We start from the raw sequence: 53569 nt of genomic DNA, 5'->3' as shown, positions 1-53569 counted from the left end.
CTCGAGACGCCAGCTGCGATCGCTGGGCCGCACCACCGCAAAGCCCCAGAAGCGGATCTCGCCAAATTCGCGGCCCAGCGCGGCACGCAGGCGGGTCAGCAGGTCATCGGCAGGAAGATCGGTCATGCAGGCAAGAGCAGGTCGGCAGAGGGTGTCCTGCGCGACCTCGTCCGATCGCGCATTTCTTTACGACCATTTTCATTTCAGACGCGTCATTCACGACCAACCGAAACGAAACAGCTTGCAAAAGCAGCTGCGCATGGCTGACCCCAGATTCAGCCGTTGACCGTGGTGCGCAGGAAATCGATGCCGCGCCGCAGCCAGGTCGAGCCGCGCCCCGAGTAGCCCTTGACCACCGCATGGCCGACGGTGAACTCGCGGTCGAGCAGCGGCGTGCGTCCGTCCAGGCGCAGCGCCAGCCCGCCAAAGAAGAACCGCTCCGGCAGCTCGGGACTCATCGAAGGTCGATGGCGCAGCAGCATCGCCGCCTCGCAGGCGGCCAGATCGTCCTCGGCGACCGGGCTGTAGCTGAAGGACAGCGACTCGCCCGGCCCGAGACGGCTGCGCCAGCGCGCCAGGTCGCGCGAGCCGGTCACGCACTGGTTGACATTGCTCGACGCGCCCACATGCAGCAGCTCCAGCATGGTCGTCGACTTGTCGAGGTCATCGAAGCGGGCGCGGTAGACGCAGAACAGACCCGGACGGCGCGGCATCAGGCCGCTGTTGAACTCGCTCCAGTAGCCGGAGAAGCGCAGGATCACTTGCGGAACAGCCATCGATCAGCCTCCCCCACGAGGCAGGTTTTCTCTTGTTGGATGATTGTCATTTCAGGGCGACCACTGCATTCTGGAAGTGATACCCGCCAGTCCGGATCTGATCCGGCCTTCGCCCCCTCAGGCACGGGATGGCCGGAAATCTGTGCCTGTTGCGGCGCAGCATCCTTTTCCCCCCGGCGTCGGGCGGCTTGGCACAATCGGGGCCGTCCAGCTCGGGAGCCCAGCCTCATGCGTCGTGTCGTGTTCAATCAGAAGGGTGGCGTCGGCAAGTCGACGATCGCCTGCAACCTGGCCGCGATCAGCGCCAGCCGCGGACTGCGCACGCTGCTGCTCGATCTCGACGCCCAGGGCAACAGCACCCGCTACCTGCTCGGCGCCGGAGCGGATGCACCGGCGCCTGACCTGGCAGCCTTCTTCGAGCAGACGCTGCGCTTCACGATGGATCCGAAGGGCGCCGCCGGCTTCGTCGTGCCCACGCCCTTCGAGCACCTGCACCTGATGCCCTCCAGCCCGGCGCTGGAGGAGCTGCAGGGCAAGCTGGAATCGCGCTACAAGATCTACAAGCTGCGCGACGCGCTCGACGAGCTGGCCGGGCAGTACGACCGCATCTACATCGACACGCCGCCGGCGCTGAACTTCTACACCCGCTCGGCGCTGATCGCGTCGGAGCGCTGCCTGATCCCGTTCGACTGCGACGACTTCTCGCGTCGCGCGCTCTACGCGCTGCTGGAGAACGTGCGCGAGCTGCAGGCCGACCACAACCGTGGCCTGGCGGTCGAGGGCATCATCGTCAACCAGTTCCAGCCGCGCGCGACGCTGCCGCGCAAGATCGTCGGCGAGCTGGTGGCCGAGGGCCTGCCGGTGCTCGAGCCCTATCTGTCATCGACGGTGCGGGTGAAGGAATCGCACGAGCAGTCGCTGCCGATGATCCACCTCGACCCGAAGCACCGGCTGACGCAGGAGTTCGTCGCGCTGCACGCGCGGCTGGAGCCGGGCGTGTGAGATGCCGCGGCGCAAGACGCCCCCGCGTCAGCCCGCGCCGCTGTCGGTCGAGATCGCGTTCAGAGCATGGGCTGGGTGCATCCGTGTGCCGACATGGCCGGAGATCAGATGCACGCCGATGACCGGCGGGTGGCAGGTCACCGCGCCGAAGAGGGTCGCGAAGGCGGCATCGGCCGCATCGCGCCCGCACGCCAGCCGCAGCAGCCCCATCGGGATCGCCGTGCCGGACGGGTCGAACAGATACCAGCGCCCGGAGAGGTAGACCTCCACATAGGCGTGGAAATCAGGGGGACCCAGCGCAGGATCGGCGCCGAAGTCGAAGCCGGTGATGAAACGCGCGGGCAGATTCAGAGCCCGGCACAGCGCGATCATCACATGCGCGAAGTCGCGGCAGACCCCGGCGCCATTGGTCAGCGTCGCCAGAGCCGAGGTGCTGCTGTCGGAGGCGCCGCTGCGGAACGCGATGCGCTGGCGCACCCAGTCCCGGATCGCCATCACGCGCAGGCAGCCCCGAGGCAGGGCACCGAATTCGGCATTGGCCAAGGCCTGGAGCTGATCCGACTCGCAGTAGCGGCTCGGGTACAGGAACGGCAGGACATGGGCCGGCAGCCGGGCGACCGGCATCTCGGTCAGCGCCTGCGGCGCCTCGACGTGATGCGCCACCTCGACGATCGCGTCCGAGTGCAGCATCAGCACACCCGGGTGCGCGGTGAGCCGGACATGTCGCGTGCGGCTGATCTCGTCGGTATGCAGATGCAGCCCGACGCGCTGGCTGATGGCCAGTCGCTCCTCGATCACCCGCTGCTGGTGCGTGCGAGCGGCCTGGACGTTGAAGATGAAATCCGCACCTGGCGCGGCCACCTCGTAGCTCAGGTCGATCGAGAATCCGAGTCGGATCACGTCCGGCTGCTGTAGCCGCCGAAGCTGCGCCCACCCCCAAAACCGGACGGACGCTCTTCGCGGGGACGCGCCACGTTGACGGTGAGCGCGCGACCGTCGACCGACTTGCCGTTCAGCGCGCTGATGGCCGCCTGCGCAGCCGATTCGGAATCCATCTCGACAAAGCCGAAGCCCTTCGAGCGACCGCTGTCGCGGTCGGTCATGACGGTGGCGGTGCGCACATCGCCGTGACGGGAGAACTGTTCATGCAGGTCGGCGTCGCTGGTGGAGTAGGACAGATTGCCGACGTAGAGCTTGCTGGTCATGGTGTTACCTGATTCGGGAAGAAGAGGAAGCGCAAGAAAGTGCGCTGGAAGCGGCGAGCGGGGCAAGGCCCCAGCTCGTGCCGGTACGGGAAAGGATGCGCTGCAGGGCATGGCGCATGGGCGGGACGGCGCGGGCGTCGTGCAGGCGACTGGACAGAAGCGGGCTGGCAGGTGCGGTGCACGCTGCCGATCGGAACGAGACGGGGATACGAAGCTTTCACGAGCCGCTGCGGCAGGTCTGGGGCAGCGGCGATCAGAAGGTCGAAGGCAGGAGATGCACTTCGTGCGGACGTTGAACTCGCTGTCCGGCGGCTGGGGCACAGGGTTGCTGGCTGTGCGGCCCAGAGGCGGCCAGAACATGGAGATCACCGCGGCGATCAGCTTTCTGGCGGAAGGAGAGATCAACCGAGATCTCTGAGCGATCAGGAGCTTGTCCTGATCGTCGATTTTTCATCGTAGCACGCTTCTTGCAAAGCCATCGGGGTTTCTCGCCAGCATTTGCAATGCGGCCCCACGCCCGGCTCAGTGCGCCTCGTCCCAGTTGCGCCCGACGCCCACCTCGGCCAGCAGCGGCACCTTCAGCGCGGCCACGCCGGCCATGCGCGCGGGCACCTCGGCGCGCACCCAGTCCAGCTCGGCCTCGGGCACCTCCAGCACCAGCTCGTCGTGCACCTGCATGACGATGCGGGTGGCGCGGCCCTGGGTGTCGATCGCGTCCTGCACCGCCAGCATCGCGCGCTTGATCAGGTCGGAGGCGGTGCCCTGCATCGGCGCATTGATCGCCTGGCGCTCGGCGGCTGCCCGGCGCGGGCCGCTGCCGCCGCGGATGTCGACCAGGTGGATGCGCCGGCCGAACAGCGTCTCGACGTAGCCGCGCTCGGCGGCCTGCGCGCGCGTCTCGTCCATGAAGCGGCGCACGCCGGGATAGCGGGCGAAGTAGCGCTCGATGTAGTCGCGCGCGGCCTTCGGCTCGATCCCCAGGCTCTGCGCCAGGCCGAAGGCGCCCATGCCGTAGATCAGGCCGAAGTTGATGGTCTTGGCGTAGCGGCGCTGCTCGGGCGTGACCTCGGCCAGCGGCACGCCGAAGACCTCGGCGGCGGTGGCGCGGTGCACGTCCAGGCCCTCGGCGAAGGCCTGCAGCAGCGCCGGGTCGTCCGACAGGTGCGCCATGATGCGCAGCTCGATCTGCGAGTAGTCGGCGCTGACCAGCACATGGCCCGGCGACGCCACGAAGGCCTCGCGCACCCGCCGGCCCTCGGGCGTGCGCACCGGGATGTTCTGCAGGTTGGGCTCGCTGCTGGCCAGCCGGCCGGTCACCGCCACCGCCTGCGCGTAGTTGGTGTGCACCCGGCCGGTGGCAGGGTTGACCATCTGCGGCAGCTTGTCGGTGTAGGTGCTGCGCAGCTTGGCCAGGCTGCGGTGCTCCAGCAGCACCGCCGGCAGCGGATAGTCGGCGGCCAGCTCCTGCAGCACCTCCTCGTCGGTGCTGGGCGCGCCGCTGGCGGTCTTCTTCTTCACCGGCAGGCCGAGCTTGCCGAACAGGATCTCGCCGAGCTGCTTGGGACTGCCGAGGTTGAAGGGCTGGCCGGCGATCTCGTGCGCCTTGGCCTCCAGCGCGACCAGCCGCGCGGCCAGCTCGCAGCTCTGCGCCTGCAGCGCCGCGGTGTCGATGCACACGCCGTGGCGCTCGATGCGCGCCAGCAGCGCCGACACCGGCATCTCCAGCGTCTCGTAGATCGCGCGCAGACCCTCGGCGCCGGGCTCGACCAGCTGCGGCCACAGCGTGCGGTGCACCTCCAGCGTCATCTCGCTGTCCTCGCCCGAATAGCGCGTGGCCAGATCGACCGCCACCTGCGAGAACGGGATCTGCTTGACGCCCTTGCCGCACAGGTCCTCGTAGCTCAGGCCGCTGCGGCCGAGGTGGCGCTGCGCCAGGCTCTCGAGCGAATGCGGCCGGTGCGCCTCCAGCACATAGCTCTGCAGCAGGGTGTCGTGCTGCCAGCCACGCACCGCGATGCCGTGGTTGGCGAAGACATGGGTGTCGTACTTGACGTTCTGGCCGACCTTGGCCGCGCCGGCATCCTCCAGCCACGGCCGCAGCAGGGCCAGCACCTCGTCGAGCGGCAGCTGCGCGGGCGCGTCCGGGCCGTCATGCGCCAGCGGGATGTAGGCCGCCTCGCGCGGCTGCACCGACAGGCTGATGCCCACCACGCGCGCGCGCATCGGGTCGAGCGAATCGGTCTCGGTGTCGAGCGCGACCAGCTCGGCCGCGCGCACCTTGTCCAGCCAGACGGCCAGCACCTCCCGGCTCAGCACCGTCTCGTAGGGGGATGCGGCGTCGGTGGCCGCCTCGGCAGCGGGGGTATCGGCGGGCGCCTCGTCGAAGGCGAACAGGTCGCCGGTCTCGCCCGCGCGCGGACCGGCCGGGGCGGCAGCGGCCGCCTGCGCCGCGACCTGCGCCGCGGCTTCGGCGGCGATCTCGCGCTCGACCTCGGTGCGCCAGGTGCGAAAGCCGTGGCGCACCAGGAAGTCCAGCAGGCCGGCGCGGTCCACCGGCCGCAGCGCCAGCGCGTCAAGCTGCGGCCAGCCCGCCACCTGCGCCGACAGGTCGCAGTCGGTGCGCACGGTGATCAGCTCGCGCCCGGTGGGTAGCCAGCCCAGCGCCTGGCGCAGGTTCTCGCCGGTCACGCCCTTGATCGTGGCCGCCGCGGCCATCACGCCCTCGAGCGAGCCGTGCTCCTGCAGCCACTTCACGGCCGTCTTCGGTCCGACCTTGGCCACGCCGGGCACGTTGTCCACCGCGTCGCCGATCAGGGTCAGGTAGTCGATGATGCGCGTCGGCGGCACGCCGAACTTGGCCAGCACGCCGGCCTCGTCGAGCGTCTCGTTCGTCATGGTGTTGACCAGCGTGATCTCCGGCGTGACCAGCTGCGCCAGGTCCTTGTCGCCGGTGGAGACGACCACCCGGTGGCCGCGGGCCGCCGCCACCCGCGCCAGCGTGCCGATGGCGTCGTCGGCCTCGATGCCGGGCACCTCCAGCACCGGCCAGCCCAGCAGCCGCACCACCTCGTGGATCGGCGCGACCTGCGCGCGCAGGTCGTCGGGCATCGGCGCGCGGTGCGCCTTGTACTCGGGGTAGATCGCGTCGCGGAAGGTCGGGCCCTTGGCGTCGAAGACGCAGACCGCGTGCTCGCTCGGAATGTCCTTGGCGATGCGGCGCAGCATCGCCACGAAGCCGTGGATGGCGCCGGTGGGCTCGCCATCGGGGCCGCGCAGGTCGGCCATCGCGTGATAGGCGCGGTAGAGATAGCTCGAACCGTCGATCAGCAGCATCGTCGGGCGGTCGGCGCAGGCGTGGGCATCGTTCATGGCGGAATTGTCGGTGATCGCCCGGCGTGACGCGGGTCACGGACGCCGCAGCCTACAATCCGCGTTTCGCCCGCTCCTCCGCTGCTCGCTGCACTGTTCTCCGATGGCCGTCTTCACCGAAGTCTCCCTCGCCGACGCCCAGGCGCTCGTCGACCGCCTGGGCCTGGGGCCCGTCACCGCGCTGCGCGGCATCGCCTCGGGCATCGAGAACACCAACTACTTCGTGACGACCGAGCGCGGCGAGTGGGTGCTGACGCTGTTCGAGCGCCTGACGCACGCGCAGCTGCCCTTCTACCTGCACCTGATGAAGCACCTGGCCGGGCGTGGCATCCCGGTGCCCGACCCGCAGGCCGATGCCACAGGCGAGATCCTGCACACCGTCTGCGGCAAGCCCGCGGCGCTGGTGGACCGGCTCTCGGGCGGCCACCAGCTCGCGCCCTCGGTCTGGCACTGCCGCCAGGTCGGGCAGATGCTGGCGCGCATGCACCTGGCCGGGCGCGACTACCCGCGCCACCAGCCCAATCTGCGGGGCCTGGACTGGTGGATCGAGACGGTGCCGGTGGTGGTGCCGCACATGGACGAGAGCGCCCGCCAGCTCATCGAGGACGAGCTGGCCTTCCAGCGCCACCTGGCCGACACCGCCGGCTACCAGGCGCTGCCGCGCGGCCCGGTGCACGCCGATCTGTTCCGCGACAACGTGATGTTCGACGGCCTGCCCGGCCACGAGAAGCTCACCGGCTTCTTCGACTTCTACTTCGCCGGCGTCGACACCTGGCTGTTCGATCTGGCGGTGTGCCTGAACGACTGGTGCATCGACCTGCCCACCGGCCGCCTCGACGAGGACCGCGCCAGCGCCATGGTCGCCGCCTACGACGCCGAATGCCCCCTGAGCGCCGACGAGCTGCGCCTGCTGCCGGCGATGATGCGCGCCGGCGCCCTGCGCTTCTGGACCTCGCGGCTGTGGGACTTCCACCTGCCGCGCGAGGCCTCGATGCTCAAGCCGCACGACCCGACCCACTTCGAGCGGGTGCTGCGCGAACGCGTGGCCAACCCGTGGCACTGGATGCGCGGCTGAGCCGACGGACCTGCGACGCACGACGGAGCCCCGAACCCCATGAAGCTGCGCCAGACCTCCCCGCGCGACGGCCTGCGCTGGATGATGACCGGCCTGACCCGGCTGCGTGCCGCGCCGATGGCGCTGGCCGGCCTGTTCGCGATGGTGATGCTGCTGCTGTCGCTGCTGCTGGGCCTGCCCTGGGTCGGTCCGCTGCTGGTGGCACTGCTGCTGCCGGCGCTCGGCGCCGGCTGGTACCAGGTCGGCCGACTGATGCAGGACGGCGGCACGCCCGCCCCGGCGGCCCTGCTCGCCCCGCTGCGCAGCCCGGCGCGCAAGGTGCTGCTGCAGCTCGGCGCGGCCAAGGCGATCGGAGCCTGGCTGCTGCTGGAGATCGGCGACCTGATCGATCCGGACATGGCCGCCGCCTGGGAGGCCTTCCGCTCCGGCCAGGGCGGCGACGGCACGATGTTCGAGGCGGTCGCCACGCTGCAGCAGGGCATGATGCTGCGCGCCGCCCTGCTGCTGCCGCTGCTGCTGGCCTTCTGGCATGCGCCGGCGGTGACCCTGCGCACCGGCGCGGGTGCGGCCAAGGCGCTGTTCGTCAGCATCACCGCCTCGACGCGCAACATCGGCGCCTTCGTGGTCTACGGCCTGGCCTGGCTGGGTGCCGACCTGATGATGTCGGCGCTGCTGGGGGCACTGGTGGGCCTGCTCGGCCTGGGCGCGATCGGCATGGTGCTGGTGCTGCCGGCGGTGCTGCTGTTCTCCGCCGGCTTCCATGTGTCGATGCAGGCCAGCGTGGACGGGTGCATCGCGTTCGAGGATTGATTCGAGGCCGGATCGGGCCTCACCCCTCGCGCACGTCCGCCACCGGCTGCGCGCCGAAGTCCGGCCGCTCCAGCCAGGCCAGCACCTTGGCGGCGGCCGTGTCGGCGCTGTCAAGCAGACCGGCCGACTGCAGGTGCACGAAGCGACCGTGGTCGGGAAATCCGGCCGGGTCGGCGCCGCGAAGCTGCACCTGCATGTCGGTGTCGATCACGCCCGGCGCCAGCGAGACGATGCGCGCCGGATGCGGCCCGGCCGCCTCCTCCAGCGCGACCGCGCGGCTGAAGTGGTCCATGCCGGCCTTGGCCGCGCAGTAGGCGGCACTGCCGGCCATCGCGCGCCGGCCCAGACCGGACGAGATGTTGAGCACTCGCACCTCGCCGGCGGCACGCGCCGTCCAGCCGGCGGTCGCGCCCAGCAGCGCGGCCGTCAGCAGCATCGGTGTCTCCAGGCCGACGCGCAGCGCGGCCGACAGCGCGCCGGGTGCATCCTCGCCCAGCGGGCCGATGCGCGGGATCACGCCGGCGTTGTTGATCAGCGTGACACGACGCCAGCGCGCCGGCGGCTGCGTGGCCAGCCAGGCCGACAGCCGCTCGGCCGCGGCCGGCGCGTCGCTCAGGTCCAGCGGCCAGGCCAGGTGCTGGCTGCCGTGGGTGGCGGCCAGCGCGTCCAGCCCCGCGTCGGGCTGGCGCGCGATGCCCAGCAGCAGCAGGCCGGGGCCGGCCAGCAGGCGGCGCGCCATCGCCAGCCCCAGGCCGCGCGAGGCGCCGGTCAGGATGACAAGGTGATCGAGGTGATCGAGGTGATCCGGGGTGGCGAAGGACGACGCCAGGAGCGATGCGGGCATGTTCATGCGCAAGATTGTCCGCCCGGGCCTGCCTAGAATCACCGCCATGACGAGCCCTGCCGATTTCCCCCACCCTGCCCCACCGCCTGACCTGGCCACGCGACTGCGGCGCAACCGCCCGAGCCGGCGCGATGCGCTGTGGCTGTTCGGCGCCAGCCTGGGGGCCGGCACGCTGTCGGGCCTGTCGGGCTGCGCGGTCTCGCCGGTGACCGGCGAGCGCATCCTGGTGGGCATGAGCGAGGAGCAGGAACGCCAGATCGACGCGCAGCAGGCGCCGCACCAGTTCTCGCAGGACCTCGGCGCGGTGCAGGACGACGAGGTCAACCGCTATGTCGGGACGGTCGGGCGCACGCTGCAGCAGCGCACCCAGCGCCGCGACATGCCCTACAGCTACCGCACGCTCAACGCCAACTACATCAACGCCTACACCTTCCCCGGCGGCGCGATGGGCGTGACCCGCGGCATCCTGGTGGAACTGCAGGACGAATCGGAGCTGGCAGCGCTGCTCGGCCACGAGCTGGCGCATGTCAACGCGCGCCATGCGGCGCAGCGCCAGGGCCAGGCGCTGGTCGCGCAGGTGGCGGTGGTGTCGCTGGCGGCGGCCACCCAGGATTCGGCCTGGTCGCCGCTGGTGGGCCTGGGCTCGCAGCTCGGCGCCAGCGCGATGCTGGCGCGCTACTCGCGCGAGCATGAGCATCAGGCCGACGCGCTCGGCCAGGACTATCTGGTGCAGGCCGGCTATCCGGCCGAGGGCATGACCCAGCTGCACCAGCTGCTGGTCAGCCAGCATCAGGAAAAGCCGGGCCTGCTGGAGACGATGTTCTCCTCGCACCCGATGAGCACCGACCGCATGGCCCGCGCGCAGGAGCTGGCCCGCACCCAGTACGCCGGCAGCCGTGGCGCGCCGCGCCAGCGCGAGCGCTTCATGGACTCGACCGCCAGCCTGCGCCGCCTTCGTCCGGCCATCCAGGCCTGCAAGAACGGCGAGCTGGCGATGGGCCGCAAGGCGCTCGGCGAGGCGCAGGGCCAGTTCGCCCAGGCGCTGAAGGTCGCCCCGCGCGACTATGCCGCCAACCTGCGCATGGGCCAGTGCCTGCAGGCTCAGGGCCAGACCCGCGAGGCGCAGCGCCATGTCGAGACCGCCCGGGCGATCTACCCGCAGGAGGCGCAGGCGCACAAGCTGGCCGCGACCCTGCATCTGGGCCTGCGTGATCCCGGTGCGGCCTACGCCGCGCTGGAGCAGCACGACCGGGTGCTGCCGGGCGATCCGGGCGTGCTGTTCCTGAAGGCCGTCTCGCTCGACGGCATGGGCCAGGACCGCCGTGCGGCCGAGCACTACGCGCGCTTCCTGCAGATCAGCCGCCAGGGCGAGGCGGCGCAGTTCTCCGCCAGCCGACTGAAAGCGATGGGCCATGTCGTCCGCTGAACCGACCGATCCGAAGATCTCCACGCCCCCGACGCCCCGCATCGGCACCGGCCGGATGGTGGCGCTGCTGCTGCTGGGCACGCTGCTGTTCCTGGTCGTCGCGCTGATGGCGCCGTGGGCCTGGCAGCAGCTGCGCGGCGGCCCCCCTGCGGCCGCCAGCGCCGACGCCACCCGGCTGCTGCCCTGGCAGATCACGCCGCTGGGCGATGGCCTGAGCGAGGTCTTCGGCGTCACGCCGGGGCGCGATCCACTGGCGCGCATCGAGCGCAGCTGGCCGGCCGAGGCGGCCGAGATGAAGATCGCGCTGGTGCGCGATCCGCAGGGCACGCTGACGCTGGAGGCCTATCTGGAGACGGTGCGCGCCGGCTTCGTGCAGGGCCGGCTGGTGCTGACCGGCGCGGCCGAGCCCGCCACGCTGCAGCGCTGGGCCGACCAGGCCACCGAGCGCGAGCCCCAGCCCAGCGGCAGCTACCGGCTGACGCTGAAGTTCGACGATGCGCAAGAGGCCCGGCAGGCCACGCTGGCCGCGCTGACTTTCCTGCCTGCCGCCCGATTCGACGAGGCGGTGGCGCTGGAGCGCTTCGGGCCGGCGCCGGAGCGCATCGGCTCGGCCGACGGCCAGGTGCATCTGCTCTACCCGGAGCGCGGCCTGGTGATCTCGCTCGATCCGCAGGGCCGGGGCAAACCCGTGCTGCAGTATGTGGCTCCCCGGGACTTCGCCCGGCTGCGCGCACCGCTGGTGCGATGATCCGTCCCGCGGCGCCGGTCGGTGCCGCGCACCGGTCCACTCCTGAAGCCGGACACGACGTCCGAACCTGAACGCCATGTCACTCTTCTCCTCCTACAACACCCCCAGCCCTGCACCGACGCCGTCCGGCGCACCGTCCCCGATGTCGTCCTTCGGCCAGGCACCGGCGCCCGGCGGCCGCATGGATGCGGTCGACTACGAGATCAAGGGCGCCGAGATGCAGTTCGTCGAGGTCGAGCTCGACCCCGGCGAGGCCGCGATCGGCGAGGCCGGCAGCCTGATGTTCATGGAGGGCGGCATCCAGATGGACACCGTCTTCGGCGACGGCGGCAAGCAGGAGGGCGGCTTCATGAGCAAGCTGCTGGGCGCGGGCAAGCGGCTGATCACCGGCGAGTCGCTGTTCACCACCGTCTACAGCAACCAGGCCCACGCCAAGCAGCGCGTCGCCTTCGCCGCGCCCTATCCCGGCAAGATCCTGCCGATGGACCTGCGCCAGCTCGGCGGGATGCTGATCTGCCAGAAGGATTCCTTCCTGTGCGCGGCGCGCGGCGTCTCGCTGGGCATCCACTTCCAGCAGAAGCTCTCGGTGGGCTTCTTCGGCGGCGAGGGCTTCATCATGCAGAAGCTCGAAGGCGACGGCCTGGCCTTCGTGCACGCCGGCGGCACGGTGCTGCGCCGCGAGCTGCGCCACGGCGAGACGCTGCTGATCGACACCGGCTGCGTCGTGGCCTACACGCCGAACGTGGACTTCGAGATCCAGTACGTCGGCAAGATCAAGACGGCGCTGTTCGGCGGCGAGGGCCTGTTCTTCGCCAAGATGACCGGCCCCGGCACGGTGTGGCTGCAGAGCCTGCCGTTCTCGCGCCTGGCCAGCCGGGTGTTCGCCGCCGCGCCGCAGACCGGCGGCTCGTCGAGCGACGAGGGCTCGCTGCTCGGCGGCTTCCTCGGCGGCAGCCGCTGAGGCGCGCCTGGCGGCGCACCGGCGAAATCAGCGCACCACCAGCACCGGCACGGTGCTGTGGGTCAGCACCTTCTGGGTCTCGCTGCCCAGCAGCAGCGCGGCCACGCCGCGGCGGCCGTGCGAGGCCATGACGATCAGGTCGGCGCCCTGGTCCTTGCCGAAGTCGATGATGGCCTCCCACGGATGGGCGGCCTCGACCGTCGCGGCAAGGCATTCGACGCCAGCGGCCGCGCAGGCCGCCTTGACCTGGTCGATGTGCTTGACGGCGATGCGCTCCTGCGCGTCGAAGAACTCCTGCGGCGGGATCGGCTGCATCTCGGTGATCGCGCTGTACGGGAAAGGCTCCTTGACCGCCAGCGTCAGCAGCGTCGCGCCGAAGGCCTTGGCCATCGCGACCGCGGTCTCGACCGCCTTGTGGGTGATCTCCGAGCCGTCGGTCGGCACCAGAATGCGCTTGTACATGATCGGAACTCCTTCAGACGCAAAAGCAGGATGCACCGATCATGCGCCGCGCCACCGGGCGCGACTTGAGCAGCGTCAAGAACCACGCCGACGGCAAGGACGGCGTCAGCCTCGGGCCACCGGCCGGGCCGGATCGCGGCACCACTCGCTCCACGAACCCGCATAGAGCGCGCCGCCGGGCAGACCGGCCACCGCCATCGCCAGCAGGTTGTGGCAGGCGGTCACGCCCGAGCCGCACTGGTGCACCACCGGACGCGCGCCGGCCAGGCCCTGGAAGGCCGCCCGCAGCGCCTCGGGTGGCAGGAAACACCCGTCCGGCCCGAGGTTGGCGCTGAAGGGGCGGTTGAGCGCGCCGGGAATGTGGCCGGCCACCGGATCGAGCGGCTCGACGTCGCCGCGGTAGCGCTCGGGCGCGCGCGCGTCCAGCAGCGCGACGTGGCCGAGCTGCGCGGCCAGCGCGTCGGCGGTCAGGCGCAGGCCCTCGGGCTCGGGCGCGAGCGGCCAGGCGGCGGCCGGCTCGGCCGGCGCCACCTCGCCCGGCTCCAGCGCGCCGCCCGCGGCCTGCCAGGCGGCCAGGCCGCCGTCGAGCACCCGCACGTCGCGCGCGCCGATCCAGCGCAGCATCCACCAGGCACGCGCGGCGAACATGCCGCCCTGCGCGTCGACCAGCACCACCGGCGTGTCCGGCGTCAGGCCCAGGCGCGCGGCGGTGGCGGCGAAGACCTCGCGCGTCGGCAGCGGGTGGCGCCCGCCGCACAGCGCGGGCACGCCGTCCTTGGCGCTCAGGTCGCGGTCCAGATGCAGGTAATGCGCGCCCGGCAGATGCCCCTCGCGCCAGGCGGATTCGCCGGCGTCCGGGCGGGCCAGGTCGAAGCGCACGTCGAACACGCGCACGCGGCCGAGCACGGCCTTCAGCGCCTCGGCGGAGATCAGCGGGAAGGTGGAGTCAGGGGAGATCGTCATGGTGTGGGGCAGCAGGTCAGGACGGGATCAGGACTCGAGATCGGGCGGCAGCGTGTCGGAGGCGCCGCGACGTGGCGCGGCGCCGGCATGGCGCAGCCGGGTGGCGACGATACCCGAGCCCACCACCATCGCCATGCCCAGCAGTGCCAGCGGATGCACCGGATCGTCGAACAGCAGCACGCCCCAGGCGAAGGAGAAGGCAATGCCCAGGTACTGCAGGCTGGCATTGACCAGCGGCCGGCCGATCGAGAAGGCGCGTGTCATCGCCAGCTGCGCAGCGGTGGCGAACACGCCCACCGCCAGCACCAGCAGCAGGCCGCGCAGGTCGTGGCCGCCGCTGGGGCCGCCCTGCAGCAAGGTCAACGCCAGGCCGGCCAGCGTGCCGGCGCAGGAGAAATAGAAGACCACCCGCGTCTCGGGCTCGCCGGCGCGGCCCAGCGCAGTGATCTGCAGATAGGCCAGCGCCGAGAGCATGCCCGAGAACAGCCCCACGACGCCGAACCAGAGCTGGTCGCGGTCCAGACTGGGTCGCAGGATCGCCGCCACGCCAATGAAGCCCGCCAGCACGGTGGCCACCAGCCGCGCGTCCACCCGCGCGCCACCCAGCAGCACCGATCCGCCGATCAGGAACATCGCCATCCAGATCGGCGACATGTAGTTCAGCGTCATCGCGGTGGCCAGCGGCAGGCCGCTGATGGCGTAGAACCACAGGCACAGCGCCGACACGCCGACGATGCTGCGCCAGACGTGCATGCCCGGCACGGCAGTGCGCAGCGACTGGCCGCGCACCCGCACCAGCACCGCCATCACCACCGCACCGACCAGGCCACGGTACATCACGATCTCGCCGGTGCCGAACTGCGTGCTGGCGAGCTTGACGCACACCCCCATCAGCGAAAAGAGAAGGGAGGCCAGGACCATCAGCATCGGAGCGTTCATGCCCGGCATGCTAACGGCCCGGGCCTCCCCGGGTCGGCGCCGCGCGGCGGCCCTCAGGCGCAGCGCGGCAGCGAGCAGTTCGTGAACATCAGTCCTTGAAGTCCATGACGCGGCGATACCACTCGTGGAAGTGCTGCATGCCGTCCTCCATCGGGCTCTGGTAGGGGCCGACCTCGTTGTCGCCGCGCTCCATCAGCGCGCGGCGGCCGGCGTCCATGCGCTCGGCGATCTCGTCGTCCTCGATGCAGGTCTCCATGTAGGCGGCCTGCTGGGCCTCGATGTACTCGGGCTCGAAGGCGGCGATCTCCTCGGGGTAGTAGAACTCCACCGTGTTGAGCGTCTTCTGCGGCCCCAGCGGGAAGACCGTCGACACCGTCATCACGTTCGGGTACCACTCGATCATGATGTGCGGGTAGTAGGTCAGCCAGACCGCGCCGTGCTTCGGAGCGACGCCGTCCTGGTAGCGCATGACCTGCTCGTGCCAGCGCTCGTAGACCTTGGAGCCGGGGCGGCCCAGCGCCTGGCCGATGCCCGGCGCGGTGCCCACCGTCTGCACCGAGTACTCGCGGCCCATCTCCCAGCGCAGGTCGTCGCAGGTGACGAAGTTGCCCAGGCCGGGGTGGAAGGGCACGACGTGGTAGTCCTCCAGATAGACCTCGATGAAGGTCTTCCAGTTGTAGTTGCACTCGTGCTGGATGGCGCTGTGGAACTGGTAGCCCTCGAAGTCGAGGACGTCCTTCGGGCCCAGGTTCGCCAGGTCGGCGGCGATGTCGCGGCCGTTGTCCTCGAAGATCAGGCCGTTCCAGGTGCGCACCGGGTAGTTGCGCAGGTTCAGGCACGGATCCTCGCTGAAGTGCGGCGCGCCGATCAGCTTGCCGCCCAGGTCGTAGGTCCAGCGATGCAGCGGGCACACCACGTTGCCGCCGGTGTTGCCGCGGCCCTTGAGCATGACCGCCTGGCGGTGGCGGCAGACATTGGAGATCAGCTCGACGCCCTTGTCGGTGCGGATCAGCGCACGGCCCTCGCGTTCCTGCGCAAGCGCATGGAAGTCACCCCGTGCCGGGACCATCAGCTCGTGCCCGACATAGCGGGGACCGACATCGAAGATGAGTTTCATCTCCTGCTCGTAGAGCGCCGGGTCGAAATAGCTGGTCACCGGAAGTTGGGTGCGGCTGCGAAGGAGAGCTTGCTGTGTGCTCAGGTCGGACATGATCCCCAGGATCTCCAAAAATCCATGTCGAACCACCACCCCACGGAAATGGTCCCAGACCACTGGGCGCCTGCCCCAGGCTGGACGCCTGGGAGGCATGAGTGCAGCGGCACGCTGCTGGACCGGGGTGGGCGGTGTCGCCCAGGGCGAACCTGACATTGTAGCCGAGGTCACCGATCGCGCCGCCTGCAGGGCAGGCATGCCCCCGCTGCGCCTGCGTATGTCGACCGGATACAACATGCGACGATCTTTCGGCTTGCCTGAGGGGACAGCCTCATCGTCACCCGCGCGTCACCCACGATGCACGGTGACAGCAGGAGCCGCCCTCTACAATCGAGCACTTTCCCCCAGACGCCATGCCCAAGAGCGCCTCCGCCCCCTCCTCCCCCAGCGCCCGCGAGCCCGAGAGCTATGAAAGCGCGCTGGCCGAACTCGATCGGCTGGTGCAGTCGATGGAGTCCGCCCAGCTGCCGCTCGACCAGCTGCTCGACGGCTACCGCCGCGGCGCCGAGCTGCTCGGCTTCTGCCGTGCCCGGCTCGACGCGGTGGAGCAGCAGGTGCGGATGCTCGACGACGGGCAGCTCAAACCCTGGAGCGATCCCTCATGAAGCGCCCTGCCTTCGATGACTGGGTGGCTGCGCAGCTGACAGCGGTCGAGACCGCGCTGAGCACCCATGTCCGCGCAGATGCCCCGGCCAGCCTCGGACTGGCGATGCGCTACGGCGTGCTCGATGGCGGCAAGCGCCTGCGCCCGCTGCTGGTGCTGGCCGCGGCCGAAGCCATCGGCGGCCATGCCGAGGCGGCGATGCGCGCGGCCTGCGCGGTCGAGCTGATCCACGCCTATTCGCTGATCCACGACGACATGCCCTGCATGGACAACGACGTGCTGCGCCGCGGCAAGCCGACGGTCCATGTCGAGTTCGGCGAGGCCCAGGCCATGCTGGCCGGCGACGCGATGCAGGCGCTGGCCTTCGAGGTGCTGACCCCGCCGGCCGAGGACGGCCGCGAGGTGGTGCCGCCGGCGCTGCAGGCGCGGCTGTGCAGCCTGCTGGCGCGGGCCTCCGGCGTCGAGGGCATGGCCGGCGGCCAGGCGATCGACCTGGCCAGCGTCGGCCGACCGCTCACCGAGCCGCAGCTGCAGGACATGCACCGGCGCAAGACCGGCGCGCTGCTGCAGGCCAGCGTGATGATGGGCGCGGCCTGCGGCGAGCTGTCGCCGCGCGCTGCCTCGGCGCTGTCGGACTACGGCTGGGCGATCGGCCTGGCCTTCCAGGTGGTCGACGACATCCTTGACTGCACCCAGGCCTCCGAGGTGCTGGGCAAGACCGCCGGCAAGGACGCCGACCAGAACAAGCCCACCTATGTCTCGCTGCTCGGCCTCGAGGGCGCCCGCGCCCGCGCCGCCGCGCTGCATGCCCGCGCGCGTGCCGCGCTCGAGACCAGCGGCCTGCCCGACACCTCGACGCTGGCGGTCCTGGCCGACCGCGTCATCGACCGCGTCTCCTGATGCCCTGACGCGCCGACGCGCCCTTCGACGGATCCCTCGCGATGACCCTGCCTACTCCGCTGCTCGACCGCATCCAGTCCCCGGCCGATGTGCGTGCCCTGTCCCGGCCCGAGCTCAAGCAGCTCGCCACCGAGGTGCGCGACTACCTGCTGCGCAACGTGGCGCGCACCGGCGGCCACCTGTCGTCCAACCTCGGCACCGTCGAGCTGACGATCGCGCTGCACCATGTCTTCGACACGCCGGACGACCGCCTGGTCTGGGACGTCGGCCACCAGACCTACCCGCACAAGATCCTGACCGGCCGCAAGGAGCGCTTCCCGACGCTGCGCCAGGCCGGCGGCCTGTCGGGATTCCCCAAGCGCGACGAGAGCGAATACGACACCTTCGGCACTGCGCACTCCTCGACCTCGATCTCGGCGGCGCTGGGCATGGCGCTGGGCGCGCAGCTCAAGGGCGAGAGCCGCCACTGCGTGGCCATCATCGGCGACGGCGCGATGACCGCCGGCATGGCCTTCGAGGCGCTGAACAACGGCGGCATGCCGCACGCCGGCCGCGTGCCCAACCTGCTGGTGGTCCTGAACGACAACGACATGTCGATCAGCCCGCCGGTGGGCGCGCTGAACAAGTACCTGGCCCGCCTGATGAGCGGGCGCTTCTACGCCGCCGCGCGCGAGAGCGCCAAGCAGGTGCTGAGGAACGCCCCGCCGCTGCTGGAGCTGGCACGCCGCTTCGAGGAGCATGCCAAGGGCATGGTCGTGCCCGGCACGATCTTCGAGGAGTTCGGCTTCAACTATGTCGGCCCGATCGACGGCCATGACCTCGACGCGCTGGTCCCGATGCTGGAGAACCTGCGCGAGCGCAAGGGCGCGCAGTTCCTGCACGTCGTCACCAAGAAGGGCTACGGCTACAAGCTGGCCGAGGCCGATCCGATCGCCTATCACGGTCCGGGCAAGTTCGATCCGGCCGTCGGCCTGGTCAAGCCGGCCGTCGCCCCGAAGCCGACCTTCACCCAGGTCTTCGGCCAGTGGCTGTGCGACATGGCCGCCGCCGACATGAAGCTGGTGGGCATCACCCCGGCCATGCGCGAGGGCTCCGGCATGGTCGAGTTCCACAAGCGCTTCCCGGCCCGCTACCACGACGTCGGCATCGCCGAGCAGCATGCGGTGACCTTCGCCGGCGGCATGGCCTGCGAGGGCCTCAAGCCGGTGGTCGCCATCTATTCGACCTTCCTGCAGCGCGCCTACGACCAGCTGATCCACGACGTGGCGCTGCAGAACCTCGACGTGGTCTTCGCGCTGGACCGTGCCGGCCTGGTCGGCGCCGACGGCGCGACGCATGCCGGCGCCTACGACATCGCCTTCGTGCGCTGCATCCCGAACATGGCGATGCTGACCCCCTCCGACGAAGCCGAGCTGCGCCGCGCGCTGACCACCGCCTACCGCCACGGCGGCCCGGTGGCGGTGCGCTACCCGCGCGGCAGCGGCATCGGCGCCGAGGCCGGCCGCGAGTTCGACGAGATCGAATGGGGCAAGGGCGTGGTGCGCCGCGAATCGACGCTGGCCGAGGGCCGACCGGGCGCGCGCCGCATCGCCATCCTGGCCTTCGGCACGCTGCTGCATCCGGCGCTGGCCGCAGCCGAGAAGCTCGATGCGACGGTGGCCGACATGCGCTTCGTCAAGCCGATCGATGGCGCGCTGGTCGAGCAGCTCGCCCGCAGCCACGACGCGCTGGTGACGATCGAGGAAGGCTGCGTGATGGGCGGCGCCGGCTCCGCGGTCACCGAGCATCTGAATGCGCTCGGCCTGACGGTGCCGGTGCTGCAGCTCGGCCTGCCCGACCGCTTCATCGATCACGGCGATCCGGCGGTGCTGCTGTCGCAGTGCGGCCTGGATGCCGCCGGCATCGAGCGCGCGATCACCGAACGCTTCATCAGCCCGCCGACCACGCTGCGTACGGTGGTCAACGGCTGATGCCAGCGGACAAACCCTGATCTGGCGAGGATTCGGTTATCCTCGGCACCTTTGCTCGCCCCACGTCCACTTGCCACAGGCGACGGTCTGTGATACCGGGTGGGGCTTCACTCGCTCTTGATCCTGCCGCCATGAAAGCCTTCAACGAAGAGACCGTGCTCTCGGTGCACCACTGGACCGACCGCCTGTTCAGCTTCACCACCACCCGCGACACCGCGTTCCGGTTCTCCAACGGTCACTTCGTGATGATCGGCCTGCCGGTCGACGGCAAGCCGCTGCTGCGCGCCTACTCGATCGCCAGCCCGAACTGGGAAGAGACGCTGCACTTCTTCTCGATCAAGGTGCCCGACGGCCCGCTGACCTCGCGCCTGCAGCATCTGCAGCCGGGCGACAAGATCCTGGTCGGCCGCAAGCCCACCGGCACGCTGCTGGTCGACTACCTGAACCCGGGCAAGCGCCTGTACCTGTTCGGCACCGGCACCGGTCTCGCGCCGTGGCTGTCGATCATCCAGGATCCCGAGACCTACGAGCGCTACGAGAAGGTCATCCTGGTCCACGGCTGCCGCGAGGTCGCCGAGCTGGCCTACCAGGACCTGTTCAAGAGCCTGCCGAACCACGAGTTCCTGGGCGAGATCATCGGCGACAAGCTGATCTACTGCCCGACCGTGACCCGCGAGCCTTTCGAGCGTCAGGGCCGCATCACCGACCTGATCGAGGACGGTCGCCTGTGGAACGACTTCGGTCTGCCGGCGCTGAACCCGGCCGAAGACCGCGTGATGATCTGCGGCAGCCCGGCCATGCTGCGCGACCTGAAGAAGATGCTCGAAGACCGTGGCTTTGCCGAAGGCAACACCACCAAGCCGGGCGACTTCGTCATCGAGCGCGCCTTCGCCGAGCAGTGATCACGGGCAGGGCGAGCCCTCACGCTCCGCCCGCTCCCCCATGAAAAAAGCGCGACAGCCGTCGCGCTTTTTTTGTGCCCGCCATTCCACAGCACCTGTGGACAACCCTGGGGATTACTGCCTGAACTGATCCGCAAGTCCTTGATCTGCAAGCAGTTTCACTAGATTGCCACAAATTTGTGCAATCCGGTCATCCGATCGGCTGGCGGGCCAATCTCACTTGACCGAAGCCAGCATGAAGTCGACGGCCACGCCGATCTGCTCGTCGGTCAGCTTCGGGTTGCCGCCCTTGGCGGGCATCGCGCCCTTGCCCTTCAGCGCGGACTGGACCAATGCATCCTTGCCAGCCTTGGCACGCGGCTCCCAGGCCGCCTTGTCACCGAGCTTCGGCGCATTGGCCAGACCGGCGGCATGGCACATCGCGCAGCTCTGGTTGTAGATTTCCTTGCCGTCGGCAGCCTGCGACAGGCCGGCGGACAGGGACAGGGTGGCAGCCAGGGCGGACAGCACGACGAACTTCATGGGGTCTCCTCGATACGGGGCGTTGATCGGACAGGTTCGGCCGGTGAGCCGGCCGGGCCGCGGCGTCATCAGCAAGCCGCGTGCCGTGTGATTCAACGGCCCCGCCCCCGGCCCAGTGACAGTGCTTACCCTGTGCCGACGCGGATCACCCCGCCAAGTCCGGGACAAATGCCGCGAACAGTGCTCAACGCCGTGACACCACGCCTCAGACCGACGCAGCGCTTTCCCGGTAAGGCCCGAGGCGCATCAGCCGCATCGCGTTGTCCTTCAGGATCAGCGGCTTGACCAGGTCCTTGAAGCCGGCCTCGTCGAAGTCCTTCATCCAGCGCTCGGGCGTGATCAGCGGATAGTCCGAGCCGAACAGCATGCGGTCCTTCAGCAGCGTGTTGGCGTACTGGACGAGCTGCTGCGGAAAGTACTTCGGGCTCCAGCCCGAGAGATCGATCCAGATGTTGGGCTTGTGCAGCGCCAAGCTCAGCGCCTCGTCCTGCCACGGCCAGCTCGGGTGCGCGATGACGATCTCCATGTCGGGAAAGTCGATCGCCACATCCTCCAGCAGCATCGGGTTGGAGTTCTGCAGCCGCAGGCCGCCGCCGCAGCGCATCCCCGAGCCGATGCCCGAATGGCCCGAGTGGAAGATCGCCGGCAGCCTGTATTCGGCGATGACCTCGTAGATCGGCCAGGCCATGCGGTCGTAGGGCAGGAAGTCCTGGACCGTCGGGTGGAACTTGAAGCCCTTGACGCCATGCTCCTCGATCAGGCGGCGCGCCTCGCGCGCGCCCATCTTGCCCTTGTGCGGGTCGATCGAGGCGAAGGCGATCATCATGTCCGAATTGGCCTTCGCCGCCTCGCAGATCTCCTCGTTGGGGATGCGCCGGCGCCCCAGCTTGCTCTCGCTGTCGACGGTGAACATCACCAGGCCGATCTTGCGCTCCCGGTAGTAGGCGACCGTCTCGGCGATGGTCGGGCGCCGGTTCGAGCCGAAGTACTTGTCGGCGGCGCGGTCGTACTCCTCGCCGTAGTTGTCGAACGGGTTCCAGCACGACACCTCGGCATGGGTGTGGATGTCGATCGCGATCAGGTCATCGGTGTTCATCGGCGGGCTCCAGTCTTGCAGATCATTTGATTAAATTCTGTAATCAAAAAGTCACTTGGCAGCGAGGGTTTACCCGCAAAAACACCCCTTCTCAGCAAGCTCATTGATCGATCGAGGGTTTTCATGGGGGAAGCCTCCGATGCCAGATACTTATATTTCCTAAGCATTAGAGCCCGCGAACATCCGACATGAGCACGCCTGCCACCGACTCCACCTTCACCCCCGCGACCGGCCTGCTGGCCGGCCTGGACCTGCTGCAGATCAGCCAGGACGGCGCGGTGCTGCACATCCGCCTGAACCGCCCGGTCAAGCGCAACGCGATCAACGACGGCCTGATCGCGCAGCTTCACACCGCCTTCGTCAACCTGCCCGCCGACGTGCGTGCGGTGGTGGTCAGCGGCGAGGGCGCGCACTTCTGTGCCGGGCTGGACCTCTCCGAGCTGGTCGAGCGCGACATTCACGCCGCGATCCTGCACTCGCGCGGCTGGCATGCCGCCTTCGACGCCATCCAGTTCGGCCGCGTGCCGGTGATCGCGGTGCTGCACGGCGCGGTGGTCGGCGGCGGCCTGGAGCTGGCAGCGTCCTGCCACATCCGCGTCGCCGAGGACTCGGCCTACTTCGGCCTGCCCGAGGGCCAGCGCGGCATCTTCGTCGGCGGCGGCGGCTCGGTGCGCATCCCGCGCCTGATGGGCGCGGCGCGCATGACCGACATGATGCTCACCGGCCGCGTCTTCGACGCCGATCAGGGCGAGCGCTACGGCGTCGTCAACTACCGCGTCGGCGACGGCGCCGGCCTGGCCAAGGGCATCGAGCTGGCCCGGAAGATCGCCGGCAACGCACCGATGACGGCCTTCGCGGTGATGCACGCGCTGCCGCGCATCGTCGAGATGAGCCCGTCGGAGGGCCTGTTCGCCGAGTCGCTGATGGCCGCCTCGGCCAGCAACACGCCCGAGGCCCAGGCGCGGCTGCGCGCCTTCCTCGAAGGCCGTGCGGCCAAGGTCGTGAAGTCGGAGGACTGACGCGATGAACTCCTCGCCCCGCTACCGTGAGGCCCGCGTCGGCGGCTGCATCGACGCGCAGCTCGAAGCCCAACACGACGGCCAGCAGCTGCTGCGCTCGACCGAGCCGCTGGGCTGGTTCCCAGCCCGCCTGACCGACTGCCTCGACCAGTGGGCCGAGGAGGCGCCCGAGCGCACCTTCGTGGCCCGGCGCGCGCCGGCCGCCGCCGGTGGCGACTGGATCCGCGTCAGCTACGCCGAGATGCGCCAGCGGGCGCAGGCCATCGGCCAGGCGCTGACCGACCGCGGCCTGTCGGCCGAGCGGCCGGTGATGATCCTGTCGGACAACGACATCGAGCACCTGTCGCTGGTGATGGGCGCGATGTGGGCGGGCGTGCCGGTGGTGCCGGTGTCCTCGGCCTACTCGCTGGTGTCGCAGGACTTCGGCAAGCTGCGCCACATCGCGCAGACGGTCACGCCGGGGCTGGTGTTCGCGGCCTCGCCGGCCTACGGGCGGGCGATCGCGGCCGTCTTCGGCCCCGAGGTCGAGGTGGTGCTCACCGCCGGCGCGCTCGACGAGCGGGCGGTCACGCCCTTCGCGGCCCTGCTGGCGACCGTGCCCGGCCCGACGGGCGAGGCCGCGCACGCGCAGGTCGGCCCCGACACCATCGCCAAGTTCCTGTTCACCTCCGGCTCGACCAAGCTGCCCAAGGCGGTGATCAACACCCAGCGCATGCTCTGCGCCAACCAGCAGATGCTGCGCCAGTGCCTGGCCTTCCTGGCCGACGAGCCGCCGGTGCTGGTGGACTGGCTGCCGTGGAACCACACCTTCGGCGGCAACCACAACGTCGGCATCGTGCTCTACAACGGCGGCACGCTGCACATCGACGACGGCAAGCCCACCCCGAAGGGCATCGCCGAGACGCTGCGCAACCTGCGCGAGGTCGCGCCCACGGTCTACTTCAATGTCCCGAAGGGCTTCGAGGAGATCGCCAGCGCGATGGACACCGATCCATTGCTGCGACGCACGCTGTTCTCGCGCGTCAAGGCCTTCATGTTCGCCGGCGCCGGCCTGAGCCAGGCGGTCTGGGACCGGTTCGATGCGCACGGCGAGGCCGAGGTCGGCGAGCGCATCCGCATCATCACCGGCCTGGGGATGACCGAGACGGCGCCGTCGTGCACCTTCGCGGTCGGCACCGACGTGCGCTCGGGCTGGATCGGCCTGCCGGTGCCCGGCGTCGAGGTCAAGCTGGTGCGCGACGGCGCGGCCGATGACCCCTACGCCAAGACCGAGATCCGCTTCCGCGGCCCCAATGTCACGCCCGGCTACTGGCGCGCGCCCGAGCAGACCGCAGCCGCCTTCGACGAGGACGGCTTCTACCGCACCGGCGACGCGGCGAAGTTCGTCGATCCGACCCATCCGACACGCGGCCTGGTCTTCGACGGCCGCACCGCCGAGGACTTCAAGCTCTCGACCGGCACCTTCGTGAGCGTCGGCCCCTTGCGCGCCAAGGTCACGCTGGCCGGCGCGCCCTGCATCCAGGACGTGGTGGTCGCCGGCCTCAACCGCGACGAGATCGGCCTGCTGATCTTCCCGCGCCTGGACGAATGCCGCCGCCTGGCCGAGGCCGACGGGCTGGAGGCCGAGGCGCTGCCGGTGCCGGAGCTGCTGCACACGCCGGCGGTGCGCGACTTCTTCCAGCAGCTCGCCGACCGGCTCTGGCGCGAGGGCACCGGCAGCGCCAACCGCCCGGCGCGGCTGCATGTGCTGGCCGAGCCGCCCTCGATCGACAAGGGCGAGGTCACCGACAAGGGCTCGATCAACCAGCGTGCGGTGCTGCTGCACCGCGCCGCGCTGGTCGAGGCGATGTACGAGGGCCGCGAAAGCGACCCCTTCCTGATCCTGCCCCGCCGCTGATTCCGTCATCCCCACGCCCGCCGCTGATTCCGTCATCCCCGCGCAGGCGGGGACCCACGAAGGACCCCCTCCCATGCAGATCCCAGGACACACCGCCCTCGTCACCGGCGGCGGCTCCGGCCTCGGCGCCGCGGTCGCACGCGAGCTCGCCCGCCTGGGCGCGAAGGTCGCGGTGCTCGACGTCAACGCCGCCGGCGCCGAGGCGGTCGCCGCCGAGATCGGCGGCCTGGCGCTGCGCTGCGACATCACCGACAGCGCCAGCGTCTCGGCCGCGCTCGACGCCGCCGAGGCCGCGCTCGGGCCGGCGCGCATCCTGATGAACATCGCCGGCATCGGCACCGCCAAGCGCGTGATCCAGCGCGACGGCTCGCCAGCGCCGCTGGAGGACTTCGAGCGCGTGGTGCGCGTCAACCTGCTGGGCACCTACAACATGGTCCGGCTGGCGGCTGCGCGCATCGCGAAGCTCGAGCCGCTGGCCGGCACCGCCGGCGAGCGCGGCGTCATCGTCAACACCGCCTCGGTCGCCGCCTTCGACGGCCAGGTCGGCCAGGAAGCCTACGCGGCCAGCAAGGGCGGCGTGGTGGGCATGACGCTGCCGCTGGCGCGTGACCTGGCGCAGTGGGGCATCCGCGTCTGCACGATCGCGCCGGGGCTGTTCGCCACGCCGCTGATGAACGAGCTGCCCGAGGCGGTGCAGCAGTCGCTGGCCGCGGCGATTCCCTTCCCGAAGCGCCTGGGCGATCCGGCCGAGTTCGCGATGCTGGCCGCCCACATCGTCGCCAACGGCCATCTCAACGGCGAGGTCATCCGCCTCGACGGTGCGCTGCGGCTGGCGCCGCGCTGAAGCGGCGCGCGCAGGACTCGGCCCAGAACAACGATCCAGAAAAACGACAAGCACACGGATATACCGACCGGACGGTCGGGAATATCCGCATGGTCCTTGATTTCCCTCAACGGCACAGTGCCACCACCTCACCGGACCCCGGAGGAAGACATGACGACGCACAAGACGCAAAAGAACGCCAGCAAGCCCCTGAAGACCCTGCTCGCCAGCGCCGCGCTGTGGGCGGTGTCGGGTGCGGCGATGGCCGACATCACCATCGGGGTGTCGCTGCCGCTGACCGGTCCGGCCAGCGGCCTGGGCATTCCGATGGGCAATGCCATCAAGCTGTGGCCGACCTCGATCGCGGGCGAGAAGCTCAATGTCATCGTGCTCGATGACGCCACCGACCCGACCAAGGGCGTGCAGAACGCGCAGCGCTTCGTCACCCAGGACAAGGCCGACATCGTCATGGGCTCGGCCGCCACGCCGGTGGCCATCGCGATGTCCGACACGGTCGCCGCCGCCAGCACGCCGCACTTCATGTTCTCGCCGGCGGTGCTGCAGGCGGGCAAGGACGCCTGGGCCTTCCGGCTACCGCAGTCCAACGCGGTGATGTCGCACGCGCTGCTGGGCCACATGAAGAAGCTCGGCGTGAAGTCGGTCGGCTTCCTGGGCTACACCGACGCCTACGGCGAGAGCTGGCTGAAGGACTTCCAGGCCGAGGCTGCCAAGGTCGCGCCCGAGATCAAGATCATCGCCACCGAGCGCTTCGCCCGCTCGGACACCAGCGTGACCGCGCAGGCGCTCAAGCTGGTCTCGGCCAACCCGGACGCGATGCTGATCGTGGCCTCGGGCTCGGGCGCGGCGATGCCGCACAAGGCGGTCGTCGAGCGCGGCTACAAGGGCAAGATCTACCAGACCCACGCCGCCGCCACCCGCGACCTGATGCGCATCGGCGGCAAGGACGTCGAGGGCGCCTACGTCGTCTCCGGCCCGGCGGTGATCGGCGAGCAGCTGCCCGAGAGCCACCCGTCGAAGAAGGTCGCGCTCGACTTCGTGCAGAAGTACGAGAAGGCCTACGGCGCGGGCTCGCGCAACCAGTTCGCCGGCCATGCCTATGACGCGGCGCTGGTGCTGGAGAAGGTGATTCCGGTGGCGCTGAAGAAGGGCAAGCCCGGCACGCCGGAATTCCGCGCCGCGCTGAAGGATGCGGTCGAGACGATGGGCCGCACCGTCGTCTCGCACGGCGTCCTGAACTACGCGAAGGACAACCACTGGGGCTTCACCACCGAGACCGGCGTGATCCTCAAGGTGGTCAACGGCGACTGGAAGGTCGAGTAACAACCGCCCGCCCGCGGCCGCTGGCGGCGCGGGCCCGCACGAGACGAACCCATGGACTTCTCGATCGCAAGCATCCTCGCACTCGACGGGGTGACCAACGGCGCGGTCTACGCGCTCCTGGCCACCGCGACGGTGCTGCTCTTCGCCGTGACCCGGGTGATCTTCATCCCGCAGGGCGAGTTCGTCGCCTTCGGGGCGCTGACGCTGGCACTGCTGCAGACCGGCCAGGTGCCCGGCACCGTCTGGCTGCTGCTGATCATGGCGGTGCTGGTGGCACTGACCACGCTGGTGCAGGGCCTGCGCCAGGGCCGGCCGACCACGCTGCTGCTGCGCGAGGCCGGCCTGACGCTGGCGGTGCCGGTGGCGGTGTCGGCGCTGGCCATCACGGTGGCGCCGATGCAGCTGCCGCTGGTGGCGCAGGCGCTGCTGACGCTGGCCATCGTCACGCCGCTGGGCGGGCTGACCTACCGGCTCGCCTACGAGTCGCTGGCCGATGCCACCGTGCTGGTGCTGCTGATCGTCTCGGTGGGCGTGCATTTCGCGCTGCTCGGCCTGGGCCTGCTGTTCTTCGGCGCCGAGGGCTTCCGCAACCCGAGCTTCTGGGACGAGCGCTTCGCCGCCGGGCCGCTGATGCTCTCGGGCCAGACGATCATCATCTTCCTGGCCTCGGCGGCGCTGATCGTGATGCTGTGGCTGTTCTTCGAGCGCTCGCTGTACGGCAAGGCGCTGCGCGCGACGGCGGTCAACCGCCTGGGCGCGCGGCTGATGGGCATCTCGACGGTGCAGGCCGGCCGGCTGAGCTTCACGATGGCGGCCTTCATCGGCGCGCTCTCGGGCCTGCTGATCGGCCCGACCACCACCGTGTTCTACGACTCGGGCTTCCTGATCGGCCTGAAGGGCTTCGTCGCGGCGGTCTTCGCCGGGCTGTCGAGCTATCCGCTGGCCCTGGTCGGCGCGATGGGCGTCGGACTGCTCGAATCGTTCGGCTCGTTCTGGGCCAGCTCGTTCAAGGAGGTGATCGTGTTCACCTCCATCCTGCCGGTCCTGCTGTGGCGTTCGCTGCGTGACCCGCATCATGAGGAGGATTGACGTGGTGTCGGCCCGTACACGCTGGTTCATTGCCTTCGCTGCGCTGCTCGCGCTGCTGCCGGTCCTGCCGGTTCCCGAGTTCTGGATCACCCAGCTCAACTACATCGGCCTGAACGCCATCGTCTCGCTCGGCCTGGTGCTGCTGACGGGCGTGGCCGGGCTCACCTCCTTCGGCCAGGCCGCCTTCGTCGGCATCGGCGCCTACACCGCAGCCACGCTGGCGGTGAATGTCGGCCTGTCGCCCTGGCTGACGCTGTTCATCGGCCTGGGCATCACCGTGCTCGTGGCGCTGGTGCTGGCCGCTGTCACGCTGCGCATGTCGGGCCACTACCTGCCGCTGGCGACCATCGCCTGGGCGCTGTCGCTCTACTACACCATGTCGAACATGGAGATGCTGGGCAAGTACGACGGCATCCTGGGCGTGCCGGCGCTGACGCTGTTCGGCACCAGCCTGGGCTCGGGGCGCAGCTACTTCTACGTGATCTGGGTGATCGCGCTGCTGGCGGCGCTGGCGGTCATTCACCTGCTGGACTCGCGCACCGGCCGGGCGATCCGCGCGCTCAAGGGCGGCACGACCATGGCCGAGGCCATGGGCATCTCGACCTATCGCTACAAGGTGCAGATCTTCGTGCTGGCGGCGATGCTGGCCTCGGTCTCGGGCTGGCTCTTTGCGCACTTCCAGCGCACGGTCAATCCCTCGCCCTTCTCGCTGTCGAAGGGCATCGAGTACCTGTTCATGGCGGTGCTGGGCGGCGTCGGCCATGTCTGGGGCGCCTTCACCGGCGCGGCGCTGGTCAAGCTGACCGAGGATCAGCTCAAGGACTGGCTGCCGCGGCTGATCGGCACCAGCGGCAACTACGAGGTCATCGTCTTCGGCCTGGTGCTGGTGGTGGTGCTGAAGTACGCCTCGGAAGGCCTGTGGCCGCACATCGAGCGCCTGTTCGCGCGCTTCCTGCCGGAGAAGCGCCGGGTGCGCGACTGGGCCGACGCCGCGCCGCTGCCCGAGCGCAGCAAGCCGCAGCCGGGCGAGCTGCTGCTCGAAGTGGACCGGGTGCGCAAGCAGTTCGGCGGCCTGGTGGCGGTCAACGACGTGACGTTCCAGATCCGCGCCGGCGAGATCATCGGCCTGATCGGCCCGAACGGCGCGGGCAAGTCGACCACCTTCAACCTGATCTCGGGCGTGCTGTCGAAGACCTCCGGCCGGGTCAGCTTCCGCGGCGAGGACGTCTCGGCGCTGGCCTCGCGCGAGATCGCGCGGCGCGGCATGAGCCGCACCTTCCAGCACGTCAAGATGCTGCCCGACATGACGGTGCTGGAGAACGTCGCGCTGGGCGGCTACCTGCGCAGCTCGGCCGGCATGGCCCAGGCCATGCTGCGGCTGGACCGCGACGAGGAGCGACGCCTGTTCAAGGAGGCCGAGCGCCAGCTGGAACGCATCGGCATGAAGGATCAGATGCATGAGCTGGCCGGCAACCTGGCGCTGGGCCCGGCGCGGCTGATGGAGATCGCCCGCGCGCTGTGCACCGACCCGGCGCTGCTGCTGCTCGACGAGCCCGCCGCCGGCCTGCGCCACAAGGAAAAGCAGGCGCTGGCCGCAGTGCTGCGCCAGCTCAAGGCCGAGGGCATGAGCCTGCTGCTGGTCGAGCACGACATGGACTTCGTGATGAACCTGACCGACCGCATCGTGGTGATGGAGTTCGGCACCAAGCTGATCGAAGGCACGCCGGCCGAGGTGCAGGACAGCCCCGAGGTGCGTGCCGCCTACCTCGGCACCGAGCACTGAGACTCAGCCTTCACGGGAGACAAGGACGATGGATCTGCTGCAAGTGCGCGGCCTGCGCGCCGGCTACGGCAAGGCCGAGGTGCTCTCTGGCCTGGAACTGCGACTGCCCCAGGGCAGCGTGGTGACGGTGATCGGCCCCAACGGCGCCGGCAAGTCGACGACGCTCAACGCGCTGATGGGCGTGCTGCCCGCCCGGGGCGCGATCACCTTCGACGGGCGCGACATCATCGACGTGCCGCTCGAGGAGCGGGTGATGGCCGGCCTGGCGCTGGTGCCCGAGAAGCGCGAGCTGTTCTCGACGATGACGGTCGAGGACAACCTGGTGCTGGGCGGCTGGCGCCAGAAGCGCCGCGGCAATGCCCAGTGGCTGGAGCAGCTCGAACGGGTCTACGACCTGTTCCCGCGCCTGAAGGAGCGCCGCGACCAGCAGGCCGGCACCATGTCGGGCGGCGAGCGCCAGATGCTGGCCGTCGGCCGCGCGCTGATGAGCCAGCCCAAGGTGCTGATGCTCGACGAGCCCAGCCTGGGCCTGGCGCCGCTGATCGTGCGCGAGATCTTCCGCATCATCGAGCGGCTGCGCGAGACCGGCGTGTCCATCCTGCTGATCGAGCAGAACGCGCGCGCCGCGCTGGAAGTGGCCGACTACGGCTACGTGCTGGAGACCGGCGCGATCGCGCTGGAGGGCCCGGCGCGCGAGCTGGCGGTCGACCCGCGTGTCATCGAGACCTATCTGGGCGCCAAGAAATGAGCACGAGCTACACGCCTCCGCTGGAGCGCATGCGCTTCGTCATCGAGCAGGTGCTCGACGCGCCGGCCTCCTGGCGCGCGATGCCCGACTTCGCCGAGGTCGACGCCGATCTGGCGCGCGAGGTGCTGGCGCAGGCCGGCCGCTTCGCGCAGGACGTGATCGCGCCGCTCAACGGCCCGGCCGACCTGCAGGGCTGCACCTGGCGGCCTGATGGCTCGGTGACGACGCCCGACGGCTTCCCGGCCGCCTGGCAGGCCTTCGTCGAGGGCGGCTGGCCCGCCCTGCCCTGCGCGCCCGCCGACGGCGGCCAGGGCCTGCCGCAGCTGCTCAACGCCGCGCTCTTCGAGATGCTGGTGGGCGCCAACCACGCCTGGACGATGTATCCGGGCCTGCTGCACGGCGCCTGCGAGGCCATCGGCCACCACGCGGTGCCGGCGCTGCGCGAGCGCTACCTGCCCAAGGTCGTCAGCGGCGAATGGCTGGCGACGATGAACCTGACCGAGCCGCAGGCCGGCAGCGACCTCGGCCTGAGCCGCACCCGCTGCGAGCCGGTGGACGCGGCCGCGCCGGTCGTCAACGGCGCGGCGGTCACGGTCACCGGCCAGAAGATCTTCATCTCCGGCGGCGACCAGGACATGACGGACAACATCGTCCACCTGGTGCTGGCGCGCCTGCCCGGCGCGCCGGACGGCACCCGGGGCCTGACGCTGGTGCTGGTGCCCAAGATCCTGCCCGACGGCCGGCGCAACGGCGCCTGGTGCGACGGCATCGAGAAGAAGATGGGCATCAAGGGCAGCGCCACCGCGCAGATGCGCTTCGAGCAGGCCGAGGGCTGGATCCTGGGCGAGCCCAACGCCGGCCTGGCGGCGATGTTCCTGATGATGAACTCGGCGCGGCTGCATGTCGGCATGCAGGGCCTGGGGCACCTGGAGGCCGCCACCCGCATCGCCTCGGACTACGCGCAGGAGCGGCTGCAGCTGCGCGCGCCGAGCCGCCCGGCCGGCAGCGGCGCCAACACGGCCGCCGCCCGCGGCCCCGATCCGATCGCCTGGCATCCGGCGATGCGCCGCATCCTGCTCGACCTGCAGACGCAGACCGAGGGCGCGCGCGTCATCGCCTACTGGACGGCGCTGCTGCTCGACGAGGCCGAGCACCACCCGGACGCGGCGGTGCGCGCCCAGCGCCACGATCTGGTCGCCCTGCTCACGCCGGTGGTCAAGGCTTTCCTGACCCACCTGGGCCACCACGGCGCCAACGCGGCGCTGGGCGTGCTCGGCGGCCACGGCTATGTGCACGACTGGGGCATCGAGCAGCATGTGCGCGACAGCCGCATCGCGCTGATCTACGAAGGCACCAACGAGATCCAGGCCATCGACCTGCTGATGCGCAAGGTGCTCGACCGGCCGGGGCGGCTGGCGCTGCTGCTCGGGGTGCTGCGCGAGGAGGCCGACACGCTCGACGCGCAGGCCGAGGCCACGACCGCAGGCGATGCAGCCGGCCTGGCGCGCTGGGCCGCGCTGCTGCGCGAGGAGGCCGCGACCCTGGAGCGCGCCACCGCGACGCTGCAGCGCGAGCGTGCGACGCGGCCGGACCTGCCCTTCCTGGTCGCCGACGACTATCTGCAGGCGCTCGGCCATACGCTGCTGGCCTGGGCCTGGGCGCGCCTGATGCGCGCCAGCCTGGGTGAGGCGGACGCGGCGCGCCGCCAGCGCCTGCAGGCCCTGTGCGCCCACGGCCGCGACTGGCTGCTGCCGGCCTCGCGCTGGCGCTGGACGCGCATCGAATCCGGCGTGCCGGAGCTGGCGTGGCCGGGCCTCTGAGCCGCTCGCCTGCGGGCCCGCCGCCCGAGTCCGGGCAAGATGGCGGCATGGACACCTCCCCCGCCAAGAAGAATCCGGTCCGCCAGGGCGTGCTCGGCGATGTCGTCGGCTACCACGTCGCCCGTGCGCGGGTCACGACGCAGGCAATGTTCCTGCGCCATGTCGGCCAGCCGCTCGACCTGCGCCCGGTCGACTATTCGCTGCTGATGCTGCTCGACGCCAACACCCGGCTGACCCCGAAGCAGCTGGCGCAGGCGCTGGCGCTGTCGGCGCCGAACCTGACGATCATGCTCGACCGCATGCAGGAGCGCGGCCTGATCGAGCGCATCCGCAGCGAGACCGACCGGCGCTCGCAGCATGTGCTGCTGAGCTCGGCCGGCCGGGCGCTGACCGACCTGGCGCTGGCGCGCACGCCCGCGATGGAAGCCGACCTCGACGGCGCGCTCAGCCGCGCCGAGCGCGCGATGCTGATCGAGCTGCTCGACAAGGTGGCGCGCCACCAGGTCAGCGCCGCGGACTGAATCGCAACACATCAACACGCAAGAAGACGCGCCCTCACACCTGCCCAACCCATTGAAACATTCCGACCCGGAAGAATCGCCCTTCTCGACGGGAGGAAGAAACAATGGTTACGACAGGTTCCAGGCCGGGAAGCCGGATTCGAACAGCCACGGCAGCCAGCCTGATCGCGCTGCTGCTGGGCGGCTGCGGCGGCGCCAGCACGACCAGCGGCGGCGGCAGTGACGGCGCCGACGGCAGCGCCAGCTCGACCAGCAGCCTCGGCTGCAGCGACGTGGCCGGCGCTTCGGCACGCATCCAGGCGCGGATCAACCTGCTGCGCACGCAGGCACGCCAGTGCGGCGACACCCGCTTCGCAGCGGCCGGCGCGCTGAGCTGGAGCAGCACGCTGGCCAGCGCCGCGCAGGCCCATGCCAGCGACATGGCCGGCAGCAACTACTTCGATCACGTCGGTCTGGACGGCTCGACGCCCGCCAGCCGCGCCCGGCGGGCCGGCTACGCCAGCGATCAGGTCAGCGAGAACATCGGCGCGGGCTACACCTCGGCCGAAGCCGCGCTTCAGGGCTGGCTGGCCAGCGCCGGACACTGCAGCAACCTGATGAACGCCAATGTCCAGGATGTCGCGCTGGCCTGCACGCCCTCCAGCACCGCGCGGTACGGCAGCTACTGGGTGCTGATGCTCGGCCAGCGCTGAGGCTCGCCCCCCCGGCGGCCGCCGGGCTCAGGCTCAGATCTTCAGGATGTGCTGGCGGTAGTACTGCAGCTCGTCGATCGACTCGTGGATGTCGGCCAGCGCGGTGTGCTTCTGGTGCTTCTTGAAGCCCTCGACCAGACCGGGCTGCCAGCGCCGCGCCAGCTCCTTCAGCGTCGAGACATCGACGTTGCGGTAGTGGAAGAAGGCCTCCAGGCGCTTCATGTAGTTGGCCATGAAGCGGCGGTCCTGGCAGATGCTGTTGCCGCACATCGGCGAGGCCTTGGCGCTGACGTACTTGCGCAGGAACTCGATCACCTGCAGCTGCGCGGCGTCCTCGTCGATCGTCGAAGCCTTGACGCGGTCGATCAGGCCGCTCTTGCCATGCGTGCCCTTGTTCCAGGCGTCCATGCGGTCGAGCACCGCGTCGGACTGGTGCACCGCGATCACCGGGCCCTCGACGCGCACGTTGAGCTGCGCGTCGGTGACGACGACGGCGATCTCGATGATGCGGTCGGTCATCGGATCGAGGCCGGTCATCTCCATGTCGACCCAGATCAGGTTCTGGTCATGGCGGGCGAGCTCGGGAACCGCCGGGGCTTCGGGGCTGGCGGGAACAGTCAGGTCGGACATCGGGGACTCCATCGGAAGGCCGGGATTTTCCCACGCGCCATCGGCGAGAATGCCGCGCATGAACTCGCTTGTCGTGATGTCCGTCTTCGCCGCCGCCGTGGTGCTGCGGCTGGTGCTGCGGCTGTGGCTGATCGGCCGCCAGATCCGCCACGTGGCGCGCCACCGCGACGCGGTGCCGGCCGACTTCGCCGGCACCGTCACGCTGGAGGCCCACCGCAAGGCCGCCGACTACACGATCGCGCGCCAGCGCCTGGAGCTGCTGACCACCGCCTGGGGCAGCGCAGTGCTGCTGGGCTGGACGCTGCTGGGCGGACTGGACCTGCTCAACATCGCGGTGCGCGATGCCGTGCTGCCGCGCGGGGGCGATCTGGCCTACCAGATCGCGCTGGTGATGGCCGTCAGCGTGATCGGCAGCCTGATCGACCTGCCCTTCGACCTGTGGCGCACCTTCCGGCTGGAGCAGCGCTTCGGCTTCAACCGCATGACCTTCGGGCTGTGGCTGAAGGACGCGGCCGTCGGCGCGGTGGTCGGCGCGGTGGTCGGCGTGCCGCTGCTGGCGCTGGTGCTGTGGCTGATGGCCGCGGCCGGGCCGCTGTGGTGGCTGTGGGCCTTCGCGGCGCTGGCGGGCTTCACGCTGCTGATGCAGGTCGTCTATCCGACCGTCATCGCGCCGATGTTCAACAAGTTCCAGCCGCTGGCCGACGAGGCGCTGAAAGGCCGCGTCGAGGCGCTGATGCAGCGCTGCGGCTTTCGTGCGCAGGGGCTGTTCGTGATGGACGGCTCGCGCCGCTCGGCGCATGCCAACGCCTACTTCACCGGCTTCGGTGCCTCCAAGCGGGTGGTGTTCTTCGACACGCTGCTGTCGCGGCTGACGCCCGGTGAGGTGGAGGCGGTGCTGGCGCACGAGCTGGGCCATTTCCACCACCGCCATGTCCCGAAGCGCATCCTGACGCTGATGGGCGTGTGGCTGGCCAGCCTGGCGCTGCTGGGCTGGCTGATGGGCCAGGCCGCCTTCTACACCGGCCTGGGCGTGCAGCCCAACATGCTCGCGCCCAATCACGCGCTGGCGCTGCTGCTGCTGATGCTGGCCGGGCCGGTGTTCGGCTTCCTGCTGGCGCCGCTGACCGCCGCCAGCTCGCGCCGCCACGAGTTCGAGGCCGATGCCTACGCCTGCCGCCAGGCCTCGGGCGCCGATCTGCGCGCCGCGCTGCTCAAGCTCTTCCAGGACAATGCCTCGACGCTGACGCCGGACCCGGTGTACGTGCGCTTCCACTATTCCCACCCGCCCGCGTCGGAGCGCCTCGCCGCGCTGGCCGGGCGCTGACCCCCGCTTCATGCCGCAAACCATCGAACTCGACATCGGCCGCGTCATCGCCGGCCACGGCCGCCACTACATCGTCGAGACGCCCGAGGGCCGCGAGGTCCAGTGCAGCACCCGCGGCAAGAAGAGCGACTGCGTCGTCGGCGACCGGGTGCGCTGGCAGGTCACCGACAGCCGCGGCCACGAGGGCGTGATCGAGGCCATCGAGCCGCGGCGCAACCTGTTCTACCGCCAGGACGAGTGGAAGACCAAGTCCTTCGCCGCCAACCTCGACCGGCTGCTGGTGATGGTCGCCGCCGAGCCGGTCTTCAGCGAGAGCCAGCTCACCCGCGCGCTGATCGCCGCCGCGCATGCGGGCATCCCGGCGCACATCCTGCTCAACAAGACCGACCTGACGGAGGCCGCGGCCGCCGCGCGCGAGCGCCTGGCGCCCTACGCGGCGATGGGCCACCCGATCATCGAGGTGGCGCTGAAGACCCGCCCCGACGAGGCCCGCGAGCGCCTGGCCGCGCTCTCCAGCGGCGCCACGCTGGTACTCGGTCCCTCGGGCACCGGCAAGAGCACGCTGGTCAATCTGCTGGTGCCGGATGCGGCCGCGCAGGTCGGCGAGATCTCGACCGCGCTGAACTCCGGCCGCCACACCACCACGCACACCCGCTGGTACTGGCTCGACAGGGCCCACGAGGCGGCGCTGATCGACTCGCCCGGCTTCCAGGAATTCGGCCTGCGCCAGGTGCCGGTGGCCGATCTGGCCGCGCTGATGCCCGACTTCGCCCGCCACCTGGGCGAATGCCGCTTCGCCAACTGCAGCCACGACCATGAGCCCGGCTGCCAGGTGCTGGCGGCGCTGGAGCGCGGCGAGATCACCGACATCCGCCACCGCATCTACCTCGACCTGCGCGAGGAGCTGACCCGCACGCGCTGGTGAGGCGCCAGCGGCCCGCTCAGACCACCGGCTCGAGCACGGCCGCCGCCGCTCGCCACAGGCACTCGCGCAGCTGCTTCACCCGTGCCGACTCCAGCCGCCAGCTCTGCCAGTAGAGCGTGATCGTCAGGCTGTGGCCGGGGCAGAGGTCGACCAGCCGGCCGTCGGCCAGCATCTCGGCCACCAGCGGGCGCGGATGCAGGCCCCAGCCCAGGCCGGCCAGCGCCGCATCCAGAAAGCCCTGCGTCGAGGGCACCCACCACTGCGGCGGCACGCAGTCCTGCCCGGCCGCCTGGGTCAGGAAGCGGTGCTGCATCAGGTCCTTCTGGTTGAAGACCAGCATCGGCGCCTGCCGAAAGCCCTCGGCCAGCGAGCGGCCCTCGAAATGGCGGGCGCGGAAATCCGGGCTGACCGCCGCGACATAGCGCATCGAGCCCAGCGCGTCGACCCGGCAGCCGGCCACCGGCTCGGCCGCAGCGGTGACCGCGCCAACGACGGTGCCATTCTTCAGCCACTCGCGGGTGTGGTCCTGGTCATCGACCTGCAGCGCCACCGTGTCGCCGGTGCGGGCGTGGAAGTCCGACAGCGCCGGGACCACCCAGGTCGCCAGGCTGTCGGCGTTGACCGCGATCGGAATGCTGCGCGGCCCGACCGGATCGACCTCGGCCAGCGGCCGCAGGTCTTCGCGCAGATCGGCCTCGAGCAGCTCGATCTGCAGGAAATGCCGATACAGCCGCGCGCCCTCGGGCGTGGCCTCGGCCGGGCTGGCGCGCACCACCAGCATGCAGCCCAGGCGATCTTCCAGCGCACGCACCCGCTGCGAGATCGCCGAGGGCGTCACATGCAGCTCGCGCGCGGCCCGCTCGAAGGAGCCCAGGCGCAGCACCATCGCCAGCGCCCGCAGCGCCACCAGATCGATCATGAAGTGAAGTACAGCTTAATCATGCTTAGGAAGTTTAGCTGGTCTGCATGCGAGGCGACGCCTACGCTGGCGGCCATGAGCTTCAGCACCTTTTCCCTCTCGACCTACTTCCTGGGCATGGCGACCTGCGCCGGCCTGATCATCGCGATCGGCGCGCAGAACGCCTTCATCCTGCGCCAGGGCATCCGGCGCGAGCATGTGGGCGCGGTCGTCGCGGTGTGCACGCTGTCGGACGTGCTGCTGATCGCGCTGGGCACCGCCGGCATCGGCCTGGTGTCGGACCGGCTGCCGATGGTGGTGCCAGTGATCACGGTGGCCGGCATCCTGTTCCTGTCGGTCTATGGCTGGCAGGCCGCCCGGCGGGCCTGGCAGCCGGCAGCATCCGGACTGAGCAGCCGCGAGGATGACGCGCCGGTCGGCCGCGGGCGGGTGATGCTGCAGGCCGCCGCCTTCAGCTGGCTCAATCCGCATGCCTGGCTGGACACCACGGTGCTGATCGGCTCGCTGGCCAATGCGCAAGGGGCGGATGGGCGCTGGGCCTTCGCGGCCGGCGCGGCCTCGTCGAGCCTGCTGTGGTTCACGCTGCTGGCCTGGGCGGCCGGCCGGCTGGCGCCGCTGTTCCGCCGCCCGCAGACCTGGCGGATCTTCGATGCCAGCGTCGCGCTGATGATGATGGGCCTGGCCGGCGGGCTGACGATGCGCTCGCTGCACCCCTGAGCCAGACACTGGCGGCAGGCGCGCGAACGACCTCAGCCGAGCAGATTGGCCAGCGACAGCAGCGCCAGCAGCAGCATCCACAGCACCATCGAGCGCCAGACCAGCCCGACCACCGAGCGCAGATGCGCCAGCGTCGGGGCCGCGCCCGGCATGCTGCCCTGGCCATCATCCTCGTCGACCGGCAGCATCGCGTCGAAGGTCGTCGACACGGACCCAGGCGCGATGACCGGCGCCGGCGCGCCCCCGAGCGACACGCCGCAGGCGCCGGCAGCGGCCGACAGCAGGATGCCGTCGTTGTCGTTCTTCCAGAGGCCGGCGTGCTGACGCCAGCCGTCGACCGCCTCCTCGAAGTTGCCGACCACCGCGAAGCCAGCGGCCGTCATGCGCGCCGGCCCGTAGTCGAGCACCGAGAAGGCCAGCTGCGAGCGCCGCGACAGCCCCTCGTTGACCGCTGCGACCTCGGCGCGGGTCTTGAAGGCCCAGTAGCGCGAGCAGAACTCGGCCATGCGGTAGACCACCGCGCCGACCGGCCCCAGCCCCATCGCCGAGCCCAGCACGAACCAGAAGAACACGCCGAAGACATGGCGATGCGCGGCCAGCAGCGCATGCTCGATGACATGGCGCAGCAGCTCGGTGCGCGGCAGCTCGCTGGCATCGAGATGGCGCCACTGCTGCAGCACCGTGCGCGCGCGCTCCTCCTGGCCCTGCTCGAGCGCATCGCGGATGTCGGTGAAGTGATGGCTGAACTGGCGGAAACCCAGCGTCAGGTAGAGCACCACCAGATTCCACAGCAGGGCCAGCAGCACGCTGTAGTGGTCCAGCAGCTTGAACACGCCGAACACCAGCAGCGAGGGCACGCTCAGCGTGACCGCCCAGACCACCCAGGCATGGTGCTCGCGGCCGGCGTCGAAGTTGCGCGCCGTCCAGCGCGCCCAGTCGATCAGGGACTCATGCACAGGATTGCCCTGCGGCAGCGGACGCAGCTGCTCGACGATCAGGGCCAGCAGGACGGCAAGAAAACTCATGTCACGAATGATAGCGGTGCCGATGCCGCTCCCGCCTGAGCCCGCGCCAGGAAGTGGTAGAGGTTGCGCAGCATCGCGGCCGTCGCTCCCCAGATGAAATATTCGCGCTCGCCCTCACGCCATGGCATCGACAGGAAGCGCCTGCCGGCATCGCCGTCGAGCTGGTGGATGCGGTGATGGGCCGGCGTCATCAGGAACTGCAGCGGCACCTCGAAGGCCTCGGCCACCTCGAAGGCGTCGAGCGAGAGTTCGAAGGGCGGGTGCACCAGCGCGACCACCGGCGTGACCCGGTAGGCGGTCACGGTGGTGTAGACCGGCAGCGCACCGATCACCTCGACATGGCGTGCATCCAGGCCCACCTCCTCGCGCGCCTCGCGCAGCGCGGTCACCACCGGATCGGTCTCGCCCGGATCGACGCGGCCGCCGGGAAAGCTGATCTGGCCGGCATGGTCGCGCAGGTGGTCGGTGCGGCGGGTCAGCAGCACCCGCAGGCCATCGTCGCGCGGCACCAGCGGCACGAGGACCGCGGCAGCGGCCGGCGCGCGGTCGGCGAGAGGGCCGCCACCATCGCCGGGAAGCTCGGGCGGCCAGTCGGTCGGCGCGGTGGCGAAGACATGCCGCAAGACCGGCGGCAGCAGCTGCTGCGGCGGCAGCGCGGGCAGGTGATCGTCGACGCGCAGCACCGGCACGGCGCGCGGATCACGGATGAGCGGGGGTCGGGCCATGCTTTCCAGCATAGGCCGAAAATGACAAGGCCGCCCGAAGGCGGCCTTGCAGCTTTGCCGATGATCTGACGATCAGGCCAGCTTTTCCTTGATGCGGGCCGACTTGCCGCTGCGCTGGCGCAGGTAGTACAGCTTCGCACGGCGGACGTCGCCGCGGCGCTTGACTTCGATCGAAGCGATCAGCGGGCTGTACAGCTGGAACGTGCGTTCCACGCCTTCGCCGCTGGAGATCTTGCGGACGATGAAGTTGCTGTTCAGGCCACGGTTGCGGCGGGCGATCACGACGCCTTCGTAGGCCTGGACGCGCTTGCGGGTGCCTTCGACGACGTTGACGCTGACGATCACCGTGTCGCCGGGGGCGAACTCGGGGATGGTCTTGTTGAGACGAGCAATTTCTTCTTGCTCGAGTTGACGGATCAGATCCATGGGGGGCTCCTGAGATCGTGCCTGCAGATCGGCGGAGGTGCCCGCGCTCGGACACCTGATTGCCTTCAGGCAGAGGATCAAAACCAAAGATTATAGCTCGATTTTCGACGGCACCTGCGCCAGGAACTGCTCGTCGGCGCGGCTGAGCCGTCCTGCGGCCCTCGCCGCCTCGATCAGGTCGGGCCGGCGCCGGGCGGTGATGGCAAGCTGCTGCTCGCGCCGCCAGCGCTGGATGCGGGCATGGTGGCCCGACATCAGCACCTCAGGCACCGCGTCATCGCCCAGGCGTTCGGGGCGGCTGTAGTGCGGGCAGTCGAGCAGGCCGTCGGAGAAGCTGTCCTGCTCGTGCGAGGCCACGGCGTGCAGCACGCCGGGCTGCAGCCGGGTGACCGCATCGAGCAGCGTCAGCGCCGGCAGCTCGCCGCCCGACAGCACGAAGTCGCCCAGGCTGATCTCCTCGTCGACATGGCGGTCGACGAAGCGCTGGTCGATGCCCTCGTAGCGGCCGCACAGCAGCACCGCGCCGGGCGAGGCCGCCAGGCGCTGCACCCGCGCCTGCGTCAGCGGCGCGCCGGCCGGGCTGAACAGGATCACCGGCGCGCGCGCGCCCTCGGGCTCGGCGCGGTCGGCGCGCACCGCCGTCAGCGCCCGCTCCAGCGGCTCGACCAGCATCACCATGCCGGGGCCACCGCCGTAGGGCCGGTCATCGACCCGGCGATAGTTGTCGTCGGCGAAGTCGCGCAGCGGCCACAGCCGCACATCGACCTGGCGCGTCGCGTAGGCACGGCGGGTCACGCCGACCTTCATGAACGGGTCGAACAGCTCGGGGAAGAGGGTCAGGACGTCGAAGCGCATGCCATCCGGTCCGGCACGCGGCGCCCGCGCGACGGCAAGTCAGTAGTCGAGGCCCCAGTCGGCGGTGATGCGCCGTCCGGGCAGGTCGACGCCATCGATGTAGGCGGCGACGAAGGGAATCATGCGCTCGACGGTGCGCGCCTTGCCGGCGGCATCGGTCGAGGCCTGCTCGAGCCGCATCACGCAGTGCGGCCCGGTGTCGATCATCTCGGCGACGGTGCCCAGCGGCTCGCCCTCGCGGTTGACGACCTCCAGGCCGATCAGATCGACCCAGTAGTACTCGCCGTCATCGGTCGAGGGGAAGCTCTGGCGCGACACGAAGATGCGCGCGCCCTTGAGCGCCTCGGCACCATTGCGGTCGGCGACTTCGCGCACCGACGCGACGATGCCGTCGCCGTGCTCCTTGACCAGCGTCACATGCAGCTGGCGGGGCAGCGACGGCGCATCCTTCGGACGCGGCTTGCCGGCCGGCGGCTGCAGGAACCAGCGGCGGGACGAAAACAGCGCCTGGGGATCGGCGGCATGCGGCTGCACGCGCAGCCAGCCCTTGATGCCCCAGGCATCCTGCACCCGCGCGACCTCGACGGCGTCGTCGGGCCAGGCCACGTCGTCGTCGTGAGGCAGCGTGTTCATCGGAATCCGTTCAGGTCAGACGAGAAGTGCAGGAAGACCGGCTTGCAGACCGATCTCAGGCAGCAGCAGCGGCCGGAGCGACGGCAGCGCCCTTGGCCTGCTTGACCAGGCGGTCGACGGTCGGCGACATCTGGGCGCCGACACCGGTCCAGTACTCGACGCGGTCGAAGGCGACGCGCAGGGCTTCGGCCTGGCCGGAAGCGACCGGGTTGTAGAAGCCGACGCGCTCGATGAAGCGGCCGTCACGGCGCTCGGCCTTCGGGGCGACGACGATGTTGTAGAACGGGCGCTTCTTGGAGCCGCCGCGGGACAGACGAATCACGACCATGATGTTTCCTCGATCAGAAGGTGTCAGGTTCGGGGCGCAGGTACCGGTGCCCCGGAATGACCGGTGATCCACAGGACCAGGAGACACGCAGGCCGGCAGATCGAAGTGACGATGGCGATTGCATTGACAATCAGGCTTCTCCCGGCCCCGTTAGATACGTGCTGCGTGGCATGCTGCCGATCAGCCGTCACCGGAAAACCCGAGATTATAAGCTGCCTTCGATGCCCGAGACACTGATTCGCCCCAGCCTGCCGACCGACGTGGCGGCCATCGCCGAGATTCATGCCCGGAACGTGTTCCACGGCACCGGGACCTGATCGCGAGATCGACTTGAGCGCCCGCCCCCGCTCCAAGACCCGCGCGGCCTGGCTGACGCTGCTGGGCGGCAGCTTCGGCCTGCACCGCTTCTGGCGTCACGGCTTGCGCGACGCCTGGGGGTGGCTGCATCTGCTGGCCACGCTGACCGGGCTGGCCGGCCTGCAGCGGCTCGACGCCTTCGGCATCGACGATGCGCAGGCGGCCTGGATGCTGCCGCTGGGCGGACTGTCCTTCGCCGCGGCGATGCTCGCCACCATCCTGACCGGCCTGACGCCCGACGAGCGCTGGGACGCGCATCACAACGCCGGGCGCAGCGGGGGCACGCCGCCCAGCGGCTGGGGCGCGGTGCTGGCGGTGATCGCCGCGCTGCTGATCGGCACGACGGTGCTGATGTCGTCGATCGCCTTCGGCCTGCAGCGCTGGTTCGAGGTGCAGGCCGAGGCGGATCAGCCGACGCCTCAGAGGATCAGCGTGCCCAGGTAGTAGGCGCCGGCCGCGACCGCCGCCGAGGCCGGAATCGTGAAGATCCAGGCCCAGACGATGTTGCCGGCCACGCCCCAGCGCACGGCCGAGGCCCGCTGGGTGGAGCCCACGCCGACGATGGCGCCGGTGATGGTGTGCGTGGTCGACACCGGCACGCCCAGCCAGGACGCCAGGAACAGCGTCATCGCGCCGCCGGTCTCGGCGCAGAAGCCGCCGACCGGCTTGAGCTTGGTGATCTTCTGGCCCATGGTCTTGACGATGCGCCAGCCGCCGAACATCGTGCCCAGGGCGATGGCGATGTAGCACGACCAGATGACCCAGCCCGGCGGCATGTCGTCGGTGGCGCTGGTGTAGCCGGTGGCGATCAGCAGCATCCAGATGATGCCGATGGTCTTCTGCGCGTCGTTGCCGCCGTGACCCAGGCTGTACAGGCCGGCGGAGACCAGCTGCAGGCGCCGGAACCAGTTGTCGATCCGGATCGGTGTGCTGCGCCGGAAGATCCACGCCACCACCACCATCAGCAGCGAGCCCAGGATGAAGCCCAGCGTCGGCGAGACCAGGATGAAGGCGACCGTCTTCCAGATGCCCGCACCGATCAGCGCGTCCAGTCCGGCCTTGGCGGTCACCGAGCCGACGATGCCGCCGATCAGCGCATGCGAGGAGCTCGACGGGATGCCGTAGAACCAGGTGACCACGTTCCAGGTGATCGCCCCGACCAGCGCGCCGAAGACGACGTGATAGTCGACGATGCCCGGCTCGACGATGCCCTTGCCGACGGTGGCGGCGATCTTCAGGTGGAAGATGCCGATGGCGATGAAGTTGAAGAAGGCCGCGAACAGCACCGCCTGCTGCGGCTTGAGCACGCCGGTGGACACGACGGTGGCGATGGAGTTGGCCGCGTCATGGAAGCCGTTCATGAAGTCGAACAGCAGCGCCAGCGCCACCAGCAGCACGACCACCCAGAGACTGACCTGGATTGCGTCCATGATGGCTCAGGAGTTCTCGAGGACGATGCCCTCGATCAGGTTGGCCACGTCCTCGCACTTGTCGGTGATCGACTCGAGCATCTCGTAGATCGCCTTGAGCTTGATCAGCTCGCGGATGTCCTGCTCCTCGCGGAACAGGCGCGACATCGCCGAGCGCATCACCCGGTCGGCGTCGGACTCGAGGCGATCGATCTCCTCGCAGGTCTTGACGGTGGCCTCGGCGACGCTGTGGTCGCTGAGCTTGCCCAGCAGCGACACCGCATGCGCGACGCGCTCGCCGCACTTGGCCGCCAGGTCGCCCAGGCGCAGCACCTCCTCGGTGATGGTGCGCACGTCGTACAGCGCCAGCGTCTCGGAGACATCCTGGAACAGGTCCAGCACATCGTCCATCGCGTTGATCAGGCCGTGGATCTGCTCGCGGTCGATCGGGGTGATGAAGGTCTTGTGCAGCAGGCGGTTGACCTCGGCGGTCACCTTGTCGGCGGCATGCTCGGCCGCATCCACCTCGGCGGCGTACTTCTCGCGCAGATAGGTGTCGCCGTAGTTCTGCAGCAGGCTCTGGAAGGAGCGCGATCCGGCGACCATCGCCTCGCCGTGCTTGTTGAACAGTTCGAAGAAATTGCCTTCGCGCGGCAGCAGCTTGCCGAACAGCATGTTGAGCTCCAGGGGGGAGAGGGACAGGAACGGTCAGGGGGTGACCGAATGCCCGCCGGGCGGCGGCAACCTGTCACGGAATTGTCATGATTGGAAACGTTGGAGTGTAGCCGCTTGGCGGGCACAGGCCGGAAACGTTTCAGCCGGGCCGGCGCTCCAGGCCCTGTTCGCGGGCCAGCCGGTCGGCAAGCTGCTGCAGCGCCGCCACGTCGGCGTGTCCGGGCAGCGGCAGCGCGCCGTCCAGCGCGGCCTGCAGCTCCAGCAGCGGCAGCAGCACGAAGGCGCGCTCGAGCAGGCGCGGATGCGGCAGCAGCAGCACCGGATCGGTGCTGCGCAGGTCGTCGATCAGCAGCACGTCGAGGTCGAGCGTGCGCGGCGCGTTGCGCCAGGGGCGCTCGCGGCCATGTGCGTTCTCGATGGCCTGCAGCGCCGCGAGCAGCTCCAGCGGCGCCAGCCGGGTCTCGATCGCGGCGACCGCGTTCAGGTAGTCCGGGCCGGACGAATCGACCGGCCGACTGCACCAGCGCCCGGACACGCCCAGCCAGCGGCTGCGCGGCAGCGCGGCGATCGCGGCACAGGCCGCGTCCAGCGTCGCATCCAGATCGCCGAGATTGGCGCCAAGACCGATGACGGCGCGGCGCGGCAGCGAGTCCGGCGCGGACTCAGTCACCGCCGGACTCGGCCTCGGCGAAGGCCGGCGCGCCGTCGGCACGCACACCCGCAGGCTTGCGGCGGCGGCGGCGCTTCTTGGCCGGACCGCCGGCCGTGCCGGCGGCGGCCTCGGCCGGCAGCTCGCCGGCAGCCACCGCGGCGCGGCGCGCCTGGTCCTGCTGGCGCGCCTCGACGAAGAGCGCCTCGCGCAGCGCGTCGTCGGCGGTCGAGAAGCGCTCCCACCAGTGCGCCAGGTCGGCGTCGGCCTCACCGGTGTCGGCGCGCAGGCGCAGGAAGTCGAAGCCGGCACGGAAGCGCGGCTGCGCCACCAGCGTCAGCGCCGCCGACGGGGTGCGGCGCTCCAGGCGCGGCTGCATCATCCAGATCTCGCGCATGTCGGCCGCCAGCTTGCCGCGGCCGGAAATGTCGCCAATGCGCGCGTCGAACACCGCGTCGATCGCCAGCTGCAGCGCCGGCACCGGCGGCTCGCCGCGGGCGCGCAGCTCGTCGGCGCGGCGCACCACGTCATGCCAGAGCATGCACGCCAGCATGAAGCTCGGCGCCACCGGCTTGCCCTCGCCGACGCGGCGGTCGGTGTCGGCCAGCGCGCGCTGGATGAACTGCTCGCGCCCGTCGTGGGCGTGCGCCTCGTCGAGCACCGCATCCAGGATCGGGAAGATGCCGCTGTGCAGGCCCTGCTTGCGCAGCTCCTCCAGGCTGGCCAGCGAGTGGCCCGTCTGCAGCAGCTTGATCATCTCGTCGAACATCCGGCTGGCCGGCACCGCCGAGAGCAGCTCGGCGCAGGCGCGGATCGGCTCGCGGGTGCCCGGCTCGATCTCGAAGCCCAGCTTGGCGGCGAAGCGCACCACGCGGATGATGCGCACCGGGTCCTCGCGGTAGCGGGTGACCGGGTCGCCGATCATGCGCAGCACGCGGGCCTGGGCGTCGGCGATGCCGTCGTGGTAGTCGACGACGATGCGCCGGCGCGGGTCGTAGTAGAGCGCGTTGACGGTGAAGTCGCGCCGCGCCGCATCCTCGTCCTGCGGGCCCCAGACGTTGTCGCGCAGCACCCGACCGCTGGCGTCGACCACATGGCTCTTGTCGGCCAGCGCCGCGCGCGAGGTCTTCTCGTGGCCCTCGACCTGCTCGGCCGCGGCCGGGTCGAGGTAGGCGCGGAAGGTCGAGACCTCGATCACCTCGTGCTCGCGGCCGCGGCCGTGCACGACGTGGACGATGCGGAAGCGCCGGCCGATGATGAAGGCGCGCCGGAACAGGCCCTTGACCTGCTCGGGCGTGGCGTTGGTGGCGACGTCGAAGTCCTTGGGGCGGTGGCCCAGCAGCAGGTCGCGCACCGCGCCGCCGACGATGTAGGCCTCGAAGCCCGCGTCCTGCAGCGTGGTGACCACCTTGACCGCGCGGTCGTCGAGCAGCGAGGGGTCGATGCGGTGCACCGAGGCCGGCACCTCGACGCGGCGGCCGCGCACCGGGCCGGCCACGGCCGAGGCGAGCTCGGCGGCAGCCGCCGCCACCGGCGTCGGCTCGACCGGCAGCGGCCGTGACGCGATCGGCTCGGGCACGGCCGCCGGACGCAGCGAAACCGCCTCGAGGACGGTCTCGCCGACCGGGGTGGACAGGCTCGACTTGCCGAGCAGCTTGCGAATGATGTTCTTGATCATGGGAAGAGACGCAGTATGCGCCAGCCGCGCTGCGTGGCGGTGGCCTCGAGCGCCGGGCTCGGGTTGGTGGCCACCGGATCGGTGGCGATCTCCAGCAGCGGCAGGTCGTTGGGCGAGTCGCTGTAGACGCTCACCCCGGAGAAGTCGGCCAGCGAGGCGCCCTGCCCGGCCAGCCAGTCGTGCACGCGCGCGACCTTGCCCTCGCGGAAGGTCGGCGTGCCGCGCACCCGGCCGAGCCAGCGGCCGTCGGCCTCGCGCTCGAGCTGCACCGCCAGCAGGTGCTCGACGCCGAACTCGGCGGCGATCGGCGTGGTGACGAACTCGTTGGTCGCGGTGACGATGGCCACCAGATCGCCGCGGCGCTGGTGATGGCGCACCAGCTCCAGCGCCTGCGGCAGCACCTTCGGGCGCAGCACCTCGGCCAGGAAGCGCTCGCGCGCGGCCAGGGCCTCGGCCAGCGGGCGGCTGCGCCACACCGCGGTGGCGAAGTCGATGTAGGCGTTCAGGTCGAGCGTGCCGGCCTGGTAGTCGGCGTAGAAGGCGTCGTTGCGGCGGCGGAACTCGTCGGCATCGGCCCAGCCGATCTCGACCATGAAGCTGCCGAAGGCGTGGTCGGAATCGATCGGGATCAGCGTGTGATCCAGGTCGAACAGGCAAAGCTGGCGGGAGGGTGCGGTCATCGGTTCGGTTTGTCGGGTCAAGCCCGTTTCAGATCTCGTCCGGCTCGGCCAGCATCTGCCGCAGCAGTGCCAGCGTCACCGCCTTCTTGCTCGACAGCGCGTAGCGGTCGAGCCGGTCGAGCAGCTCCATCAGCGGCACCAGCTCGTTGCCGGCGCGGCCCACCAGCTCGGCCATCATCTCGTCGTCGAGGGTGATGCCGCGCCGCTCGGCCTCGCGGCGCAGCAGCGCGCGCACCTGCTCGTCGGTCGGCGGCACCAGGCGGTAGACCAGCCCCCAGGCCAGCCGGGTGCGCAGGTCGTCGCGCACCGGCAGGTCCACCGGCGGCAGCCGCCCGGCCGCCAGGATCGGCACGCCCAGCGTCGTGGCCTCGACGAACATGCGGAAGGCCTCGTGCTGGCGGCGCCGATCATAGCGGTCGCAGTCGTCGAGGATCAGCAGCCGGGCCTCCTCGTCGAACTCCCAGGGCACCGGCGACTTCAGGTCGAAGGCCGCCACCCGCAGCCCGAAGGACTGCGTCTGGCTGGCCGCGGCCTGCATCAGGTGCGACTTGCCGCTGCCCGGCGGACCCCACAGGTACAGCGGCATCGTCGGGTTGGGCGCCAGCAGCGCCATCAGCACCTGCTCCCACTGCGCGTTGGCGCCGGGAACGAAGGTATCGAAGCGCAGCACCGGCTCCGGCCCGAAGGCCAGCGGCACCTGTCGCATCGTCGAGGACGGGTCACGGGACATGCGTGCGGAGGAAGTCGTTTCGTTGTCGTTCGGGCATCAGCCACGGTAGAGCCGGCTGTCGACGTAGGCGCGTCGCACCCGGCGCAGCGCCACCAGCACCAGCGCACCCGCCGGCAGCGCCAGCAGCACGCCGACGAAGCCGAACAGGTGCCCGAAGGCCAGCAGCGCGAAGATCACCGCGATCGGGTGCAGACCGATGCGCTCGCCGACCAGACGCGGCGTCAGCACGAAGCTCTCGAGCACCTGGCCGACCCCGTAGATCAGCAGCACCGCACCGGCGCCGTACAGACTGGCGAACTGCAGCACCCCGGCCAGCAGCGCCAGCGCCGCGCCCAGGCCGAAGCCCAGGTAGGGAATGAAGATCGCCAGCCCGGTGAACACGCCCAGCGGCAGCGCCAGCTCGAAGCCGGCCAGCGCCAGGGCCGAAGTGTAGAAGGTCGCCAGCACCAGCATCAGCAGCAGCTGTCCGCGCAGATACTGCCCCAGCACCTGGTCGCACTCCTCGGCGAAGCCGCAGACCGCCTCCAGATGGCGCGGCGGCACCAGCCGGCGCAGCCGCCCGGTCAGCATCGGCCAGTCCAGCAGCAGGTAGAACATCACCACCGGCACCAGCACCGCATTGCCCACCAGCGCCAGCAGCACGCTGCCGCCGATGCGCGCCGAGCTCAGCAGCGCGGCCAGCATGTCCTCGCCGCTGGCATCGAGGTACTTGACCACGAAGGCCTTGATGCCGGCAATGTCCAGCCGCACGCTGAGGCCGTACTGCGCCAGCCACGGCGCCAGTCCGTCGTTGATGCGCGCGGCCAGCTGCGGGATCTGCTCGCGCAGCCGGGGCAGCTCGTGCGAGATGACCGGCACGATCAGCAGCAGCACGCCCAGCAGCGCGGCCATCGCGATCAGCTCGACCAGCAGCGCGGCCAGCGCCCGCGGCAGACGCAGATGCCGCTGCAGCCGCCCGACCGCCGGCTGCAGCGCATAGGCCAGGACCAGCGCCGCCAGGAAGGGCGTGAGCACCGGCGCCAGCAGCCACAGCAGCAGCCCGGCCAGCAGCGCCACGCCCAGCCAGGCCAGCATCAGGCCACGCTGGCGGATCAGCGGGAGCAAAGGGCGCAGGGAACTTGTCATCGGAGGGATCAGTGCCAGCGCGGCGGTCCGGCCTCGCGCAGTGCCGTCAGCTGCGCGCCGATGCGGCGCCGGTCGGCCGCCCCCCGGCCAGCATGATCGAGATAGCACTGCAGATCCTCGATCGCCTCGGTGGTCAGGCCGAGCTGCGCCAGCGTCAGGCCGCGCTCGCGCCGGCAGGTCCAGTTCTCCGGCTCGAGCGCGACCTGCCGGTGCTGGATCTGCAGCAGGCGCGCCGGATCGCCGTCGGCCCGGTGGACCCGCTCGAGGTTGCGCAGCATGCGCGACAGGATCTCGCGCGCCGAAGCTGGCTGCAGATGCTCGGCCAGCAGCTCGCCCAGCGCGCCGGAGGCCGCCTCGACACCGAGCCGCGACATCGCGTCCAGATCCAGCCAGGGCTCGAGCCGCTCTTCCAGCTCGTGACGCGACAGCGAGCGCCCGCTGAGCGGATCGATCACCGCCTCGCCCATCGGCAGGTGCAGCTTGACCAGGAAATGCCCCGGGAACGCCAGCCCGTCGGCCTGCAGGCCGATCTGGCCGGCCAGTTCCAGATAGATCACCGCCAAGGACACCGGAATGCCGCGCCGCTGGCGCAGCACCTGATGCAGATGGCTGCAGGCCGGCTCGTCGACATCGCCGGCGGTGAAGCCCAGGTCCTTGTAGAGAAAATGATGCAGGGCCTGCACCCGCTGCAGCGGCGAGGCATCGGCGGCCAGGCGCTTGCGCAGCCGCCAGGCCAGCGTGTCGAGCTCGGTCTGCACCGCCTGCAGGTCCAGCCCCGGCTCCTCGGCCTGCGCGATCGCGGCCGCCGCCTCGGTCAGGGAGAGGCTGTCATCGTCGGCGACCAGCGCGGCGAAATACTCGAGCGGGGACAGGGAGCTGCGGTCCATGGAGCGAAAGTGTATCGACAGCGCGCCCGATGACCGCGGATTCGTGCCGATCTCACTGCCGACGCGCGAACTGGCGCAGGTCCAGCCCCAGCAGCCGCAGCACGCCGAAATACAGCAGCGCCACCCCGCCAAGCACCCCGGCGAGCACCAGCGCGCGCCAGCCCGGCTGGCTGCGCAGACCGATCCAGTCGATCGCCTGTGCAGCCCAGGCCAGCGCCGCGCCCAGCGCCACGCAGCCGACCACCACACGCAGCGCAAAGCCGCGCCAGCCCGGCTCGGGCCGGTAGCTGCCGCGCCGGCGCAGCCCCGTCAGCAGCCAGGTCGCGTTGACCAGCGCCGCCAGACCGATCGACAGCGCCAGCCCCGCATGACCGAGCATAGGCACGAAGACCAGATTCATCAGCTGCGTCAGCCCGAGCACGGTGATGGCGATGCGCACCGGGGTGCGGATGTCCTGCTTGGCGTAGAAGCCCGGTGCCAGCACCTTGATCGCCACCAGCCCCATCAGACCGGCGCCGTAGCCCATCAGCGCGATCACCGTCTGGCGCACATCCTCGGCGGTGAAGGCGCCGTAGTGGTACAGCACCGCCACCAGCGGCTGCGGAAACACCAGCAGCGCCACCGCGCACGGCAGCGCCAGCAGCACCACCAGGCGCAGGCCCCAGTCGAGCAGGCCCGAGTAGCGCTCGGTCTCGCCCTTGGCCTGCGCGGCCGAGAGCTGCGGCAGCAGCACCACGCCCATCGCCACGCCCAGCAGCGCGGTCGGGAACTCCATCAGCCGGTCGGCATAGGTCAGCCAGGACACCGAGCCCGCCACCAGATGCGAGGCGATCTGGGTGTTGACCAAGAGCGAGAGCTGCGCGACCGACACCCCCAGCAGCGCCGGCGCCATCTGCTTGAGGATGCGGTGCACGCCCTCGTGGGCCCAGGCGCGGCGCAGCGCCGCCGGCCCCAGCCCCAGGCGCGGCAGCATGCCGATGCGTTTCAGCGCCGGCACCTGCACCGCCAGCTGCAGCACGCCGCCGACCATCACCCCGACCGCCAGCGCATAGACCGGCCGCACGCCCCAGACCTCGAACTGCGGCCGCAGCAGCCAGGCGGCGGCGATCACGCTCAGGTTCAGCAGCACCGGCGTGGCGGCAGGCACCACAAAATGCTTCCACGAATTCAGGATGCCCGCCGACAGCGCCACCAGCGACATGCAGCCGATGTACGGAAACATGAGCCGGGTCATCACCACCGCGGCCTCCTGGCCGTCGGCCGGCAGGCCCGAGGCCATCGCCCAGACCAGCACCGGCGCGCCGATCACCCCCAAGGCGCACACCACCACCAGCGCCCACAGCAGCACGGTGGCCACCGCATCGATCAGCGTCTGCGTCTTCTCGTCACCCTCGGTGGCCCGCGAGGCGGCCAGAATGGGCACGAAGGCCTGCGAGAACGCGCCCTCGGCGAAGAGCCGCCGCAGCAGGTTCGGGATGCGGAACGCGACCTGGAAGGCATCGGTGGCGGCACTCGCGCCAAAGGCGGCAGCAATGAGCTGTTCGCGCACCAGCCCGGTGATGCGCGAGGCCAGCGTGAGCGCCGACACGACGGAGGCAGAACGAAGCAGACTCATGGATGGGGACTTGAGCGTCAGGGGTCGCAGGTCTTGCGATTATCAATGCTATACTGCTAGGCTTTTCCACCCGGAACACGAAACACACCATGGCCACCTCGTCCAAAGCCAAGAAGAAGACCGTCCGCATTGCCTCGGGTCGCAAGCGTGCGCGTCAGGATGTCAAGCTCAACGCCGCCAACACCGCGCTGCGCTCGAAGTTCCGCACCGCCGTCAAGGGCGTGCTGAAGGCCGTCGCCTCCGGTGACAAGTCCAAGGCTGGCGACACCTTCAAGACCGCCCAGGCCGTGATCGATTCGATCGCCGACAAGGGCATCTTCCACAAGAACAAGGCCTCGCGCATCAAGAGCCGCCTGTCGGCCAAGATCAAGGCCCTGGCTCCGGCCCAGGCCGCCGCCTGAATCAGCTGATCCGGGTGGATCCCAGCAAAAGCCCGCTTGCGCGGGCTTTTTGCTTTGCGCGAAGGGCTCAGCCCCCCGCCACCTTGTCCGCCTCGCTGGTGAAGGCATCGGCGAAGAATTCCTCCTCCGGCAGACCGCAGGCCGCGACGAAGTCGCGCTGTGCCGACTGCACCATCACCGGCGCGCCGCAGGCGTAGACCTGATGGCCCGACAGATCGGGCAGATCGGCCATCACCGCCTGATGGACAAAGCCGGTGCGCCCGTCCCAGCCCGCGTCCGGCTCGGAGAGCACCGGCACGAAGCGCAGCCACGGCAGCCGTGCGACCGCCGCCTCGGCCCAGTCGCGCAGATAGAGATCGGCCGCCTTGCGCGCGCCCCAGTACAGCACCGTCGGCCGCGTCAGACCCTTGGCCTCCATGTGCTCGATCAGCGCCTTGATCGGCGCAAAACCCGTGCCCGAAGCGAGCATCACCACCGGCTTGGCGCTGTCCTCGCGCAGGAAGAAGGTGCCGAACGGCCCTTCCATGCGCAGGATCTCCTTCTCCTTCATCGCGCCGAAGACATGGTCGGTGAAGCGCCCGCCCGGCATGTGGCGGATGTGCAGCTCCATGACGCCCTGCGCCAGCTCGGGCGCGCTGGCCATCGAGTAGCTGCGGCGCGCGCCGTCGCGCAGGATGAACTCGACGTACTGGCCCGCGTGGTACTGGAAGGCCTGGTTGGCCGGCAGCTGCAGCTTCAGCACCGCGACATCGTCGGCCGCGCGCGTGATCGAGATCACCCGCGTGGGCATCTTCAGCACCGGGAACTGGTCGGCGGCCGTGACCTGGCGCGACTCGATGACGCAGTCGGTCTGCGGCGTGGCGCAGCAGCTCAGGATCAGGCCGGCGGCCTCCTCCTCGGCGCTGAGCGCCTTGAGCTGGTGCGCGCCGTGGATCACCCGGCCCTCGAGCAGGCGGCTCTTGCACGAGCCACAGGCGCCGTCCTTGCAGCCATAGGGCAGACCGATGCCCTGGCGGATCGCCGCGGGCAGCATGACCTCGTCGCGCGCGACCTCGAACTGGCGGCCGGAGGGCTGGACGGTCACGGTGAAATTCATCTCTTATCCTTCGGGGTTGTCATCACATCACCACGGGGCGAGATTGTGCCGCACCACCACCGGGGCCTGCGCCCTGCCATTCCCGCCGCGGCGACCCGCCTGCTGCGTCGCCCGCGCCTGCTGATCGTCGGCTGCGGCGATGTCGGCCAGCGCGTGGCGCGACTGCTGGCCACACGCTGGCGCCTGGTCGCGCTGACCTCGGACGCCGCACGCGCGCCGGCGCTGCGCGCGCTGGGGCTG

General features: G+C 70.3%; 58 protein-coding genes (2 of these 58 only partly in view). 28 read left to right on the top strand and 30 right to left on the bottom strand.

The features are described from left to right. On the bottom strand, positions 1 to 126 hold the 5' portion of the coding sequence (locus BW996_RS00800) for a hypothetical protein (RefSeq protein WP_037479259.1). Its footprint begins 264 nt before the window's first position; 126 of the gene's 390 nt are visible here — the first part of the coding sequence; it begins with the start codon at positions 124 to 126; its stop codon lies off the left edge, out of view. A gap of 149 nt (positions 127 to 275) precedes the next feature. Continuing rightward, a complete protein-coding gene (locus BW996_RS00795) occupies positions 276 to 776 on the bottom strand; it encodes a hypothetical protein (RefSeq protein ID WP_037479262.1) in 501 nt (166 codons plus the stop codon). A 228-nt stretch (positions 777 to 1004) separates the two neighbouring features. Here BW996_RS00795 and BW996_RS00790 point away from each other — a divergent pair, with 228 nt between their 5' ends. Continuing rightward, positions 1005 to 1778: a ParA family protein gene (locus tag BW996_RS00790; protein WP_037479265.1), complete on the top strand. Its 774-nt coding sequence runs from the start codon at positions 1005 to 1007 to the stop codon at positions 1776 to 1778. 27 nt (positions 1779 to 1805) lie between these two features. Here the strand turns inward: BW996_RS00790 and BW996_RS00785 are convergent, their stop codons facing one another. Further along, the gene (locus BW996_RS00785) at positions 1806 to 2678 is read right to left on the bottom strand and encodes a transglutaminase-like domain-containing protein (protein WP_037479268.1); all 873 of its coding nucleotides are present in this window, start codon (positions 2676 to 2678) and stop codon (positions 1806 to 1808) included. Next, positions 2675 to 2983, bottom strand: coding sequence for an RNA-binding regulator (gene rbp, locus BW996_RS00780; protein ID WP_037479271.1), 309 nt, complete (start codon positions 2981 to 2983; stop codon positions 2675 to 2677). Before rbp ends, BW996_RS00785 begins: the two co-directional genes overlap by 4 nt. A gap of 292 nt (positions 2984 to 3275) precedes the next feature. Between rbp and BW996_RS22365 the strand changes: the two genes are divergently transcribed. Further along, entirely contained in the window at positions 3276 to 3401 is a 126-nt protein-coding gene (locus tag BW996_RS22365; protein WP_259373309.1) for a hypothetical protein, read from the top strand. A 104-nt stretch (positions 3402 to 3505) separates the two neighbouring features. Here the strand turns inward: BW996_RS22365 and polA are convergent, their stop codons facing one another. Beyond that, positions 3506 to 6352: a DNA polymerase I gene (polA, locus tag BW996_RS00775; protein WP_037479275.1), complete on the bottom strand. Its 2847-nt coding sequence runs from the start codon at positions 6350 to 6352 to the stop codon at positions 3506 to 3508. Between the two features lie 103 nt (positions 6353 to 6455). Between polA and BW996_RS00770 the strand changes: the two genes are divergently transcribed. Then, entirely contained in the window at positions 6456 to 7427 is a 972-nt protein-coding gene (locus BW996_RS00770) for a homoserine kinase (RefSeq protein WP_037479278.1), read from the top strand. Positions 7428 to 7466: 39 nt separating this feature from the next. Beyond that, complete coding sequence (locus tag BW996_RS00765; protein ID WP_037479281.1) at positions 7467 to 8237, top strand: BPSS1780 family membrane protein; 771 nt, start codon at positions 7467 to 7469, stop codon at positions 8235 to 8237. Between the two features lie 19 nt (positions 8238 to 8256). Here BW996_RS00765 and BW996_RS00760 read toward each other — a convergent pair whose 3' ends face one another. After that, positions 8257 to 9081, bottom strand: coding sequence for an SDR family NAD(P)-dependent oxidoreductase (locus BW996_RS00760; RefSeq protein ID WP_076458496.1), 825 nt, complete (start codon positions 9079 to 9081; stop codon positions 8257 to 8259). A gap of 46 nt (positions 9082 to 9127) precedes the next feature. On the opposite strand from BW996_RS00760, the gene BW996_RS00755 reads away from it, so the two are divergent. The 3 genes from BW996_RS00755 to BW996_RS00745 all read left to right on the top strand — a co-directional run bounded on the left by BW996_RS00755 (position 9128) and on the right by BW996_RS00745 (position 12216). Continuing rightward, positions 9128 to 10507 carry a M48 family metalloprotease gene (locus BW996_RS00755; protein ID WP_051631657.1) on the top strand — a complete coding sequence of 460 codons (1380 nt, stop codon included), beginning with the start codon at positions 9128 to 9130 and terminating at the stop codon, positions 10505 to 10507. Then, the gene (locus BW996_RS00750) at positions 10494 to 11255 is read left to right on the top strand and encodes a hypothetical protein (RefSeq protein WP_051631658.1); all 762 of its coding nucleotides are present in this window, start codon (positions 10494 to 10496) and stop codon (positions 11253 to 11255) included. Before BW996_RS00755 ends, BW996_RS00750 begins: the two co-directional genes overlap by 14 nt. Positions 11256 to 11436: 181 nt before the next feature. Further along, complete coding sequence (locus BW996_RS00745) at positions 11437 to 12216, top strand: TIGR00266 family protein (RefSeq protein ID WP_037479390.1); 780 nt, start codon at positions 11437 to 11439, stop codon at positions 12214 to 12216. A gap of 27 nt (positions 12217 to 12243) precedes the next feature. On the opposite strand, the gene BW996_RS00740 is transcribed toward BW996_RS00745, so the two are convergent. The 4 genes from BW996_RS00740 to BW996_RS00725 form a co-directional block, all read right to left on the bottom strand. Further along, positions 12244 to 12678 carry a universal stress protein gene (locus BW996_RS00740; protein ID WP_037479284.1) on the bottom strand — a complete coding sequence of 145 codons (435 nt, stop codon included), beginning with the start codon at positions 12676 to 12678 and terminating at the stop codon, positions 12244 to 12246. A gap of 105 nt (positions 12679 to 12783) precedes the next feature. Next, positions 12784 to 13641, bottom strand: a complete 858-nt coding sequence (locus BW996_RS00735; RefSeq protein ID WP_037479287.1) for a sulfurtransferase — start codon at positions 13639 to 13641, stop codon at positions 12784 to 12786. A 27-nt stretch (positions 13642 to 13668) separates the two neighbouring features. Further along, on the bottom strand, positions 13669 to 14580 hold the full coding sequence (locus BW996_RS00730) for a DMT family transporter (protein ID WP_037479392.1): 912 nt from the start codon (positions 14578 to 14580) through the stop codon (positions 13669 to 13671). Between the two features lie 88 nt (positions 14581 to 14668). Further along, complete coding sequence (locus tag BW996_RS00725) at positions 14669 to 15790, bottom strand: aromatic ring-hydroxylating oxygenase subunit alpha (protein WP_037479394.1); 1122 nt, start codon at positions 15788 to 15790, stop codon at positions 14669 to 14671. Positions 15791 to 16146: 356 nt separating this feature from the next. Between BW996_RS00725 and xseB the strand changes: the two genes are divergently transcribed. The 4 genes from xseB to BW996_RS00705 all read left to right on the top strand — a co-directional run bounded on the left by xseB (position 16147) and on the right by BW996_RS00705 (position 20169). Next, positions 16147 to 16398, top strand: coding sequence for an exodeoxyribonuclease VII small subunit (gene xseB, locus BW996_RS00720; RefSeq protein ID WP_037479289.1), 252 nt, complete (start codon positions 16147 to 16149; stop codon positions 16396 to 16398). Further along, positions 16395 to 17297, top strand: coding sequence for a polyprenyl synthetase family protein (locus BW996_RS00715; protein WP_037479291.1), 903 nt, complete (start codon positions 16395 to 16397; stop codon positions 17295 to 17297). Before xseB ends, BW996_RS00715 begins: the two co-directional genes overlap by 4 nt. Before the next feature lie 41 nt (positions 17298 to 17338). Continuing rightward, complete coding sequence (gene dxs, locus BW996_RS00710; RefSeq protein WP_037479293.1) at positions 17339 to 19267, top strand: 1-deoxy-D-xylulose-5-phosphate synthase; 1929 nt, start codon at positions 17339 to 17341, stop codon at positions 19265 to 19267. Positions 19268 to 19398: 131 nt separating this feature from the next. Continuing rightward, the gene (locus tag BW996_RS00705) at positions 19399 to 20169 is read left to right on the top strand and encodes a ferredoxin--NADP reductase (protein ID WP_037479295.1); all 771 of its coding nucleotides are present in this window, start codon (positions 19399 to 19401) and stop codon (positions 20167 to 20169) included. 216 nt (positions 20170 to 20385) lie between these two features. Here the strand turns inward: BW996_RS00705 and BW996_RS00700 are convergent, their stop codons facing one another. Continuing rightward, positions 20386 to 20691 (bottom strand): c-type cytochrome, encoded by a 306-nt coding sequence (locus BW996_RS00700; protein ID WP_037479298.1) that lies wholly within the window; start codon positions 20689 to 20691, stop codon positions 20386 to 20388. Between the two features lie 205 nt (positions 20692 to 20896). Further along, entirely contained in the window at positions 20897 to 21787 is an 891-nt protein-coding gene (locus BW996_RS00695; protein WP_037479301.1) for an amidohydrolase family protein, read from the bottom strand. Positions 21788 to 21975: 188 nt separating this feature from the next. Between BW996_RS00695 and BW996_RS00690 the strand changes: the two genes are divergently transcribed. The 10 genes from BW996_RS00690 to BW996_RS00645 all read left to right on the top strand — a co-directional run bounded on the left by BW996_RS00690 (position 21976) and on the right by BW996_RS00645 (position 33520). After that, positions 21976 to 22806, top strand: a complete 831-nt coding sequence (locus BW996_RS00690; RefSeq protein WP_081837990.1) for a crotonase/enoyl-CoA hydratase family protein — start codon at positions 21976 to 21978, stop codon at positions 22804 to 22806. Positions 22807 to 22810: 4 nt separating this feature from the next. Beyond that, on the top strand, positions 22811 to 24703 hold the full coding sequence (locus BW996_RS00685) for a feruloyl-CoA synthase (RefSeq protein ID WP_037479302.1): 1893 nt from the start codon (positions 22811 to 22813) through the stop codon (positions 24701 to 24703). Between the two features lie 73 nt (positions 24704 to 24776). Then, a complete protein-coding gene (locus tag BW996_RS00680) occupies positions 24777 to 25547 on the top strand; it encodes an SDR family NAD(P)-dependent oxidoreductase (protein WP_037479305.1) in 771 nt (256 codons plus the stop codon). Between the two features lie 150 nt (positions 25548 to 25697). Further along, positions 25698 to 26867 (top strand): ABC transporter substrate-binding protein, encoded by a 1170-nt coding sequence (locus BW996_RS00675; RefSeq protein ID WP_051631659.1) that lies wholly within the window; start codon positions 25698 to 25700, stop codon positions 26865 to 26867. A 51-nt stretch (positions 26868 to 26918) separates the two neighbouring features. Beyond that, on the top strand, positions 26919 to 27956 hold the full coding sequence (locus BW996_RS00670) for a branched-chain amino acid ABC transporter permease (RefSeq protein ID WP_037479308.1): 1038 nt from the start codon (positions 26919 to 26921) through the stop codon (positions 27954 to 27956). Then, positions 27943 to 29739 carry a branched-chain amino acid ABC transporter ATP-binding protein/permease gene (locus tag BW996_RS00665; RefSeq protein WP_076458456.1) on the top strand — a complete coding sequence of 599 codons (1797 nt, stop codon included), beginning with the start codon at positions 27943 to 27945 and terminating at the stop codon, positions 29737 to 29739. The genes BW996_RS00670 and BW996_RS00665 overlap by 14 nt, the downstream gene beginning before the upstream one ends. 28 nt (positions 29740 to 29767) lie before the next feature. Continuing rightward, a complete protein-coding gene (locus BW996_RS00660) occupies positions 29768 to 30487 on the top strand; it encodes an ABC transporter ATP-binding protein (protein ID WP_037479310.1) in 720 nt (239 codons plus the stop codon). Then, complete coding sequence (locus tag BW996_RS00655) at positions 30484 to 32307, top strand: acyl-CoA dehydrogenase family protein (protein WP_037479312.1); 1824 nt, start codon at positions 30484 to 30486, stop codon at positions 32305 to 32307. Before BW996_RS00660 ends, BW996_RS00655 begins: the two co-directional genes overlap by 4 nt. A gap of 47 nt (positions 32308 to 32354) precedes the next feature. Next, complete coding sequence (locus BW996_RS00650; protein ID WP_037479314.1) at positions 32355 to 32828, top strand: MarR family winged helix-turn-helix transcriptional regulator; 474 nt, start codon at positions 32355 to 32357, stop codon at positions 32826 to 32828. 104 nt (positions 32829 to 32932) lie between these two features. Then, on the top strand, positions 32933 to 33520 hold the full coding sequence (locus BW996_RS00645) for a CAP domain-containing protein (RefSeq protein ID WP_051631661.1): 588 nt from the start codon (positions 32933 to 32935) through the stop codon (positions 33518 to 33520). Between the two features lie 33 nt (positions 33521 to 33553). Here the strand turns inward: BW996_RS00645 and orn are convergent, their stop codons facing one another. Further along, positions 33554 to 34150 (bottom strand): oligoribonuclease, encoded by a 597-nt coding sequence (orn, locus tag BW996_RS00640; protein WP_037479409.1) that lies wholly within the window; start codon positions 34148 to 34150, stop codon positions 33554 to 33556. Between the two features lie 58 nt (positions 34151 to 34208). Here orn and BW996_RS00635 point away from each other — a divergent pair, with 58 nt between their 5' ends. Then, positions 34209 to 35474 carry a M48 family metallopeptidase gene (locus BW996_RS00635; protein WP_037479416.1) on the top strand — a complete coding sequence of 422 codons (1266 nt, stop codon included), beginning with the start codon at positions 34209 to 34211 and terminating at the stop codon, positions 35472 to 35474. A gap of 10 nt (positions 35475 to 35484) precedes the next feature. Then, positions 35485 to 36399: a ribosome small subunit-dependent GTPase A gene (gene rsgA / locus BW996_RS00630; RefSeq protein WP_037479316.1), complete on the top strand. Its 915-nt coding sequence runs from the start codon at positions 35485 to 35487 to the stop codon at positions 36397 to 36399. Positions 36400 to 36415: 16 nt separating this feature from the next. Here rsgA and BW996_RS00625 read toward each other — a convergent pair whose 3' ends face one another. Further along, a complete protein-coding gene (locus tag BW996_RS00625) occupies positions 36416 to 37318 on the bottom strand; it encodes a LysR family transcriptional regulator ArgP (RefSeq protein WP_037479319.1) in 903 nt (300 codons plus the stop codon). A gap of 75 nt (positions 37319 to 37393) precedes the next feature. Between BW996_RS00625 and BW996_RS00620 the strand changes: the two genes are divergently transcribed. Next, positions 37394 to 38035, top strand: coding sequence for a LysE/ArgO family amino acid transporter (locus tag BW996_RS00620; RefSeq protein WP_051631662.1), 642 nt, complete (start codon positions 37394 to 37396; stop codon positions 38033 to 38035). A gap of 32 nt (positions 38036 to 38067) precedes the next feature. Here BW996_RS00620 and BW996_RS00615 read toward each other — a convergent pair whose 3' ends face one another. From BW996_RS00615 to rpsP, 6 genes are all read right to left on the bottom strand, one after another. Continuing rightward, entirely contained in the window at positions 38068 to 39060 is a 993-nt protein-coding gene (locus BW996_RS00615) for a CobD/CbiB family protein (RefSeq protein WP_037479322.1), read from the bottom strand. Further along, on the bottom strand, positions 39057 to 39785 hold the full coding sequence (locus BW996_RS00610) for a CoA pyrophosphatase (RefSeq protein WP_051631670.1): 729 nt from the start codon (positions 39783 to 39785) through the stop codon (positions 39057 to 39059). The genes BW996_RS00615 and BW996_RS00610 overlap by 4 nt, the downstream gene beginning before the upstream one ends. A 72-nt stretch (positions 39786 to 39857) precedes the next feature. After that, positions 39858 to 40211: a 50S ribosomal protein L19 gene (rplS, locus tag BW996_RS00605; protein WP_037479324.1), complete on the bottom strand. Its 354-nt coding sequence runs from the start codon at positions 40209 to 40211 to the stop codon at positions 39858 to 39860. Between the two features lie 90 nt (positions 40212 to 40301). Then, the gene (trmD, locus tag BW996_RS00600; RefSeq protein ID WP_037479326.1) at positions 40302 to 41066 is read right to left on the bottom strand and encodes a tRNA (guanosine(37)-N1)-methyltransferase TrmD; all 765 of its coding nucleotides are present in this window, start codon (positions 41064 to 41066) and stop codon (positions 40302 to 40304) included. A 39-nt stretch (positions 41067 to 41105) separates the two neighbouring features. Continuing rightward, positions 41106 to 41699 carry a ribosome maturation factor RimM gene (rimM, locus tag BW996_RS00595; RefSeq protein WP_037479327.1) on the bottom strand — a complete coding sequence of 198 codons (594 nt, stop codon included), beginning with the start codon at positions 41697 to 41699 and terminating at the stop codon, positions 41106 to 41108. Between the two features lie 55 nt (positions 41700 to 41754). Continuing rightward, positions 41755 to 42027, bottom strand: coding sequence for a 30S ribosomal protein S16 (gene rpsP, locus BW996_RS00590; RefSeq protein ID WP_037479328.1), 273 nt, complete (start codon positions 42025 to 42027; stop codon positions 41755 to 41757). A 170-nt stretch (positions 42028 to 42197) separates the two neighbouring features. Here rpsP and BW996_RS21560 point away from each other — a divergent pair, with 170 nt between their 5' ends. Beyond that, positions 42198 to 42344: a hypothetical protein gene (locus tag BW996_RS21560; RefSeq protein WP_156027823.1), complete on the top strand. Its 147-nt coding sequence runs from the start codon at positions 42198 to 42200 to the stop codon at positions 42342 to 42344. 13 nt (positions 42345 to 42357) lie between these two features. Further along, positions 42358 to 42828, top strand: a complete 471-nt coding sequence (locus BW996_RS00585) for a hypothetical protein (protein WP_139330678.1) — start codon at positions 42358 to 42360, stop codon at positions 42826 to 42828. On the opposite strand, the gene BW996_RS00580 is transcribed toward BW996_RS00585, so the two are convergent. From BW996_RS00580 to murJ, 9 genes are all read right to left on the bottom strand, one after another. Further along, entirely contained in the window at positions 42804 to 43814 is a 1011-nt protein-coding gene (locus BW996_RS00580; RefSeq protein WP_037479329.1) for an inorganic phosphate transporter, read from the bottom strand. The genes BW996_RS00585 and BW996_RS00580 overlap by 25 nt on opposite strands. Positions 43815 to 43820: 6 nt before the next feature. After that, positions 43821 to 44468 carry a DUF47 domain-containing protein gene (locus BW996_RS00575; RefSeq protein ID WP_037479331.1) on the bottom strand — a complete coding sequence of 216 codons (648 nt, stop codon included), beginning with the start codon at positions 44466 to 44468 and terminating at the stop codon, positions 43821 to 43823. Between the two features lie 139 nt (positions 44469 to 44607). Beyond that, a complete protein-coding gene (folK, locus tag BW996_RS00570) occupies positions 44608 to 45138 on the bottom strand; it encodes a 2-amino-4-hydroxy-6-hydroxymethyldihydropteridine diphosphokinase (RefSeq protein ID WP_051631664.1) in 531 nt (176 codons plus the stop codon). After that, positions 45131 to 46795 (bottom strand): polynucleotide adenylyltransferase PcnB, encoded by a 1665-nt coding sequence (pcnB, locus tag BW996_RS00565; protein ID WP_241461850.1) that lies wholly within the window; start codon positions 46793 to 46795, stop codon positions 45131 to 45133. The genes folK and pcnB overlap by 8 nt, the downstream gene beginning before the upstream one ends. After that, positions 46792 to 47475: a histidinol-phosphatase gene (locus BW996_RS00560; protein ID WP_037479332.1), complete on the bottom strand. Its 684-nt coding sequence runs from the start codon at positions 47473 to 47475 to the stop codon at positions 46792 to 46794. The genes pcnB and BW996_RS00560 overlap by 4 nt, the downstream gene beginning before the upstream one ends. A 28-nt stretch (positions 47476 to 47503) precedes the next feature. Beyond that, on the bottom strand, positions 47504 to 48205 hold the full coding sequence (locus BW996_RS00555) for an HdaA/DnaA family protein (protein ID WP_241461852.1): 702 nt from the start codon (positions 48203 to 48205) through the stop codon (positions 47504 to 47506). 36 nt (positions 48206 to 48241) lie between these two features. Then, positions 48242 to 49279, bottom strand: a complete 1038-nt coding sequence (locus BW996_RS00550; RefSeq protein ID WP_037479430.1) for an AI-2E family transporter — start codon at positions 49277 to 49279, stop codon at positions 48242 to 48244. 59 nt (positions 49280 to 49338) lie between these two features. Further along, positions 49339 to 50217, bottom strand: a complete 879-nt coding sequence (locus tag BW996_RS00545; RefSeq protein ID WP_037479333.1) for a SirB1 family protein — start codon at positions 50215 to 50217, stop codon at positions 49339 to 49341. A 52-nt stretch (positions 50218 to 50269) separates the two neighbouring features. Continuing rightward, a complete protein-coding gene (gene murJ, locus BW996_RS00540) occupies positions 50270 to 51832 on the bottom strand; it encodes a murein biosynthesis integral membrane protein MurJ (RefSeq protein ID WP_037479334.1) in 1563 nt (520 codons plus the stop codon). Between the two features lie 89 nt (positions 51833 to 51921). On the opposite strand from murJ, the gene rpsT reads away from it, so the two are divergent. Beyond that, entirely contained in the window at positions 51922 to 52233 is a 312-nt protein-coding gene (gene rpsT / locus BW996_RS00535; protein WP_037479336.1) for a 30S ribosomal protein S20, read from the top strand. 67 nt (positions 52234 to 52300) lie between these two features. Here the strand turns inward: rpsT and BW996_RS21970 are convergent, their stop codons facing one another. After that, entirely contained in the window at positions 52301 to 53329 is a 1029-nt protein-coding gene (locus tag BW996_RS21970) for a CDP-6-deoxy-delta-3,4-glucoseen reductase (RefSeq protein WP_037479338.1), read from the bottom strand. Between the two features lie 45 nt (positions 53330 to 53374). Between BW996_RS21970 and BW996_RS21965 the strand changes: the two genes are divergently transcribed. Next, positions 53375 to 53569: the start of an NAD-dependent epimerase/dehydratase family protein gene (locus BW996_RS21965; RefSeq protein WP_241461858.1), read on the top strand. 741 nt of this gene lie beyond the right edge of the window; only the first 195 of its 936 coding nucleotides appear in the window; its start codon is at positions 53375 to 53377; the stop codon falls past the right edge of the window.

The sequence above is a fragment of the Sphaerotilus natans genome, from assembly GCF_900156335.1.
In the GTDB taxonomy this organism is placed as follows: Bacteria; Pseudomonadota; Gammaproteobacteria; order Burkholderiales; family Burkholderiaceae_C; genus Sphaerotilus; species Sphaerotilus natans.
The sequence above is the reverse complement of the archived record's forward strand: the minus strand, read 5'-3'. Positions and strand labels throughout refer to the sequence as shown.

Bases quoted from the DNA above. Each gene is read 5' to 3' on its own strand.
- BW996_RS00680 (WP_037479305.1), top strand. From the start codon at position 24,777: ATGCAGATCCCAGGACACACCGCCCTCGTCACCGGCGGCGGCTCCGGC.
- pcnB (WP_241461850.1), bottom strand. From the start codon at position 46,795: ATGATCAAGAACATCATTCGCAAGCTGCTCGGCAAGTCGAGCCTGTCC.
- rimM (WP_037479327.1), bottom strand. From the start codon at position 41,699: ATGAACACGCTGCCTCACGACGACGACGTGGCCTGGCCCGACGACGCC.
- BW996_RS00655 (WP_037479312.1), top strand. From the start codon at position 30,484: ATGAGCACGAGCTACACGCCTCCGCTGGAGCGCATGCGCTTCGTCATC.
- BW996_RS00645 (WP_051631661.1), top strand. From the start codon at position 32,933: ATGGTTACGACAGGTTCCAGGCCGGGAAGCCGGATTCGAACAGCCACG.
- BW996_RS00555 (WP_241461852.1), bottom strand. From the start codon at position 48,205: ATGTCCCGTGACCCGTCCTCGACGATGCGACAGGTGCCGCTGGCCTTC.
- BW996_RS00770 (WP_037479278.1), top strand. From the start codon at position 6,456: ATGGCCGTCTTCACCGAAGTCTCCCTCGCCGACGCCCAGGCGCTCGTC.
- rpsP (WP_037479328.1), bottom strand. From the start codon at position 42,027: ATGGTCGTGATTCGTCTGTCCCGCGGCGGCTCCAAGAAGCGCCCGTTC.
- rplS (WP_037479324.1), bottom strand. From the start codon at position 40,211: ATGGATCTGATCCGTCAACTCGAGCAAGAAGAAATTGCTCGTCTCAAC.
- BW996_RS00715 (WP_037479291.1), top strand. From the start codon at position 16,395: ATGAAGCGCCCTGCCTTCGATGACTGGGTGGCTGCGCAGCTGACAGCG.
- BW996_RS00690 (WP_081837990.1), top strand. From the start codon at position 21,976: ATGAGCACGCCTGCCACCGACTCCACCTTCACCCCCGCGACCGGCCTG.
- BW996_RS21970 (WP_037479338.1), bottom strand. From the start codon at position 53,329: ATGAATTTCACCGTGACCGTCCAGCCCTCCGGCCGCCAGTTCGAGGTC.
- BW996_RS00745 (WP_037479390.1), top strand. From the start codon at position 11,437: ATGGATGCGGTCGACTACGAGATCAAGGGCGCCGAGATGCAGTTCGTC.
- BW996_RS00675 (WP_051631659.1), top strand. From the start codon at position 25,698: ATGACGACGCACAAGACGCAAAAGAACGCCAGCAAGCCCCTGAAGACC.
- BW996_RS00650 (WP_037479314.1), top strand. From the start codon at position 32,355: ATGGACACCTCCCCCGCCAAGAAGAATCCGGTCCGCCAGGGCGTGCTC.
- BW996_RS00625 (WP_037479319.1), bottom strand. From the start codon at position 37,318: ATGATCGATCTGGTGGCGCTGCGGGCGCTGGCGATGGTGCTGCGCCTG.
- BW996_RS00665 (WP_076458456.1), top strand. From the start codon at position 27,943: ATGAGGAGGATTGACGTGGTGTCGGCCCGTACACGCTGGTTCATTGCC.
- xseB (WP_037479289.1), top strand. From the start codon at position 16,147: ATGCCCAAGAGCGCCTCCGCCCCCTCCTCCCCCAGCGCCCGCGAGCCC.
- BW996_RS00725 (WP_037479394.1), bottom strand. From the start codon at position 15,790: ATGTCCGACCTGAGCACACAGCAAGCTCTCCTTCGCAGCCGCACCCAA.
- BW996_RS00580 (WP_037479329.1), bottom strand. From the start codon at position 43,814: ATGGACGCAATCCAGGTCAGTCTCTGGGTGGTCGTGCTGCTGGTGGCG.
- BW996_RS00620 (WP_051631662.1), top strand. From the start codon at position 37,394: ATGAGCTTCAGCACCTTTTCCCTCTCGACCTACTTCCTGGGCATGGCG.
- BW996_RS00750 (WP_051631658.1), top strand. From the start codon at position 10,494: ATGTCGTCCGCTGAACCGACCGATCCGAAGATCTCCACGCCCCCGACG.
- orn (WP_037479409.1), bottom strand. From the start codon at position 34,150: ATGTCCGACCTGACTGTTCCCGCCAGCCCCGAAGCCCCGGCGGTTCCC.
- BW996_RS00685 (WP_037479302.1), top strand. From the start codon at position 22,811: ATGAACTCCTCGCCCCGCTACCGTGAGGCCCGCGTCGGCGGCTGCATC.
- BW996_RS00560 (WP_037479332.1), bottom strand. From the start codon at position 47,475: ATGACCGCACCCTCCCGCCAGCTTTGCCTGTTCGACCTGGATCACACG.
- dxs (WP_037479293.1), top strand. From the start codon at position 17,339: ATGACCCTGCCTACTCCGCTGCTCGACCGCATCCAGTCCCCGGCCGAT.
- BW996_RS21560 (WP_156027823.1), top strand. From the start codon at position 42,198: ATGCTGCCGATCAGCCGTCACCGGAAAACCCGAGATTATAAGCTGCCT.
- BW996_RS00695 (WP_037479301.1), bottom strand. From the start codon at position 21,787: ATGAACACCGATGACCTGATCGCGATCGACATCCACACCCATGCCGAG.
- BW996_RS00610 (WP_051631670.1), bottom strand. From the start codon at position 39,785: ATGGCCCGACCCCCGCTCATCCGTGATCCGCGCGCCGTGCCGGTGCTG.
- BW996_RS00705 (WP_037479295.1), top strand. From the start codon at position 19,399: ATGAAAGCCTTCAACGAAGAGACCGTGCTCTCGGTGCACCACTGGACC.
- BW996_RS00635 (WP_037479416.1), top strand. From the start codon at position 34,209: ATGAACTCGCTTGTCGTGATGTCCGTCTTCGCCGCCGCCGTGGTGCTG.
- rpsT (WP_037479336.1), top strand. From the start codon at position 51,922: ATGGCCACCTCGTCCAAAGCCAAGAAGAAGACCGTCCGCATTGCCTCG.
- trmD (WP_037479326.1), bottom strand. From the start codon at position 41,066: ATGCGCTTCGACGTCCTGACCCTCTTCCCCGAGCTGTTCGACCCGTTC.
- BW996_RS00760 (WP_076458496.1), bottom strand. From the start codon at position 9,081: ATGCCCGCATCGCTCCTGGCGTCGTCCTTCGCCACCCCGGATCACCTC.
- rsgA (WP_037479316.1), top strand. From the start codon at position 35,485: ATGCCGCAAACCATCGAACTCGACATCGGCCGCGTCATCGCCGGCCAC.
- BW996_RS00740 (WP_037479284.1), bottom strand. From the start codon at position 12,678: ATGTACAAGCGCATTCTGGTGCCGACCGACGGCTCGGAGATCACCCAC.
- BW996_RS00765 (WP_037479281.1), top strand. From the start codon at position 7,467: ATGAAGCTGCGCCAGACCTCCCCGCGCGACGGCCTGCGCTGGATGATG.
- BW996_RS00545 (WP_037479333.1), bottom strand. From the start codon at position 50,217: ATGGACCGCAGCTCCCTGTCCCCGCTCGAGTATTTCGCCGCGCTGGTC.
- BW996_RS00700 (WP_037479298.1), bottom strand. From the start codon at position 20,691: ATGAAGTTCGTCGTGCTGTCCGCCCTGGCTGCCACCCTGTCCCTGTCC.
- BW996_RS00670 (WP_037479308.1), top strand. From the start codon at position 26,919: ATGGACTTCTCGATCGCAAGCATCCTCGCACTCGACGGGGTGACCAAC.
- BW996_RS00730 (WP_037479392.1), bottom strand. From the start codon at position 14,580: ATGAACGCTCCGATGCTGATGGTCCTGGCCTCCCTTCTCTTTTCGCTG.
- BW996_RS00660 (WP_037479310.1), top strand. From the start codon at position 29,768: ATGGATCTGCTGCAAGTGCGCGGCCTGCGCGCCGGCTACGGCAAGGCC.
- BW996_RS00755 (WP_051631657.1), top strand. From the start codon at position 9,128: ATGACGAGCCCTGCCGATTTCCCCCACCCTGCCCCACCGCCTGACCTG.
- murJ (WP_037479334.1), bottom strand. From the start codon at position 51,832: ATGAGTCTGCTTCGTTCTGCCTCCGTCGTGTCGGCGCTCACGCTGGCC.
- BW996_RS00615 (WP_037479322.1), bottom strand. From the start codon at position 39,060: ATGAGTTTTCTTGCCGTCCTGCTGGCCCTGATCGTCGAGCAGCTGCGT.
- rbp (WP_037479271.1), bottom strand. From the start codon at position 2,983: ATGACCAGCAAGCTCTACGTCGGCAATCTGTCCTACTCCACCAGCGAC.
- BW996_RS00790 (WP_037479265.1), top strand. From the start codon at position 1,005: ATGCGTCGTGTCGTGTTCAATCAGAAGGGTGGCGTCGGCAAGTCGACG.
- BW996_RS00550 (WP_037479430.1), bottom strand. From the start codon at position 49,279: ATGCTGGCCTGGCTGGGCGTGGCGCTGCTGGCCGGGCTGCTGCTGTGG.
- BW996_RS00575 (WP_037479331.1), bottom strand. From the start codon at position 44,468: ATGCTGTTCGGCAAGCTGCTGCCGCGCGAAGGCAATTTCTTCGAACTG.
- BW996_RS00795 (WP_037479262.1), bottom strand. From the start codon at position 776: ATGGCTGTTCCGCAAGTGATCCTGCGCTTCTCCGGCTACTGGAGCGAG.
- polA (WP_037479275.1), bottom strand. From the start codon at position 6,352: ATGAACGATGCCCACGCCTGCGCCGACCGCCCGACGATGCTGCTGATC.
- BW996_RS00735 (WP_037479287.1), bottom strand. From the start codon at position 13,641: ATGACGATCTCCCCTGACTCCACCTTCCCGCTGATCTCCGCCGAGGCG.